We start from the raw sequence: 57,671 nt of genomic DNA on the forward strand, positions 1-57,671 counted from the left end.
CAATAGCTTCCCCTTGCTTCTTAACAGCTTCTTGAAGAGACTTGATTGCTTCTGTATGCCTATCTACAGTCTCTTGAAGAGACGCAATAGCTTCCCCTTGCTTCTTAACAGCTTCTTGAAGAGACTTGATTGCTTCTGTATGCCTATCTACAGTCTCTTGAAGAGACGCAATAGCTTCCCCTTGCTTCTTAACAGCTTCTTGAAGCCCCTCAATGGCTAATGTGTGTCGATTAACAGTCTCTTGAAGAGACGCAATAGCTTCCCCTTGCTTCTTAACAGCTTCTTGAAGAGACTTGATTGCTTCTGTATGCCTATCTACAGTCTCCTGCAAAGACTTAACACCCTGCTGAAGAGACACAATGGCCTCTGTGTGTCGATTAACAGTTTGTTGTAAAGATGCAATTACCTCTGAATGTTTTCTAATCTCTTCCTGCAAGGCTTTTATACTCTTGCTATTCTCTTCTAACTTCTTTATCACGATTTCGTCCTTAAGCTTTTCATAAATTTTCTCAGCTAATGCTGAAAGTAATTGAGGATTGTTAAGTATCTCGTCAGCGATCCTCCCGCTCATATTTAATTACTTTTGAGTCAAGGATTATAAGTTATTTGGAGATAATCAAAAAACAGATATAATAATTATATCTTTAGAGATTTGTATTATGTTAAAAAGATTATTTATCTCAAGAAGAGGAATTGGGGCGAACACACTCGCGTAGCTTTGCAGTATCTCAGCAGTTCGTGAATTTAGGTATATTAAGGGATATAGACGAATTATGAGCGATTTGTAGATAACACGCTGGAGGAGGCTTACTTTGAGCTGAGACCGAAGTCTTTTTTTAATCACTGAAATAATTTAAATTAAGTACGAGGGAATTTGAGGAAATCATTATCCCTTATTAGAAGAGTCCTAACGACCTAGAAAAGATTAGGAAAAGTTTGACTCAACCTACCGTTAAAAATCTTGTGTTAAAATCTCGTGCCAGGAGAGTCGTTTATTCAAATGTCATGTAGAAATAGAAAGGGAATGGTTGGCTTTAACTGTCAGAGATACTAAAGTTGCTAGACCGGGACTTATCGTAGACCTTGTGTCGGAAGATGCCAAGTACTCAATTACGATATTAAAGTGACTTTAGGTAAAGAACAGCTCGAAATAACCCCTCCCGAACGCTTTCCCCTTCTGTCACGGTCTTCACGAGATTAACTAAACTGTTATCAATAGTTGAGAGCTTATGAATACCTTAATGTTAATAATGAAATCTGCATTTCCCCTTTTATCAAATTCTGGCCCTAAACAATAATGAATAGTTTTTCTCTTAGCTTAAATTTACAACGTTGTCGAACATAGAGGAAAAGGACTTATCCCTCGTTGTCATAATTACTTTTTTCTTATTAACTACCTCCTCTACTAACACTTTCTTCATCTCTTCATCAAGGTAAACCTCTGCATCGTCGATAAGCACTAGTTCACCTTTCTTGCTTGAAATCACAATCTCAGCAATCCTCTTCAGACCGTGAGAAATAACTGGGTACTTCTTACCGTCTATAAATACGCCGAAATCCGTGATAGTCACCTTTTTATCTCTGATAATCGCTTCACCTTTAGCCTCAATAACTAAAGCAGCTGGTCTTAAGCCCAAAAAGAATAAGTCTAAGAAGGAGTTAACCACTGCGTTACCCTCCACATCTTTCAATAAGTCCTTGAGTAGATCGAAATATTGGTATTTCTCTTTCCCATTACTACCGTATACTAGTTCTATGGTGGTACCTTTAACGTTAACCTGGATCTCTCCTACTGGTAAATCTTTATTTTCCACCTCCCTTACTTCAAATTTAACGTCTTTGTTGAGGGCTAATCCCACGTTCACTTCTTCTCTCGTGATCTTTACGGACATAGTTCCTAACTCACCCTCAAAGATTACCTCACCCTCTCCGTTAATAATCTCCTTAACGTCAGAGCGGAAAGTTTCTTCTATACTCCTCTTTAAAGTGTATGATAAAGCCTTTTTGAAATTATCATCTACTTGTAAAGACTTCATCTTAACTTCCTTTGCCCAGGCGTTGATTAATGCGTATAAAGTTAAGAGAAGAGTGGTTTTACCAGTGCCGTTATTCCCAGTTATAACAGTAGTCTTGTCCAACGAAAAACTAACGTCTCGGATAGCTCCTATTCCTCTTACTGTGACTTTCACTAGATACTCACCTCTTTAGCATAATATAAATATGACTGAGCTAGATTAAATGAGACCACGTGAAAATTTTTACCGAGGGTGAAAAAATCTTACCGTTTTTAATTAGCCGCTATCCCTTAAAAAGTTATAAAAGGTCATGAATTAATTGACATCCTTTAAGAATTCTAGCTGTAGAAAGCATGATACAGATAGAAGTCTAAAACTCGCTAAACAGAACTAGTTAAAACTACTTAGATTATAAGGGGCTTATAGAGACACTTACACGTAAAAGATACTTCGATTCTGTGTCTACTTTGACTCAAACCTACTAGCGCTAACATTCTTAAGCGTTTATCTTAAGAGAGAGTTGTTTAACTTCACGATAAATTATTTATCACTCTCTCTTCAGCAATGTACTCCTCTCTTTTCATAATCTTATTACTTATCCACAAACCTCGTCAGTATGACTTCAATAATTTTCTGACTATGTTCTACGCTAGTTCCAGCAGCATACCTTTTAAGGAAATCCCTAGACATCTGTCTTCTTACTCGCCCTTTAGTGCGAGTGTTTAAGCTCGGCCTAAATCCCGAACTTTAGTTGTATATATTAAGTTCTTCCCGTTTATAATACATAGCTGAACATTCTTTATAATGTAGATTAAACACAGACTACATGTGATACTATATATCGATTTAGCTTAAATTACTAAATTTTATGCGGATAGAATGGTTAAACAAAAATTAATAAATTACAGAAAAATTTTCATCACTCCTATATATTATTTAATTTTAAATAAAGTTATGAAAATAAAAAACTAAAAAAAATTACTCTACAGTTACTTCTGTCTGGAACTTAATACCGTAAGCACTGTATGAGCCGTCTACATCATAAACTCTAACTATATATTTACCCGGGTTTATGTGGAACGGTACATGTAGTATAATGGTAGCGTTCTGTCCTAAAGGCACTACAAGGGCGAAACCGTCAGACTTCGCAGGATGCAACGGGAATTGATTTATTATATCATTATTAGATATATGACCTAACTGCTGAGCGTTCCACTGGTATAACACAGTGCCGTTAGGATAAAGGATTTGGACAAGGACTATAAATCCTCCATAGGTATCGGGACCTGCAGTTCTGGCAATTTGTAGGAACAGAGTACCGTTCGAATATAGCCTAGTCCCTGTCAAGTCGTAAGCTGGAGTTTTAGAATAGTTTGTCAAGTGAGTAAATCCCTGAAAGTTTATCTGATATAACCCAAATGTGATCCCAGTGGCCAAAAGCATGGCAAGAATAGCAATTGATGATTCCTTCATCATATGTCTCACCACAGTAATATTCTTATTTTACCTATCTTAACTCCATCAGGGTATTTACTTGCAAGAAGCTGATCTATTGATAACCATCTGCTACCAGTAAACATGAACATGAAGGCGGCTGCACCCTCTGTAGCAGCTATTTGCCATTCATCTACGCAAGTCGAGCCTAACCAACCACCTGCAGCTCCTATTCCCCACGCAAGTATCGCTATTACAAAACCAGAAAGTCTGGTAAACCCTCCCAACATTAATAACAATCCGAATATACCTTCTAATGCTGTAAACATGATTATGAATGTATAAAGCAAGCCAGGGTTATCTAGTACCATTATTAACATTCCCTTTATCGGAGCCCACGCGTGAGGAACGAAAGTTATTAGTTTTCCGCCTACGTATGCCGATGAATTAGGATTTAGTTTTGCCGGAACATTTATAGTTCTCCTTATTGCCGCTGATAAGTACATCCAGCCGAGCGTCAATCTCAGTATCGGCAAGTACTTTTGTGTTGTATCAACTTTTACTTGTGCCATATTACTTCACTCTATAATGATAATTATAGATTTAGAGATTTTAAATCTTTCCATATAAACTTACTATAAAATCTAATTAACAGTAGGAATTAAATTGGTATCAAAATTTTTTTACAACAAAAAATTAAACTTATTTTTATTAATAGTTATATCTTACTTTTTCTTACTTCCCCAAATTTCTCTGTCCAGCCACGCAATATCTTTTCAGCCGTAATTTTCTGCTTACAATCGTTACAATACATGAGCTCTTCAGGATCTTTGCCTACGATTTTAGAAATCTTCAATATCATCCTTTTACTCCCAATTGGCTTTCCACATCCCTTACATCTCGCGATTTCATCTTCGGTTACACTGTATACGTAGTCCTCCCTTAGGTATTCGTAATTATTTATCTTCCTCACCTTAATTGCACTTTCCTTACATAAAGTCACACATAAGTTACAACCTATACACTTGTGTGGCTCATTCAAAATCATAACAGCCTTCTCGTTAGAGGACATTGAAAGAGCTCCAGTAGGACACTTTTTAGCACAAACACCACAAAGCGTACAGTTATCATTGATGTCAACCTTATATGCATGGATATCTAAAGTGCTCTCTCCTTCTAATTTACCCTTGTTTACTGCCTTAACATAATCGTTCCTCTTTATTCCTACTAAATCTGGAGTAGTCTCTTTTTTAATCTTTTTCTTTATCTCTCCATGAATAGTAAGTGCCTTTTCAGCAGCTCTCCTGTTTATACATTTTTCATTAGGGCATATTAACTTAAGGTTAAAGTGTTCCTCCAAAACTGTTATCTCTTCAATCCCTAAATACCCAATACAAGGAATTATCAGATCACCGCTTTCGGGCTCACAACTGACTGTGAGATTGTTATTTTTAATGCTCTTGCTCAGCACTGTTATACCGTTCCAGTTAAAGTAAGGAGAATCTATAGCACCTATTGGGCACGAGGCAGAACACAGACCGCAGTTAGTGCACTTTACCGTATCAATTACAATCTTACCCTCAACCTTTTGTAAGGCTGAGTTAGGACATGAAGATAAACACTGTGAACAGCCTATACTAGATAAGCAGCGATCGGAGACCTTTGGTGCCTTAACTAACCTCTCATATTGCTTACCGCTGATAAAACTCCGTCTACTGTAAGTTTTTTCCACTGGTGCATAGGTTAGTTGTATCGCTCTGATCACTATCTGTAGTGGATCAGGTCTTGACCAAAAATATGAACACTCCCCGTCTATTTTCACTGGTTTATCAGACACTACGATGAACTTATCTTCTTGATCACACTCAAAACTCTTGATTATTTCAAATAGAGGCTGCGATAAATATAATGGCCACAAATTCTTTACTCTCTCGATAAGCCTCTCTGGGTCACGCACGTTAAACAACTTAATCTTCAATCCCAATACACCTCATAAACTCTTTAGTAAATTCTGCCAAAATCTTGAAGTACGGGTAATTAGATTGGGCTAGATTGTTTAGAAGGGTTGGAACCCACTTCTTAACGTGAGTCTCAAGAAAGAAATCTATTATATCATCTACTTTTTCGTTTCTGGAAGATTTCAGCAGATACATAAGGGAGAGAAAACCGAACTCAGTAGAAATATGATCAGGTTCTTCCTTGGAGTTAAGTCCTACTAAATTGTAGATATTTCTTAAATCACTCACTATTATTAAGTCGTAGTAACCTGTCCTCTGAATACTTTCGTATAGAGATAAATTAGTATTATAAGGTTTATCGAGCTCTACGAACTGTATTTCAACGTCAGTTAGCTTGTCAATATCTGTGATACCATCCACGAGGCTCTTGAAAGTGTGAAACGCCCGCTTAACATTCTCGTTGCAGAAAGAACTTATATATACCTCTATCTCGTGAATGTTATTCCTTAAGTTTTGCACATCTTTAAGCTTATATGGGTAATGAAAGGCCTGAGCTAAGACATCAAATACCTTTGACGTGAAAAAACTCAAATTGTCTTGAACCATGAACTCAACCATGTTTATCACAACGGTAATACATTCTTTTCGTTTCTCTTATAAGTCCTTAAGTCTTGTGGTGTAAGTCCTAAGCTTTGTGCATCCTTAATAACATTTACGGGGGCGTTGTCTATTGCACCAGTTCTCTCAGCGAATCTTTGTTCTAAAGGTAATTCTGGTTCATTAGAGAAAGGTCCCTTTGATGGTCCTCTGATTGGCAAGTATTCTTCTTCTGGCTTAGTACCATACTGTTCTCCTAATACAAAACCACCATATTCCGCAACTATTCTGCTGACTTCGCTGTTAGGATCACTTAAGTCTCCGAAAACTCTAGCCCCTGCTGGACATCCTCTTACACAAGCCGGAATTCTCTCGTACTCTGGTAAACTCTCGTCGTAAAGTCTATCAACACAGAGTATACACTTTTTACTCACTCCTTCTATCGGGTCGTAATCTATGTTACCGTATGGGCAAGCGTTTATACAGTACCTAAACCCTTGACATATTTCATAGTCTATTACTACGACTCCGTCTACTAGTCTCTTGTGTATCGCCCCGGTAGGACAGACTTTTACGCATGGAGCGTCTTCACAGTGGAAACAGCTTATCGGTATAGGTATAGTCCTAACATTAGGATATGTTCCTTGTTCTGTTCTTATAACTCTCATTAAGTAAAGGGAGAACGGTTCGGCACCCCATGGATCTAGATCTGTCAATGGACCGAAAACTGAACTAGTATGCCACGACTTACAATTGAGCTGACATGCATTACATCCGAAACACTTATTCAGGTCTGTTATTATGACTAGTTTGTGTAGGGGTTTGGGAGTGGACATGAATTTTCACCTCATGGACTTAGTTAAAAAAAAAGAACTAACTTGAGTTGGACGACTGTTGACTCTGGGGTCTTATAACTTGTTTCTGCTGCTGCCACTGATAGTACTCCTGATTTACCTTATACCATGTTATTCCCATCTCTTCTGGAGACTTGTAAGCATTATACTGTAGATATTGTAAGTTGGGTGGCGGGTTATACGGTGCGGAAGCCGGAGTTAATACGTAAGGATCTGATAAACCATAGCTAACAGTGTAAGAACCTTTACCTAACACTGCACTGACTTTAAATCTCAAATCTCCCCAAGAGGTCTTTCCAGTAAATGGATCATAGTTTAGCAATGCAGGATTAGGTCCTTTACTACCTATAAGTGTATCATAGTCAAGATTATTGTAAGATTGTGGATCCGCACCTCCCATACTTGGTGGTAGAATCATGGAGTATACATCATTAAACATTGTAGATATTGTAGCCTCAGGACTGTTGGTAGGTATGGCTAGTGTTCCGGGTCTTATGTTCCTAGCCTTCCAATACCACACTACACCGGGTCTTGTAGTCTCATCGCATACTACCATAGCCCTAACTTTCTCACCGGTCCATGATTCAAATTCGACCCAATCCATATCAGTTATTCCGTATTTCTGACAATCTGAAGGATTCATAAACACTGGAGTAAACCTCAGCAAAGGTCTCAACCACGGATTATGGTTCTCCCAGTGATGATAGAACCAAGGTGTTGTATGCCTATTCTCCGTCTGTAGTGGGAAGCTATTCGGGTCGAAGCCGTCACTTGTCCAGCTTAACGGTGGATACCACTTAGGTATAGGCCAGAAGGCTATTTTCTTTATTTTAGCAATATAACTACCGTATTCATCATTAGGTACGTTAGCGTTCTGTTGTGCTAATTGTAAGTACTGCATGTTACCGGTCTTCTTATACATGTAGTAGAAGTATGCATTGTAGCCTTTCCACATCCCGTAAGCTGCTAGCCTAAACCTTGCAACAGGCTCGGAATATATTTGGACTACTATAGGCTTCACATAAGGTACTAATCCCATGCTGTGAGCCCATTGCAGATAGTACATGTTTACATGTCTATAATACCTTATGTTCAATGGTAGTTCGTACTCGCCCAATGCATGGCCTATCTTTTGTGTTCCTTTTGGAACATTTGGAGGTAATTCTCCGTTAGTTACGGGGAACTCTTGTGGTCCAGGGTAGGTCTGAGCGTTACCATAATTATATGCGGGAATCTTACCAGGGTATGTATACAGCTTCACCTGGTTGGGGTTCGGATCTCCCTTACAACACTCCGTTCCATCTTGTCCTCTTCCCGCAATTAACATCCCTACCCCTGGTGCTATCTGCCACTTCCACAAAAAGTCTCCGAAGCCGTTAGGATACTTAGGACTTCCGTCTGGGTTTTGGAATGCAGATAAACCTAGTAAGTAACCTATTTCTATTTCTACGTCACTGAAAGGTCTTGCGTGGAATAAGGGTGGTAAGATGGGGTGTTCTATGCTATCAGCTACTATGTCAGGGGTTGTAATGGGCCTATCTAAAGTACTGTGTTCTCCGTATCTTTCAAGGAAAGTGGTATCTGCTAACACTAGGTCAGCAAACGGGACGCTGTTGCCGTAGAACGTATCAACTATAGCGATAAATGGAATAGCATAAGTTCCGTCTGGGTTCTGCTTTAACGCTAACCTAATATCCTTATCAAGGTCGTAACTATTATCCCAATAGGGGTTAGTTATATGCCATAGGAGGAACTCTACATTATACGGGAACTGGAATCCAGCATCCCACATTGTCACGTTATAAGATCTGTGCTGAGCAAACGGAAATTCCCAGCTGTACGCTCTATCGATTAATAATGGCCTTCCGTTTTCGTCAATCGCTAACATATCAGGTGTGTATAGGAAAGGATTTGTTGTTGAAGTAATTACTGTAGGGTAATGAACTTTTTGAACCTTAAGCACTTTTACCGTACCATCGTTATATACTCTTTCGTTTATTAGGATCCCTCCTAGTGTACCCACATAACTCTCTCCGTTAGGACCAACAGTCGGAATCTCTCCACTATTAACGTCATCTTGCGTTATTCTGGCCCTTGGGTCAGGCACGGCTTCATACGCCGGCCAGAAATCTCCGTCTGGTACTGGCTTTGGATATGGGTATTTGGCTCTGTACCCACCAGGGGTGTCAATCGCTCCAAGTAATGCTTCGAGAACCATGATCAGTCTAGTAGTATTAAATCCGTTCGTATGTGCAGATATACCTCTCATGATATATGTTGCCACTGGCCTTCCTATGAACTCTTCATGTTTCCTACCTAGATAGTCCACCCATTCAGCTTCTATTATTACGGGGCTTCTCATCGCAGTATCTCCTAGTAACTTAGCTAGATTTGTTATCTCCTCCGCTGGATAACCTACTTCAGCTTCTACGTTTTCAGGCGCATAATCGTCCACTAGGAATTGCTCCTTAAGTAGTTTAAACGCCGACTTTACATGAACCGTAATCGTCTCAGTAGTGTCTGGGCCTACGGGTACGGTTAAATCTCCTTCATATTCTAAGACCGGATATACTCCGTTCTGCCACGGAATGTCTGTGAAAGCGTAAACATTACCGTCGCTACCCATGACCGCTGGAGTCCACTCTCCATTCTTATTAGTCACTCTCAGGAAGAGCCCTATGTTAGATGCCGAAGGTGGATCTATGGTCCCATCAGGATTTGTGATTACCAACCATGGGGCATTCGTATACCATCTCAAGTATTCCTCATCTATATACGGCGTTGGCGGTGTCTGGCTCATCCCCTCTTCATGTAACCTCAACAATTCATGAATTATTGAACTTATTAAAAGACCGTCATGAGCCGGTCTAATCGGTACCCAAATATTCGATATAGGACCAACGTTGGGTTGTCTATCGGGCTGGATGAGTATTATTGTTCCACCACGCTCTTTAATCATCGTTATTCTTCTTCTTAATCCTGTCGGGAAGTGGTCTTGTGTAACTCCCGAAAGTATTAAGACTTTTGCGTAGTGATCATCAAAATATCCGTATTCCCAATAGGTAGAGCCTGCTACATATACTGCTCCTATTGCAACATTAGCTGCACAGAATCCGCCATGTTCGTATTCATTGGGAGTGCCGAACATAGCACCAAAGTATCTGTTTTCACTTGGGTTATACTGGTCACGCCCGGTAACGAACACGAACTTTTCAGGACAACACTGGTATATCTGTTTTAGCCCTTTAAAACCATATTTCCATCCTCTTTCCTGCAGGAATTGTGCGTTATCTCCGTTTAACAGAATATCGTAAAGATCTTCCCAGTCTATTCTAATGAACTGTCCAGTACCCCTCTGTACAGTAGGAGGTCTTAGTAACGGATACTTCATCCTTGCGGGACTTAGGTAGTGCATTGCTGCTGTTGGCCCAATAGGACACGTAGCTCCGTTGTTAACCCTACCGTAAATATCGCCCCCAGCATATCTTATTAGGTTATTAGCTGTTATCTGGTATTGCATCGTACACCTTCCTAGACACATATAACATGTGCTGAACGCTATGACGTCCTCATCTTGTGGAGCTGTTGCCTCTTCTGTTTGAGACTCGACGAATAGTTTACTTGTGAAGGAACCTTTGGTTGCCATGTATGTTAGGGCTATTCCTGCAGATACTGCTCCGCTTAGCTTTATGAAATCCCTTCTAGTTAGTTTCAACATCTCTTACTCACCCCACACGGTTCCCCACGGGAATTGCATTTGAGTAGGGGAGAATGGACTTATAGGACCATAATAATATGCGGAGGCAATGACCACGTAATATCTCAAAGAGACGGCCCCTATTAGGATCAGGATGGTGATTATCGGCACAAAGTAAATGTATTTTTTAGGGCTTATCTTATGTAGAGAGATCTCTAGGAGCATAGGAATAGCTACACCTAATGTTACTACTAATACCCAGAAATACAAGGAGTAAGCTCCAAATAGAACTTGATTTACCGACATAGACGCATTGGGATTATAAACTCCTATTGCTAGAAACATTGCTGTTAATATTGCTTCAGCTATTACTGAGTATAAGTCAATAGTTGACCATAGCAAAGTGTTGTGCTCTTTACTAGATTCGTCCTTAATAAACACCGTAGTTAATAACATCCCTACGGCAGCTGCAGAGCTAAGACCACTGACTGGAAATAAAATTACGAGTACCGGATTTCTCCATAGTGCAATATTGGTCAGGCTAAATAATACACCTCCGTAAGAAGCTCCTAAAATTCCGAACAGAGTTATTAATGATATGAGTAAGTATCGTGAAGTTCTCGAACTGAGGTTAGAAGACGTATACCATGAGCCGAGTTTCTTAAACATAGTGATGTTAGGCATCGCATTTCCCAGCCACAAGGCTGAATAGATTAGGCCTAGCAAAAGTATCATTATCAGAAATATTGTACCTAAGAACATCCAACTTTCCCATCTACCGTAAGTAAGACCATAGGTAATTATCTCCCACGCAGTGTACGGTTTACCTGCATCGAGTACTAGAAACACTAGACCAAGTATAATAGCTACCAAACTCGTTATTCCTATTGACAACTTGAACTTAGCGGTCCTTGATATAGAGTCTACTGAACCTCCGGCGGCTAGTACGGGTATTTTAATGTCGTTTATAGCAGATATCACTACTATCATGCTCCCTAGTCCTATTAGGAAGTAAGCTAATGCTACCTTTACTGCCCATACTGCTTGGTGATCCGGTGGCATATCCGGTCCCCAAGAGACAGGGTAAGAGAATGGCGGAGATGGTGCAGTTAGTAATATTATAGGTATGGACATACTTTCTCAAAAATTAATTATGTTTTCTTCGATATTTAAAAAATTCTTTTCTTTTAAATGAAAATATTCAGGGAAACTTTCAACTCTGTTAATCATTATAAATTGTAATTTTAATAAGGAGTCGTTATATGCATAGAGATATAAAAATATATTTGAATAACTTATGAAAAATTCTGTAGAGGAATATTTTTGTAAAGAAGAATTAGATTGCAGAGATTTTTCAATTCTTAAATACATTTTTAGCTCTGAAACGTCCCTATACAAGTTAGAGAAAATTACTAAAATACCTATAGCTACGTTGTGGAGAATAGTTAATAGACTTGAAAGACTGGGATACGTCTATCATTCCAGCAGAGGAAAATACGAACTCACTTTAAAAGGTCTTTTTTATCTCCTATTTAGTGAAGGTCTAGAAAATGAAAAGATAATGTTATCTATCTCGGAAAGGATCGATAAGGATGTCGAGAAGACAAGATCAATAGTTAGATGTCTAATTACAACTGCTTTAGAGAATAAAACATGTATTTTAGACTATATAAACGAGCTGAGACCGTTGCTTAGATTGGCTGTCGTTAAAGCGTTAGAAGGTAAGCTTCTGCATAGACACTTTGTGGAATTTATCACTGAGAAATTAGGAGACGAAATACCTTTTGTAGAGCTTGAGGGATGTAAGTTAATAACTATTACTACTAACAGAGGTAACGAAATCCTGATTGGAAAGTGCAAAAAACAAGGATATGTAAGCCACATTCATTGCCCTCATTACTATATCTTAAATACTAGGCAAAGTAATAACATTTTAACATCCACTGAAAAGCTTTCTAATAAAGAGGGAATTGTAAGCTCGTAAAATAAATGATTATAAAATTAATAATGTGTAACGTAGATCAAAATTTTTATAGCTCAGTAATTGAAGCATAATTACTAATATAATTTCATTTTTTTAAGAAAGAAAATATTAAAATACATCTTTAACGGTGTTTAACTGCATATATTATTGAAAAATTAGTGAGAGTTAAATATTCTCGCTGATGGCATAATATATTTCCGTAATAAAATCTATATATATCACTTGTAGATGATATTTATATATCTACGGACTTAAAGTTTTTATTCGTGGACAGAAAATTAATTCTTGGTAATATTATAAGTCTTGTTGCAGGAGTATTCATACTCATAGTCTTAATACTCCTAGCGTCTTCCGGAATTATTTTCGTATTCAACGTAACTACTGAAGCGTTAATGTGGATAATATGGGGTCTCGCCATTTTAGCCTATATGGAATACAGCACTTGCAACCTTAAGGCTGAGATATTAATGAAAGTCTTTCCTCCAATGGCTATAATAATAACCTTCACAGGGCTCATTTTCATTCTTCAAGGTAAATTTTTAGGACTTGAGTTAATAGTTTTAGGATATATTCTAGAGCCTATAGCCGGTATTTCTATATTCCTAACAATAAAGGAGTACAGTCCGGTTTCTGCTTATCTCTTCTTCCTAGGGGCAGTAGTGTATACCCTCGGGTTACCCCTATATCTAGTTAGTTTTCCCTATTTGGCGATAATGGGTGATGTGGTGAAAATTTTAGGTTTAGTGAACTTCATATTCAATAGTATTAGGGGAAAATACTCAGGTTAATTGGAGGTGCTATAAATGACGGTGACTAATGAGGAGTTGAGAAGGATATATAACGACATACCTAAGTTTTACGACAGAGCTAACGCCCTCATTTCTTTCTTTCAAGACGTCAAATGGAGAAGCGAGCTAATAGGAATTGTCAGGAAATATTGTAAGGAGCCTAAAATTATCTTGGACGTTGCATCTGGTAAAGGAGAGTTGTCATATATCATTCACAAGCTCTTTCCGAAAACCCAGATAGTAATGACAGACTACGCGGAAAACATGCTCAAGCTGAGTTTTGTTGAAGGTGATAAAGTCTTGGCCTCTTTTTATAACTTACCTTTTAGAGATAATGTTTTCGACGCTGTAGTGAGTAGTTTCGCACTTCATGCAGCCGACGATGTAGAGGCCGTTATTAAGGAGATGGTAAGAGTATCAAAGAACGCTATAGGAGTGATAGCTATGGGAAAATCTGATAATAAGGTCTTAAGGAAATACGTAGCGTTTTATTTGCGGTTTATTCAGCCCTATTTAGCAGGTTTAGTTGGAGCGAAACCTAGTGACTACAAGTATATTTATTACATTTATAGAAAAATTCCGACTAATTCAGAATTAAAAAGGATCTTTGAAAGAAACACTGAGTTGAGAGTGTTTAAAGAAAAAGCTCTTGGCACGGTTTACATATTCGTTGGATTGAAAAGAAAGGATGAGAAAAGTAGACAAGAAGTTAAGCTTAGGGAGGGAAAGACTAAAGCATAGATTTATTTATACAAAAATAAAGATATTTTTATGATATTTCCAATAAATTAAAGTAATTCTTAAAATTAACGGGGGAAAGGATATCTTATAAGGCGATGAATATGAAAGTGAATAATATGAAAGTGTATAAAATACTTGATTATAGTAACGTTAATAGTTGTGAAAGCGCCTCAGGCGAGGTTTTATCCATTCTTGAGGAACTTAATAAAGATGAAGTACTTCAAGTTATTGTGGATCAAGAGTGGAAACTCAACGAACTTAGAGAATTTCTAGGAAAAACCAAATATAAGATTTTAGACGTCGATAAGAAAGACGGAAAAATTGTTATCACTATAGGTGGTAGGTAATGAAGAAAGTAGTAATTCTGGGAGGAGGAATAGGGGGAACAATAGTAGCTAACAAGCTGGCTAAGAAATTGTCGAAGGAAATCGACGAAGGAAAAGTTAAGATTACAGTTCTTGACATGAAGAACTACCATGTTTATCAACCTTCACAACTTCTCGTAGCTTTAGGTTTAGAAGATTATGATCAGATAGTTAAGGATGAGAGAAGTCTATTAGATCCAAAAGTTGAGTTCATCAGCGGGGATAAGGGAACAGTGACTAAATTGGATTTACCAAATCACCGAGTGTTTACAGCCGGCGAAGCTGTATATGATTATGATTATTTAGTAATAGCAACCGGATCTCATCTAGCGTGGGATGAAATACCAGGTTTAAGAAGTAAAGAGTTGTCAGTATGGGATCTTAATGACGTAATGAAAATAAGGGAGGTACTTGATAACTTTAAGGGAGGTACTATAGTAGTAAACGTAGCCAGGCTCCCTATAAAGTGCCCCGTAGCTCCAGTAGAACTGACTCTAATGCTTCATGACCTGCTAGTGAAAAAGGGAATCAGAGATAAATCGAGGATCATCTATACTTACCCAGCACCCGGAGTATTCGGGATAAAACAAGCCAATGACATGTTCATTGAAATGTTCAAGGAAAGGGGAATTGAAATAGTAAGTCCTTTCATAATTGATCATGTAGAGGGTAATACACTGATATCGCAGGATGGTGAAAAAATTGGCTTTGATTTATTGCTAGGAGCTCCTCCTCATAAAGGAGCTGAAGTACTAAGAGATTCAGGAATAGCGGACAGAAGGAATTGGGTGAGTGTGGACAAATATACCTTAAACGTAAAAGGGTATGATAACGTATACGCGATAGGTGATACTACAGACTTACCCATATCTAAAGCCGGTTCTGTTGCTGATTTCGAGAGCGGTCCTGTAAGCGAGAATATTGTCCACGATATATTGGGTATAGGAGGCAAGGAACTTTATGATGGCTCTGTTTTTTGCTTTTGCGTGGGTGGAATAGGCACCTCTAGTTACATCAGATATAATTACAGTTTTGTTCTACCTGTGCCGAAACCCACTACCACAATTTGGTGGATGAAACTTATGTACAACAGAATGTATTGGAGCTTAACAGCGAGAGGGGTGGTTTAAGTGGAAAAAAATGAGAACATGAATAGAATCATAAAATTACTCGAGGAAGATAAATTAATAGACACTTTGGTTGAATATGCATATATTCTGAAAATGATCAGGGAGATCGGGCTTAACGATGAAATAATAAGGAACTTAGGAACACTGATGAATTCCATTTTATCACTCGTACCTATCTTGGAAAAATTCGCAGACTTATTGAACGACCCTAATGTTAGACAAGTTATTGACGTTATAACTAGCGAAGAAGTAGTCCAAATAATACAAAATCCTGAGAGAATGACTGTGACCAAATTACTCTCAGAAATGAGAAACGAAAATTTCCAGAGAGGACTCGGAATAATTATTAAAATTATAGAAAAGATAGGAGAAAAAACGAAACCAGAAAGTAAACGAGCGTAAGTTCTTTTTTATTTACACGTTCCAACTCAGACTCCAAAGAAGCGTGAAAACTTGTGTACTCAAGTAGTTATGACTATTTCGCTATCCTTACCTTAACTCTACCATCAGGAAGTGATGTGTATCAAACCCTGGGAAGTTTTGTTCGATTTTAATAAAGACAGAGCGCTCTATTACTCCTATCAACCATTGAAGGTCATCAGGGATAATAGAGGTGTTTGAATCGTTGTCTTTACTTGTAGAAGGACAACAGCTATTTCGATTCTCTTCAAGGGGTTATACTAATTGAAAATGATGACTTATCGACTGATGTAAAGAGGCGAGAGATTAGAAGGGATTTATGAAGGATTTTCACAAAAATCTAAAAATGTCAACGAAATAGGGGACTTCAGCCTCTTACCTTGGTGTATATGTTATCTCTTCCCTGAGAAGCTCTGTCTTAATCACTTGGAAATGATCCTTAACTGATGTTCACATCTCTCTGTGAGTATTTAGGGTCTAACACTCTGTATGACAGACTAGCATACGAAAGATCTGCAGTTCCGACAGATGATATGAACTACATGTTTAGAATTACTATGTTTTCACAAATTAATTATTAAAGTTAAAATTTTATAAGGAAATATGGTTATTCACACCGATAATACATTTTATTGAGGGTTTCGTAACATGTATTTAATAACTCAGACGTTAAATACATTTTATGATAACACCTACAATTTGTCCTTTTTGTGGAGTTGGTTGTGGCTTATTACTGGACGTCGAGAACGGGAAAGTAGTTAGGGTTATCCCAGAAAAAGATCACATAGTCTCAAAAGGGAAAATTTGCGGTAAAGGGGCTACAGCCCACAAGACTTTATACTTACCCGGCAGGTTAACGAGGCCCTTAAAGAGGGTCGGAGACTCGTTTGTAGAGGTCGGGTGGGACGAGGCTTTAAGCGAAATAGCCGAGAGGATAAAAGAGGTCAAGGAGAAATACGGAGGAAAAGCTATCGCTATTTACGGAGGTTGTCAGAACACATTAGAGGAGGTCTACTTGATGTCAAAGTTAACAAGGTTTTTAGGGAGTAATAATGTAGACTCGTGTGCTAGGATTTGCCACGAGCCCTCAGCTACAGCGTTAAAGGAGGTCGTAGGAATCGGGGCTTCAGGTACTTCAGTAGAGGAAATACCTAACGCAAAAGTATTGGTTATCGCGGGCGAGCAGATAACCGAGAGCCACCCGGTGTTGACAGAGTACTTAATGGAGGCTAAGAAGCACGGGACGAAAATAATAGTAATCGACCCGAGGTTTACGAAGACGGCTAAACTCGCCGACTTATACATCCCGGTGAACCAGGGTACTGACGTCTACTTGTATAACGCTGTCGGAAACTACTTAATACAGAACGGTCTTTACGACGAAAAGTTCGTGAAGAGTAGAGCTAAAGGTTTTGAAGAATACGTGAGGAACGTGTCACGCTACACGTTAGAAGAGGCTGAGAAGGTAACGGGAGTCCCCAAGGAGCTTATTATCAAGTTCGCTGAGATGATAACTACGAAGCCGACGATCTTCTCATGGGGTTTAGGTCTTAGCGAAGGAGGAGGGGTTAACGCCGTAAGGGCTTTCTTAAACTTGATGTTATTGACGGGTAACGTAGGGATTAAAGGGGCAGGTCCCATAGTATATAGGGGACAATCCAACGTACAAGGTTCGGGTGACTTACTGAAACCGTGGATTTTACCCAACGGACCTTTAAACGAGGAAAACGCTAGGAAACTGGGAGAACTGTGGGGTTTTGAAATACCTTTAGAAAAGGGTTTGACCGTGACGGACGCTCTACTTACCGAAAACGACATCAGGGCAGTAATTTTAGTCAACTATAACGTCGCCCACAGCTTGCCGAATAAGAGCAAGGTAATCAAGAGGCTTAAGGAGATGGATCTGGTCGTAGTTTTAGACTCTTATATGACAGACACTGCGAAACTAGCCCATTATGTTTTGCCGATCGCGATGTGGGCGGAGAGTGAGGGTTCCGTAGTCTCGTTGGACAGGTTGGTCAAGTGGAGGTATAAGACAGTTGACCCTCCCGGTGAAGCTAAACAGTCTTTATGGGTCTTGGCTGAACTGTCCGAGAGGTTGGGACTTAAAGCAAGTAAAGACCCTAAGGTCGTATTCGAAGAGATGAAAAAAGTCGTGAAGTTGTATTCCTCACTGAAACTTGAGGACGTTATGGACCACTCTAAAAACAGCAGGTATCCTAACGGTGAGGCTGTACTTTATGAAAACAAGTTCTATACTTCCGATGGTTTTGCTCATTTCATACCGGTTGAGTATAGGCAAATTAACAGAAAAGGTATCATCCTCATCACGGGTAGGATAGTTACTAAGTATAACACAGATACGTTAACGACTTTCATGAACGGTGAGGAGGATGTAGTGTACTTGAACGCGGAAGACATGAAGGAGATGGGAATTAAGGAAGGGCAAGAGGTTATTTTAAAGAGCGAGTGTGGTGAGGTGACTGTTAAGGCTAAGAGTGATGCGAGTTTGAAGAGGGGATACGCGTTTATGATCAACTCCAGTGACTTAGTCAACTACGTGGTCTGTGATTTGTTAGACCCGGAGACTAGGATCCCGTATTACAAGTCCACTGAGGTCGTTATTTTGCCAAAGTGACTTTTCCTTCACCGTGGAACGGTAGTCTTGGAATCACCTTCTTAGAATAAATCTATAGCTAGAGAATTTTCAAATAACTCAATATTGCCCTAATTATCCTATTTTACCGATTAGACCGAGTCTACCGTCAAGGCAAAGCTTTCAACCTTTAGTAAACGCTGTAGTCCAAGACACAGTATAGTGACTAATCTATTCAAGACGCCACCGTTACAGACGGGACAAAACCTACATATCAACGTGCCCCGTTTCGACTATGAGGCGTCCTCGGCAAACATCTTCCACTTGTGTGTGGGTTTAACTTACATCGCGGAAACAGCTTATATTGTATTTCTCACATAGTCCGAGGTCGTCCCTCAGGACGACACCGTTACTCCTAACGTCCCACGTAATAGGGTTGTTCTTCTCCAGTGCTTTATGAAACTCCTCCTCTGTTAACGGTATTACCTCGAAGTTCGGGGGGAAGTCTAATCCTAACAGCCTTTCTAAAGGGTCACCCCTGAAGTCCCCTATTAAGAGGACGTCAATATCACTCCACACGTTGAAGTCCCCCCTAGCATAAGACCCGATCAGAAAAGCCGAATATCTCCCTTTTAAGGAGTTAACGTAAGCTCTAGCCTTTTCTATTACTTCCCTCCTCTTTCTTTCTCTCTCTGCAATAATGTCCTCCAAAGTCCCTCTATGTAACTTATTATCTCCTCCGCGTATTTAATCGCTTCTTCAGCCTCACCCTTAGTGTAATAGTACTGAGGGGTCTCACTTTGCCACGCGTCCGGGTACCTAGTGGGGATGTATAGCTTGTCCAGGTATTTAGCCTTGTCAATCAAGTCCCCAGGAGCGTTAAGTAAGGACAGTAAGTAGGACACCGTATGACCCGTCTTGGGCTGCCCTATACCGTAAAAGTAGGCCTTGACAACGAGCTCGGCGGATTGCTGTGCCTTGAAGCAGGCCCAGTTATAAAACCCCCCTGCAAGGTCATGTCTGGCACTCTCTAAGGTAAGTTTTCCAGACTTAAACCACCGGTCGAACTCACCAGTGTCGAGCATCGGAGAAAATATGAGTCATAAAATTAAAGCCTTGTCCCGAGCTTTACATAGAAAGGGGTCAAGGGGGCGAAAAGCTTCGCTAGCTGGGATGGATAGCCCCGTGTTTAAATACTCCTTTGTCAAAATTTCATTAATGGCTAGGAGGGGGAATAAGGCGATCAGAGCTACAGTTTCAATGAAGATCGCAGTCTCTGACCCCCTCCTAGTCCTCGTTAATAACTACGTTAAGGCACTCCGTTTCACCCTCTTTTGGTTGAAGGAAAATGTCCTGAACCCGGAAGAGAAGGGAGTGCTTTCGAAAGTCCACGAAGAGTTGTCCGAGAGGTTAAGGGATGAGTATAATCTACCATCAAAGGTTGCTGAGGATTGCTATAGGGATGCTCTCGCGGCGTACAAGGGTTGGTATAATAATCCGAGAAAAGGACGTTTTCCAAGAATATACAAACCTACAGTATGGTTAACACCTAAAGCTAGTTATAATGTTGACTTCGAGAGAATGAATGTTAGAATTATAAGTGTTGGTAAACTCCCAATTCTGGGTTATCCTAGAAACTTGAGTAATAATGACGCTAGAATATAACCTATTCCGCCCCCAATGTAGTTAAAGCTTACTATTGCCGTGGAGATCTCAGTAGACTCAGTAGAGGAGACTAACGTGCTTATGAGAGACTCTAACGGACTACTCGAAACCGCTATGGCAATGAGCAATATAAAGAACGTGACTACACTGACATTCATGGAGGAAAGTAAAATAAAAGTAAAAACTATTAAAGCGTAAATTGCCAATAAGCCAGAGACAACTCTTATTTTTGCAAGACGTTTAATCCCCCTCTTACTAATGACAAACTGGATAATCATGTAAATTGCAGTCTCTAACTCAACGCCTATTAGTATCAGAGAGCTGGGCATACCCATCATAACGCCAAGCTCAAAGACCATTCCCATCCAGAGGTATAGAAAGAACCAGTTGAAGGCTGCCAGTGTCGCAAGGGCCTTAGCTCTCTTGATTAATGATAGTTCTCCAGTGAAGAACTTCGGCTTAATTTCTGTCCTATCGAGGTAAGCAAAGTACAATAAAAAAAAGAATCCTAAGCTTGTAAGGATAGAGAGTATTATCAAGAAAACTAGTTTATTCTGAGTCAAATATGTAACAATAGGGGCCAGGAAGAATGCTAGGCCCTCTGAACCAGAAATTAGTGAGAAAAACTTTGAGGGATCTGATAAGCGCTTAGACCATGTAACTTCCAAACTATATACGTAACTCCCTGTGTACACACCCAATAGGGAAGAAACCAATATCCCAATGAGGTAAACCGTAATGTTGTCGAAGATTAAGGCCAGAGTGACCATTAAGAATAAGGCCAGTAAGTGAATGAACGGTAATGTTCTGAAGAGCCTTTCATTATGGAGAAATAGTGGGAAAAGCCCCCGTGTAACTATTATAATTCCGTAGATTGTGCCGAGGATTGGAGTTGCATTTGTATAAGCAATAAAGTTCGTTGAATATACGGCAAAGGCACCTATCATAGTGAGTAGTGTATCTAGATAGACTAAGTATGAAGTCAGATCCCTCATTAATCTTCCCACTTCATCGCGATTCTCTTAATCGTGTCTAAATATTCCTTGTTAAAGGCTTTACGTATATCATCTTTTCTTACATTGTAGAAATATTTCACTCTACTAGGATCTTTTAATAGCTTAGGATAAACTGTTTCAAATGGTATTACAAATCCATCAGGTGTAATAACAATCTCAGTTATATCATTGCCTTCTCTTCCGTAATGAATAATTTGGACATCAGTATAATCCTCTAGATGTAGAATAAGTGTGTTCAATAAGGGATCTCTATCTAAATTCTCATTTAAAATAGCTATCTCTAAAAGATCAATATTCTTAAAATAACCTTCCTTTCCTAATTTATCTATAATATCGAAAATAATAAAGTCTTTTTTTGTGTTAATATTTACAGAGATTGCAGATATTCCCGAAGTTAATTTCTTATAATATGATAGTAAACTTAAGGTGTTACGGAATCTTTTTTCAATCATTGCATGATTAGGCATATAATATAAATGAAAAGTAGCCAGTAACCCATATAATCCGTTTTCGCCGAGTATATTGATTTTACTCATATTCAATAAAGTAGCATTCGATATCAATATTGATATTCTATCATGTTTTGAAAGTGAAGTAAGTATATGACTTAAAAGTTTGAAATTTAAGGTTGGTTCTCCGCCACTAATAAAAAAAGGAGTGCTCCTATTAAGAACTTCTGAAAGATTTTCGATTAAAGAGGACCATTCTTGAGATGTTAATAAATCTGAAATATATCTTAGATTATGAAGTTGACAATATGGGCAGTCTAAATTGCATTGATAAGTTAATACCAATGTCACTCTATCTACTAAGTCTATCAACCTTGATCACCAGAGTGTTAAAATTTCTCTCATATGGCAATTAAATGTTTCTCTACGTATCTAGTAGTTACAAAAAAATATAAAATAAAAAATCTTTTTATTTATCTCTTCTTTCGTTATTGTTTATCATTACTATCTCTTTTCTTCCTACTAGTTATTAAGTATATATGAACATATGTTCATATGAGAAAACTTTTTCAAGAAAAGAGAGTAAAGAAAGTTTGAGTAAAAATGAAAATAAGATAAAACAAAACGAATTGAAATGCGAACAATGTGGTGCACCTCTAAGTGAGGATAATATTTACGTTAGAGTGATAAATGGAGAAAAGCACTACTTCTGCTGTTCCCACTGTGCCGACAAATTTGAGGCCAGGTCAAAACGAAAGACCCAGTAATAATAGGCTACGGAGCGGCAGGTTTCGCTTCGCTTATTAAGGTAAGTGAACTGGGAATTAAGTCGGTTTTAATAGGTTATGGCCCTATTGGAGGTACTTGCGTAAACGTAGGTTGTGTTCCTTCAAAGAGATTACTCCATTTGGGAGAAAAGGGAGGAGATTTTTTCTCATCTTTTGAGGACACAAGACAGTTCGTAAGGAAGGCTAGAAAAGAGAAATACGAGGACGTCCTCATTTATTATGACGTGGAATTAATAGAAGGTAAGGCTCACTTTATTTCTCCTCATGAGGTAAAAGTTGGAGATAAAGTAATAGAAGGTAAGAAATTCATTATAGCTACCGGGTCTCTCCTTTTATCCCAGAAATTCCGGGATTAAAAGACTTGGAGTACTGGACTAACGTTGAGGCTCTAAACCCTGATGGGAAAATCTCCTCTTTAGTAATTATAGGCGGTAGGGCTGAGGCATTGGAGTTTTCTCAAATGTACAGAAATTTCGGCGTTAAAGTGGCGATCCTTCAGAGGAGTAAAACTCTTATCCCAGATTGGGAGCTGGAGATCTCTCGAGATACAGAGAGTGTTAGAAGAGGAAGGAATTTACGTAATCACAGACGTTAAGGTTAAGAAGGTAAAGAGGGGAGAAAGTGACAAGCTTGTAATTACGAACATGGGAGACATAGAAGCTGATTAGATCCTCATAGCTGCCGGAAGGAAACCTAACGTCGATTTGAATTTATCCTCAGCCGGAGTAGAACTAAACGAGAAGGGAGGAATAAAAGTGAATGACGAGCTTCAGACTACTAACCCTAACATTTATGCTGCAGGTGACGTAATAGAAGATAAGATGTTGGAAGCCTTAGCTGGTTATGAGGGAACTATAGCAGTGAGGAATGCAATTAAGGGAGAGCATAAGAAGATTGACTTCCTTAATGTTCCTCAAGTGATATTTACTCGTCCAAATTTGACAAGAGTGGGGCTTAATTCCTTTGATAGGGATTTTGATAGTAGAACTGTAAAGATGAAGGACATTGTAAAGGCTCAAATAATTGATGCAGAGAAGGGTCTAATAAAGATGGTAGTGGAGAGGCTCAAAGAGGATAATGGGAGTTCATGTAATGGCCGAGAACGGTGCAGAATTCATAGGCGAAGCAGCATTGGCAATAAAGCATAGGATGACGATAGATGATATTATAGATACAGTTCACGTGTTTCCTACAGTGGCAGAATCGTTAAGGATAGTTGCTTTAGCGTTTTATAAGGATGCGGAAAAGTTAAGTTGTTGCGTTTAATCAAGTATATGTTCGAAACAACTTAAAATACTTTTTATAGGGATAAAATAACTTCGATTTAGTGTAGAAATTCCTAGTTAGAGAAAATCATAAAATATGGCTTTTTTAAGTTATACGGAGTAAATTAAATTATGGAAGAGAAGTTATCTTCGCCTAAGATCGATAGAAAAGCTTACATAAGAGCTAGGATTTTAGAAACGTTAGATGATATTGACGTAGGAATAAACATGTGGCTTGCGGGAAGGACTAGGAATTCTGCTGGGAAAATATTTAATGCAGTTAAAGCTTTGTTATCAGCTTTAGTAACTAAAAACTTAGATAAACTATCGGCTAAAGACGAGTGGTATGCAAAAAGAGGTTATACTGCACCTACTCATGCATTAAAAGGCATTTCCATTGACCTGGCAAAGTTAGGCTATCGGGACGTTGAGAATATAACTAATTTAGCTTTTCTCCTTCACGATTATCAATATAATGGTTTTGATCCAGATTTTTCTAAATATAAAAATAAGGAAGAAGTATTGCACGATATAATTACGCTAGCGAGAGGCATTTTAGACAATATAAAGAAGGAGTGGTTTAAAGAGGAGTGGGATGAAAAGCTAGACGTTTTATATAGCATAGTTACGTCTGATTTAGAGAGAATGGAGAAAAACTCCGTAAAATAATCCTGTAAGCTAACTTGCATGAGAGAGTAACGCTACTTGCTGTTTATCTTTTCATTCAAGTCATATCATTTCGAGCTTAGAAGTTTTTATCTATAATTCTAATGTTTAAATATATGTAGTTAAAGCAACAATCCATAATATAAAGTCGAAGTTGAAGAAATAAGATCCTTGTATTATTCGATTTCATAAATAATTCCTATGTAGCCGAAGTCTGGAAAATCTATAAAAATTCTGTAAGTCTCCTATTCACCTTTAAGAAGTCCAGGACCTAAAATTTTTAGGGAAACCTTTCTTGTTAAGGTATTTCGCCTCAATTGCCATTGCCTCTTTCAACCTTGGAAAGGATAAAGAGTGATGATATCTAAGGATAGGGGATAGCATAGCGTTAAAATTAATTGAAAATAGCCTTTTAGTACCGCAAACCTTCTCCTGAATTTCAAGGTATTTCCTTAATATCTTTCAGTAACTCGTTAGTGAAAACTACTTTGAATTCCAGTTCATAGACTTCCATCTCTTTTCCCTTACCGTTAAAAGTTATTTCTATTTCATTCTGAAAATTTCCCAAATCCTTGATCTTAACTTCACCTTTCCCTTCAGCGTTCATTTTAACTTGACTTTCCAATATTTTCGAAGAAGCTGATAGAAAGACCTTTTTAAAGGACAGCCTGTTAAACAGTTTTAATCTAATGAATTTATAGTTTCCAGATGAGGTTACGCTTTCGGTATATTTTTCCTCGGAATTAAAGGAAATGACATATTGGATTGCTTTTGATGCTGATGATAATCTTTCCTCAATCTCTTCCTGTTTCATTTTACTTTCCTTAGAAAGTAACTTAATTAATGAAGCATCCATGAGTATTTTTTTGAGGTTAGAAGAGTTTAATAAGAGTTATTAGTCAATAAAATCTTCTCGCAGTTTCTAAAGAGTACAAAGGTCTGAAAATACTTTAATTTCAGAACATCTAAATTTCATTCGTGGAGGAGTTAATTAAAAAGGCTGAGGAAGAAGGAATTGATGTTGAGGATATTATAATAAACGCTATTAGGAATAAAAGCGAAGATCCGTCAATTTCAATAAAGTTGAGAATTGAAATCGCCGAAAAATACATTAATGAAGCAAAGAAATATCTTGAAAACGGAGATATAACTCAAGCCTCGGAGAAGGCATATAAGTCTGCAGAAGAGGTAATAAAGGCACTAGGTGAGAAGCTTAATACTAAAGAATACCAGTTAGCAACTAAGGAAGGCAGGTGGTTTACTTATTATTTATCGTCTGTAGCTTCGTTAACGGAATGGAGTAGAAAGGGTTGGTCTTCAGCTTATATTCTTCACGTTTGGGGATTTCATGAAGGTAAATTAGATATAGATACCGTAAAACGTTATATTACAGACGTTGAAGAAATGGTTGATAAGGCTAAGAAGGAACTCCTAAAAGTATAAATTCCTCCTAACTAATCACATATGACAGTTAATCAGGCTGAAATTGAGGAGATACGCAGAGACTGTGATGCTTCTACGTAACTACTCGTTATTTTTAATTACTCCTAAATATCGTTTTTACAAGTTGTTTTTATATAGTATTACCGAAGTGGTTTTTATTGATGATCCCCCTAACTGATGACGGTCACTGCTCATGAGGATGGGAGTGATAAAAGTGTGGACGGGAGAGTAGTGGTGTTTCTCTCGACCAGCCCCAATGGGTGACTGTGTATGATCCCTTAAGAGGGGTGCCCTTGGTGGAATTAAAAGTAAGGAAAAGTTACGCCACGGGTAAACACATTTGCGGTGAACTAGTTAGAGTGTGTACGTCAGGTCTAAAGGGGGGTCAGACTTTCATTGAGGTTTCATGAATTTGTATTCGACCTCTCGTCCTCATTCCCCTTATTTCACTCCCCGTGCCGTCTACGGAAGCGGTAGTTAAACCACTCCCTTCAAGGACATAGGGAGCCTCATCGAACTCATCCTCCCCCTCACATTGCTCATCGAGTTCACTGTAGGGCTCTCTTCTACATGATAGTATGTAACTACAAAATTTATAAACTCTCATGAGAAGAGCTAGGAATGTTAAATAATATCAAATGACATAAAATTCACGGTTTATCGTAAACTTTTGACGACGGCGAACAAGACACTCGTTAACAATTAGTACAGCGTTTTTCCAAAAAGCGTAAATACACAATCAAGTTGAGTACCCGAGAATAACTGAACAGTGGGCAATCCCTTTAGTGAGCTCAAGGTCACTATTTAGACCCTCTCTTCCATTATCATCCTATATAACTCGTACATGTTTACCTCACTGACCTCTTCTATTTCACTACCGGAGTTTACCATTTCCTTAACAATTTCACTAATTTTCCCGTCGTACTTGACCAAAAACTTACCACCACCGTACGCCCTGATAATTTTCACTTCTTGAGGAAAGCTCTTAATGTTACCTTTAATATACACCAAGTTCTTTCTCAGTTCCTCTAGTTTGTTGTCCATTATGATTCTGCCGTCCTTAATGAAAATTATCCTTGTAGCGAAAATCGGTAGATCAGAGATGTCGTGTGTAGAATATATTATTATCCTACCCTCTTTAATCAAATTTATCTTATCGTATAACATCAACCTGAAGTTTACGTCCAAATTCGCTGTAGGTTCGTCTAGTATCAGAATTTTCGGGTTTTGGAGAAACACTCTGTAAAGGCTTAGGAGTTTCTTCTGTCCGCTACTCAACTTCTCGATCTTCATTTGGGCAGAAAGAGGAATGTCGATAGGCTGAGAGGACTCACCGTAGATTTCAGACCAGAATTTGATGAACTCCCCTACCGTGAGAGTGGTTGGCGGTGAATATTCAGCAGGCATATAGCCTATAAGTGTCCTCACCTTCTCCCCTTCTTTGGAGTAGAGGTCTATTCCGTCAACCTCTACCCTACCCTTAATCGGTCTCAAAACTCCGGCTAAACCTCTTAAAAGTGTGGTTTTCCCAGCACCGTTCGGTCCCACTAATGCGACGACCTCGTTCTCGTTCAACGTTAAGGAACTTACTGTAACTATTGTCCTTCCACGGTAGCCGATCTCGGCATCTATGACACTCACTTTCACATGCTCAATAACTTTATTTTAGTTATTTAAACGTTCCTTTAAAGACGATTACGGACTTGTAAGTTAAAATGAATAACTAACCGTTAGCGGCCGAGAGTCGTGAAGATGGAAAAGATGAAGGAGAAAATCTACGAACGAGGGTGAAAGAAGAAGACTTTTAAATTACGACGGTAAAGTTACGGTCTGTTGTGGGCGTATGATAAATGCAATGAGGAGAAATGGCTCGAGAGTGTCGGTAGTATCGAGAGAGAGTCTAAGTGAGATAACTAGTGAAATACATAACGTGCCCCCATCTAGTTCACTCATTCCGAAAGACCTCAAATACTAGCTAAAAGTAGACTATAAACGAAATAAAGTAGCTTACGCAGGCGTGTTATTTACTCACGATGAAGTCCAGGCTAGAAACATCAAGAACTAAATACAAATATGAGATAACCTACTATTACATGAAGTGTCGATGAAGTTATCAATTGACCCCGTTCTTAAGGTGTTCATTAAGAGAGCTTACTTGGAAAATTATGAAAGAAATTTTTACAACGTGATGACTCTAGTTACTGGAGTTGTAGTTTTAATTTTCGTCTTTTCGCTCTTACTCCTCCCTTCTAACGACCTCAACATCCCTAGTAACTCGGCACTATACTCGAGGATATTATACGAAACTTACGGAATCTTTTTACCCCCGTCTAAGGCTGTTGTAGTACTCACGTTAATACCAATTATCATATTCCTCCCTTCGCTATTTACTTTAATTTTATCCTCTTCTATTCCTTACTATTTTCTTTATAATCTTAGGATGAACAGCGAAATCGAAATATTTCTGAGTTACCTGGGAGGACCGAAAAGGGTATTTTCAATAATTATGAAAGCTTCACTAATATTCACCTTGTTCTATTACATGATTTATTACGGGGTAACGACGGTCTTAATCCTCCTATTTATCCCCGTTCTTCTCAGTTCAATTCAGTTCTTAATACTGTTCTACATAGGCGGACTCGTGATAATCTTGCTTACATTACTGTTAGTAATAATACTCAGTTTGAAATTCCCGTCACTGTCAAAGCCCTCCACGTCTTTCGGAAGAAGCGTACCACCGTCGTTAGCTATAGCTTCTCTAGTAAGTGTCGCAGAGTTAGTACTTTTTGAAATAATAAACGCTATGTTCGTATCCTACTCACAAATTACGACATTACTTATCATAGGCTTTAACTCGTCTATCGTGCTAATCTTAGCAGTGTTGTTCATGAAATTCCGAGGTAGCGTTACAGCAGAGGATTTCATAAGCAGGTAATAAGGTTCACCTCCTAAATTAGGACGAGTTAAATTAGGACGAGTTCTACTCTAGCTTTTGAGTCATATTGCTAAAGATAATGAGCCATACACGGGAATAACTGAAGTTTGTGAACGGGAAAGAAATCACGTGATGACACATCACGCCTTCACTCACAGTCAAACCCATTCGTAACGTTTATTACACCTTTAGGATTATAATATTACGTGATAAAGGAACCTTACGCTACTTTACTCAATAACATGCTTAAAATAATGAAGGAGGAGTTCAAAGACGACTTAATTTCAGTCGTAGTTTACGGAAGTGTTGCTAGGGGTGACAATAGAAACGATAGTGATGTTGACTTGCTAATAATTATGAAAAACCTTCCTAAAGACAGCATGCTTAAGAGGATAAGACTATTTGAGACCAAAGTAGAGGATAAGCTGAACTTAGACGAGCACTGGAAGATGGGGTATTACATATCGCTTTCACCCGTGCTAAAAACACCGGAAGAGGCTGAAAAATTCTCTCCACTTTATTTAGATATGGTTTAAGATGCCGTAATACTCTACGACAGAAATTGCTTCTTCACAAGAATATTGCAGAAGTTAAGGGATAGGCTAAAGGAATTAGGTGCTGAAAGGGTCAGGATGGGTAAGAAGTGGTATTGGGTGCTTAAGAAGGACTCAAGATTTGGTGAAACGGTTGAACTTTGACCAATTCGCATATTCTTATATTTCACAAGCTGAAGAAAGAATAAACTTGGCTAGGGTAGAGAATGAAAGGAAGAAGTATAATATTATAGTGAGATTGTGTCAAGAGGCTGTAGAGTTATCACTTAAAGCCTGCCTTAGGCTTGTTAACATAGAACCTCCTAAATTTTACGATGTAGGTCCTATATTGAAAAACAATGCTGATAAATTTCCCCAGTGGTTTAAAGAGAAAATAGATCTTTTCGTTTCGTATTCTAGGTCTTTAAGGAAAGAAAGAGAGCTTTCCATGTACGGTGATGAGGAATCTAACACTCCACCGGAGTTACTGTATTCTGAATATGATTCACAACAAGCGTTAAAGATGGCTGAAGAAGTATTGGACTATGCTAAGAAATTATATGAGGAGAAAAGAAATAGATAGTTTCTACAAAGGTGGTTATTCGATTTAATGTCACTTGTCCCAATAATAGAGTGTACAAGAGTTTGGCCTCCATAATGACTAATAGTCAACCGGCTGATCTGACTTTCTTCCCGCCATAGAAGGGTTCCCTTCCAAAGTGGCTCATCATTCTCGCCATCGGCTCGGACTACATTTGGTGAGCAGTCGAGATGTGCAGAGAACCAAACTCCTTTACATTTTAAAGTACCTGAGGGATTAGTATCCTACGTATCGAGAAAAGGGCTTCTTTATTGCTGGCTCTCTTTATTAAATTTAGTGTCAAGGGAATACATTGTTTACCCATTGACTAAGCATACATCTTTTTCACGTGTTAGAGAGTAAAGCTAAACACAAATGTTCTACCCCATTTTCTCTACATTTTTTAAGAAAATACTCTTCGTTAAAGTCATTACGAGCTTTGGAATACTTTATGACGTCCTTAGCTTTTAGGACGTCTTTCACCCCCCTCTGTTTAGAAGATATTACGTAAAGTACTGCTAAATCTTCTGGTGAAGTTATGTAAATCCTTCCAACACCTTTGATTACGGCCTGCCTCCTCTTAGAGAGGAACTCTTTGGTTATGTTATACCCTGGAGGTTTAACTAAGTCAACCTTTATATCGTCGATAATCATTACGTATTGCCAATGTCCTACGTCATTGGGAGTTATTTTGTATTGTGAAGATATATACTCGATCAATTCCGCTAACCTCTCATAATCATCTAAATCTACCAAGAAGTCTATATCCAAGGTCGTCTCAGGTGGTGCATAAAAGTTCCTTGCAAACCTACCTATAAGTGCGTAATCCGGGTAGAACCTCTCTATTAGTCTCACCGCTTTTCTGAAAGCGTTTTTGTATTTCCATTCGATCTCCAAAATTCAACACCCAAGCTTAATGAAAGTAAGACGTACTCGACCTTGGTCATATTCGTTTCCCTATCTAAGTAATAGTTTAAGTAATCCCTTACCTCGTCGTCGCTAACCTTATATTCTCTCGCAATCGTAAACAGCTCTTCCCATTTCTTTAACCCCTCTTTTCTTCCTAGGTAATACCTCTTTGGTCTTTTACTTAATTTGTCCCACATTGTCACGTAAATGTAATCTCCTTTAACTTGGATTTTCATTACTAAAATATACTATGAATTCATAGTATATATGCATTCATAAACGATTAAAGCTTAACCACATATTGCGGAGAGTAAGCCAGCACGTGAAAATCACCCATGACGGAATATTATATCCGGAGTCCTGTAGTTTGGGGGATTTTAGTAAAAGAAATTAATACAAATAGAGACTGAGATAAGATAGGTTTTAAAGTTACTTTTTCTTATTTTTAAGAAGAGTAGGGATTATCCTCTACATGTCAACCATCATCTTTAGAATAATGAATTTACAAAAGTTCTAGAAGATATCGAGATGGCAAGGAATTGTTAGTATAGTATTAATGATGTTAACAACGACCCTCACCAAGTATGTTGAACTTAACAGAAGTTTCATTGGCATTACAATATAACCTTAATCAGATAAGAGAAGTAGTAGTACAAAATATAATATTGGAAGGTTAAAAAGGAACGAAAAAACTGGCATCTCTGATAAGTTCCCTATTAAAAAAGTAGGAATTGAAATAAAATCTCATTAGTTTTTCCAATAAGTAATCCCGGTCTAACTAGTTAATTAATATTTAAGGTATGGAATTACAAGCTTCCACTCTACAAATTTTATGTTTACTTCAATTTTTACATTTTTATAATATATTAAGTATTACTTCAGACTGTGTAATACGTCATAAGATTAAGCTCGTTAATCTCCTCCAGAAAGTATTGTATAACTATATCCCCCCGTCTCGATAACGAAAAGATATTTTACAATTACTTCAATACAACCTATATAAATTATTTACAAACAATACTCTAACCTTTACAATCCGATATTATGATCACTAGTGGAAAGTATTAGAAAAAGCTTATAAATACTAAAAGCATAAATATATTAAAAATATGAGATTTCTAGATAAATAGTCCTAACCCACTTAATTTATATTACTTGATAAAATTGGACAACACTGTCTCCAGTTGTACCGTAGTCTTTAGAACGTGTAACTTTACATAAAAATTTTCCTAAACTAAAAACGCTAATAAACTAAAGTGTTAATACTCTCGTTACTCTAGTAAAAACAAGAGAAAATATTTAAAACAAAGAGGATAATATAACTTCTCTTATCATAATGACAATGAGTACTCAATACTCATTGATAATGTTCCCTCCGGCTAATTAGGGCTATCATCTTACATAATTTTTATTAATATATTATATGGACAAGACTCTGTCATAATAGAAAGCTGATATTCCTTGGACACTACCATTAATTAAGGATAATATCATTTTTAAATTTAAAACTTTATTATTTAATACATAGAAAGTATATTCATAATAAATTCTATTTTAGGTATAAATATCTCATAGCTTAACTCTGAATACAATATCATGCATTCATGATTTATTGATCTGCTGTTGAGTATAAGGACTTTTAGAAAGATGTAATTGACGTTTATAACAAAGTGAGACCGCTCTACGGGTGGAAAGATAAGGCTTATATTAGGAAGAGAATGAAACTAACTTGAGAAATTATTTATTTACACAGAAAGGGGTTAAGGGGGTGGGGGGCCTCGCCAAGGGGAGGATAGCCCCCTTATATTTAAATACTCCTTTTTCTTAAATTTCTTTTAATGGCTAGGAGGGGTAATAAAGCGATCAGAGCTACAGTTTCGATGAAGATCGCTCTCTCTGATTCCCTCCTAGTCCTCGTAAACAACTACGTAAAAGCACTCCGTTTCACCCTATTTTGGTTAAAAGAAAACGTTCCAAATCCTAATCAAAAGAGAGTATTAGGGAAAGTCCACGAGGCGTTGTACACAAGGCTAAAGGGAGAGTATAATTTACCATCAAAGGTTGCAGAGGATTGCTATAGGGAAGCTCTCGCGACGTACAAGGGTTGGTATAATAATCCTAAGAAGGGTAGGTTTCCAAGAGTATACAAACCTACGGTGTGGCTAACACCAAGGGCAAGTTATAATGTGGACTTCGAAGCAATGACTGTTAGGATAGCTAGTGTTGGTGAGCTACCAATCTTAGGCTATCCCAGAAACCTCAAGGACTATCTGAGTTGGGAGATGAGGGAGGCTAGATTAGTAATTAAGGATGGGAAGGCTTTTCTAAACGTGGTTTTTGAGAAGCCAAGGGAGGAGAGTGTTGAGCTAAAGGAAAGTATTGCTGTTGATGTTAATATGAATGAGATAGTTGTGGGGAAGGATGATACTCATTATGTTAGGATCCCAACTCGCCTTGATGAGGTTCACCACTGGAAGTCTTTAGCTGAGAATCTACAAAAGAAGTACCCTAGGATGTGGAGGGAGAATAAGAGGATCTTGTATAGAGTTCGTTCTTTCCATCAAAAGGCTAAGAGGATTATGGAGGATTTTGCTAGGAAGGTTGGTAAGTGGGTTGTTGAAGTAGCGAGAATGATTGGTGCTAACGTCATCAAGTTGGAGAGTCTTAAGAACCTTATCAAGAATGTTGATAGATTGCCTAAGGAGTTTAGGGATAAACTGTACTTAATGCAGTACCGTCGTTTGCAGTATTGGATTTCTTGGCAAGCTAAGAAGCACGGCATGGTCGTTGAGTTCGTTAATCCCAGTTATTCTTCAGTCTCATGTCCGAAATGTGGTAAAAGGATGGTTGAGGTTTCTCGTCGTTGGTTTAGGTGCAATTGCGGTTATGAGAATGATCGTGACGTTATTGCAATCATGAATTTAAACAGGAGAGGGTCTCTGACCCTCTCGACTGCCCCTCAAATGAGAGATGTAAACCCGAACCGATGAGGGGAACCCTCGCCCCTTCCAGGGCGGGGGGAAGTCAGAGTATAAGCCTAAATTATTATATAATTTTTAAGGAAATTGGACTCTGTAAATTACAACCTTAATTAACTATAAATACCTCTTAAACGTAAAGGCTTATTATGAAAACTTCTGAGATATTAAGGGAAAAAGTAAGAGAGCTATGGGAAAAATACGTTAAACATGAATTCGTCAAGCAAATGAGGGACGGTACCCTACCGTTAGAGTCCTTCCGTTATTATTTAATTCAGGATTCTAAGTACGTAGAGGTAATGTTAAAGAGTATAATGAGGGCCTCCTCATTTGCGCCTACTAACCAGGCTACTAAAGTCCTATCCTCTATACTTTCAACGAGGGATAAGGGAATGGAAGTACACAACTATCTCTTGGATAAGCTAAACATAACTCACGAGGAAATAATGAGGACTGGATATAACTTAGCAAATTATGTATACACTCGTCACTTGTATTATTACTCCACTAAAGGTTGGAAGGAGTTTTTATCAGCTTGGTCTCCTTGCATGTGGGGTTATTATGAAGTGGGAAAGTTCGTTATAGAGTCCCCAAACCAACTGTATTCTAAATGGGCTGAGTTTTATGCTTCAGAGGACTATAAAAGGAGAGTTGATGCGATCCTTGAAGCTTTAAACTCATATGAGTTTAACGAAAACTTGCTAAAACCTTTTTCTGCAAGTGTTAGGTTTGAAATACTGTTTTGGGACTACTCCTTAAGAAGGGAAGAAACACCTTTTTACGAGATCACGTAGTTTTGGTTAAGCCTATTTCCTCACCACACTAGAAAGGCTAGGGTTTCCCTCATCTATTCAGAGTTCCATGTATAAAACTATTCTTCATTAATACACGATACACCAGTTCTTTTTTAATTAGAGCTAATAAAAACTTACCGCGTAAAGATTTAGCTCTTAAGTGATTATGTGTTTTTAGGACAAGACGTAAATTAAGAAGTTAAATTTACGTAAAACTTCATGGTGATTATGACTTCACATAAGAAAAAGCTTAATAAAAAGAAGTCAAGAAAAACACGTGGCTGTTAAGTTTTACTCTCATGAATTAAAGCTTTTCATAGTCTCTGTCCTCTCGTTCCTAACAATACATTATTCAACAACTTTTTACATAACATTTCCGTATATACATAACCTACCTTATCGTGAGGTGATAGACGTAATCGTAAATCTTGTGGTCTATTCTTTCGTTCTGTCCTTACTGACTTATAAGCTCTTTAGGGGGAACGAACTTGGAAAATACTACATCATCTGGTTCTGGTCTATATTCCTTAACTACTACTTTTTTGGTGTTTCCCTCTATTTCCCTTTTCATCTAGGTATATTTACCGGTGTAACGTCTGCTTTATTATACTCTATCCCGCCATCGCTAACAATGTCCGCAGTAAGGATCAAGAATAAGGCTTTTACTGGGTCTTTACCTACTCATCAATTATGGGCTGGTACAGTAATGTTCGCTTCACTGTTTTTACTCTCCCTTTATACTGGGATAATTATTAATACCTTTATTTATGGCGCACTAGCTGGGCTTTTACTGTCTTTCATAGCTGTGGGGACTAGGCAGACCATGATAAATCTTTCATTAATACCTTTATTCATTATAGCCTTTTATTATTCTGGCGACTCAATATATCACGTAACTCCTCTTACTCTCTTACTTGTTTTCGGGAGTTCTCTCCTTATCTTCTGGGTATCTATGAAGCCAGCACTCATGGTCAATCGCTTCACGGGTGAGGTTACTCCATTAGGAGTAGTATCTTCTATTTCTTTATCGTTATTCTTTCCCATATTAGTCCTAGCTTTGTGGTTTGTAACACGGATTGTAACTGTAGCATTTAAGCACAGTGATTACATTTCGCCCCTCACGTTGTCAACGATCCCTATAATCTTCTTACCTACTGTAATAAGTAGCACTGTAACGGACTATTTTAGGGGAAAAGAGCTTAATAAGATAACAAGGTATTACGGCGGTGAAGCAGGGACAGGCATAATTGGCGGAGTAGGTCTTGCCGACGGTTTATGGCTAGACTTAGTAGGGGTTCTGACATACTACTTAACGGTACTTAAATTCGGGTTCATTGACGGCACCATACTTTATGCGGTAATAATAGTCCCAGCTATTGCAATTCTCTTACGTTTTGCTTAGTTGGGTTCCTTCCAGCCATGAAGGGACGAGGCTTTTCAACCTTTTGTAATAAGAGTATTACATGAGTTAGTTAAGCCAAAGAGTAAATAGTTTGCTAGAAGGGGTGTTAGGATGAGTAGTAAGAAATTTAGCATGCTAGGGAGAATGATAATGAGTCTAATCGAATCTCCAGTATCTCCAGAAGCTAGAGGAAAAGCTATTAATATAACATCTGGTACAAAAACTGACGTTGTTTTGTCCCTAAGACTGTAAATCTTTTACGTAACTACTCTCTATCTTTAATTACCTCTAATCCCCTTAAGAGAGTGTCCTAGGTGCAAATAATTGAATAAATCTATATACAAGTTTATAGATAATTATTCAAAAGTAAACAAAATTAGCTGAGAAATTTTATGAGTATTTACAAGAGCTTAAGGACAACCCAGAAAATTATACCACAATATTGTATCAAGAAGTTAAGTTAGAAGATGCAAAGAAAATAAAGTGGTAAGATAATCCCATGTTTTTAGCCCTTGAAGGGAATAAGGTTGTTAGATCATTGCAAGTTATAAGAGGCAAATATTTTGGCATTGCTAGACAAAATCATGTTAGCGAATTGGCTTATTCAGTATCTAAGGAGTTCAGAGGGAAAGGATTAATTTACGCACCATTCTCACACGCTTTAGATAACGTGAAGTTAAAAATAATAACCGTTTGGGTTGATGAGAGGAACATAAGGTCACAGAAGCTTTTAGAGAAATTAAACTCCACTAAACTAGGTAAAATTGACGAGTTCATGTACTCCTTGAGAGAAAGGATTTATGTAAACTTATTATTTTGTGTAGGGAACGCTGATTATGTACTAAAAAGAGCCAAAGAAGAGTTAGAAAGAAGGGGATTAAATATTTAGATAGTTAAGCTTAATTATTGGTAATTCGATTATCTTTTGGTAAAAGATGGAGAAAGTGGTAATAAAGAGAGTTGACAGCCAAGGAAGGATAGTTATACCAAAAGAATGGAGAGACAAGTTTAACACCGATGAGTTCATCCTAGTTCTAAAAGACGATAGGATTGAGCTTTACCCCCGTGCTTCAAACTTAACAAAACTTATTGATAGTATAGATGTTGAAGAATTGCCAAGTGATTGGCATGAGCTTAAACGTAAAGTTTATAGATTCTAACGTGTTCATTTATGCAATACTTAAACCAAAACGTTCAGTCAATGAAAAGATTAAGAAAATGAAAGAGAAAGCAAAGGAAATACTGGCAAAAATTGATAACGGGGAGGAAAAAGTTCTAACTACTGTAGTCCACATCTCTAAATTGCTAACGTAATTGAGAGTTTATCTAACCTCACAACCTCAATTAAGGTTATTGAAAACATAATTAGCAATGAGAATATTATCATAAAACAAGTCACAGTACAAGATTATACTGAAGCTGTTAAAATAGCCGATGAGGAAAACGTTAGCATTAATGATGCTCTGGCTTATGTTGTAATGATGAATAACGGTATTAACGAGATTTACACTTTTGATGAAAAACATTTTAAGAAATTAAATGTGAAGATTTTGTGAATATCTGTAATATTTTTATGTAATTATTCATCATTTTTAATTATTTCTAATCTCCGTTAATGTGATAAGGTAAGCTAAAGTATGGAAACGTATTTCAACTTAACTACATAAGTTTTATATTATAATACTGAACCCTGTATAGCATTTATTGGGAAAATCTTTGCAGTTTGAGGGATGCTTGAAAACTTTTTAAAAACATCCCTAGAGTGTTCAATGAAGTTCTTCATCTTCTTGGTGTACATTACAAAGTGATCAATTAACCTACATTATTATTCTCCTTGATAGAAGACGGTGCTTCTTTAGCGAAGTTATCGGCCCCATAAATCCCCCTTAATTTTCCTCAAACACAGTATATTACCTCCACGTATTAATTATGAACCTTTTCTCATAAATACTTCACATTTGGTAAAAAGGTTTAATTTTAAGGTGCGAAAAAACTCTCATTATTTAACGTCATGAGAATCTCTAGTGACCATTACACCACGGTAAGCTTAAGTTTTCCGACACAAATAATATACCGTGCAGACTTTTACCGTGAAGGAGGTCATTTATCACATAACTCCTCACGGTAACTTTAAGGAGTACAGAGAAGTAACCGCGACTCGTTATTTCACGAGGCATGGATGGACTTTAACTAAGGTAGATGAGGACAAAGTCCCAGAACACGAACCATGTACTTCGTATAGGTCTCCAGCAGTAGATCAGTTTTCCAAAGCCGAGGGGATCAGAATTACGGAAGGTTATGCTATTTCTAAGTTACTCACTCGTGCAGTTGACCAATGCGTAGAAGAAAAAGTCGTCAACATCGTGGAATACAAAGGTGTTAAGTTCTCCTATGCTGGAGACCCCTCTGATATCCCCACAGTAATAGACTACCTAAGGGGCACGGTTAAGGAGACGGCACAGTCAAGGGTGTTTAGCTTAGAACGGACTTATGGTATTTTAGACCCCGAGGTAACACTTCATCTTTTCCATCACGTTATATTTATGTTGAGGGCTGACAGACCTACGTTAAAGCTAGAAGAGAGGTTTTCACAGAGTGTGACTTTAATAGACGACCCGTTGAACCAGGAGCTCATCGGTTTTTCTACATTTGATGACGAGGGGGTGAGGACTAGGAGAAAAGAGGTCATTGGAGACGGTTACGTATTAAGTTATTTAGGAACACTAAGTAGAGGTCAGCCGGGTAACGCCAGAGGGGTGATCCCTAAGCCAGATTACTTCAACCTAGTCGTTAAGAACGGGGACTGGAGTTTAGAGGAGTTAAGGGAGGAGACGAGAGAGGGGTTGATTATAACCGGCGTTGAAAGGAGTGAGTTAGTAAAGAACAGTATAAGGATCTTTCCAAGAAGAGTAACGCTGATAGGAAAAGGGGATATACTGGTCAGAGAGATAGCTATCCCTTTACAAGAGCTCGACACTATTGATGCGTTGACTAAAGAAGTTAGGAGCGGTTATATTGATGACCAGCACGGAGGTATAGCCCCTTTTTTGAGGATGAAGGTTAGACCGATAATATATTAATTGATGATGCCACAAAACTATAAATGAGTGACACTGGTATATTCAATCAAAATACACTACGTTAGTTTAGAATCTCTCTAATCCTACTTATGTATCTACTAATCTACGTTGACTTGGCTGAAGTTACATCAATTCTTTTCCCCCTTTTTAAATGTTATCTTTTCCTCATTAGAGTAGGCATTAAAGCTACATCAGTGCCTAAGAGTTCAACCTGAGGCGAACGTAACGGGTTTATTGACTTTACACGGTATCATTGATTAAGTTTGGAGTTAGCATCGTAAATTGCAAAGAGAGACTTAAAAAAACGAGTTATATGTGAGGCTACTTTTTATTAAAATCCTTTTATATATACGAAAGTTAATTTCAAATCATGCCTTTTGATTTTGAAGACCTTGGTATAGGAGTACTCTTAATAAAGCCAAAGGTCTTTCCTGACAAAAGAGGGTTCTTCCTTGAAGTGTTTAAGTCTACAGATTTCAGTAAACATAACATTCCGATACCCCTCCAAGTTAACATGTCCTTCTCAGTCAGAGGAGTAGTGAGGGGTTTACATTATCAGATAACACCAAAGGAACAAGGAAAAATTGTGTTCGTCCCTAAAGGGAAAATATTGGATGTCGCAGTTGATATCAGAAGGTCTTCCTCAACTTTTGGAAAGTATATAAGTGCAGAATTAAGCGAGTCAAACCACTACATGCTATGGATTCCTCCGGGGTTTGCCCACGGTTTTCAGGCGCTCGAGGACTCTCTAGTTGTTTACTTCGTTACTCATAACGATTATTCACCTCAACATGAGAGATGCATTAACTATTCGTATATTGACTGGGCAATAAAAGAGTTTATAATAAGTGATAAGGACAGACAATGTCCTCCTCTTGATAAGGCTGAAGTGTTCTCTTAAACTCTCCAGTGTTCTTGTTAATTTATTATAAATAAAAAGATACATAAGGGTCTCCTATCATTTTCACAGTTTAATTAATTTTCCTTATAATCAATTTTATTTAGCACTTTATTAATTATTCTACAAGATCATTTTTTCTATTTCATCAGTTGTGAAAAAAGATTTATAATTTCTATTGAATAATAAGTACAATGCGGGTATTACTAATAGGAGCCTCAGGTCAGTTAGGCGTTGAAATAGATAAATTACTTTCTAAAAAACACCAAGTCATCAAGTTGTACAACTCATCAGAAATCCCTGACGGTTATAAGATGGATATAACCGATTTTACACATCTGGAAGATTTTATAATCAAGACCAGACCCGAAGTTATAATAAACACTGCAGCTATGACTGACGTAGACAAGTGCGAAACGGAAAGAGAGAAGGCGTATAAAATAAACGCTGAAGCAGTAAGGCACATGGTGAGGGCAAGTAGGGTTATAGATGCTTACTTTATTCACATCAGCACGGACTACATTTTTGACGGAATAAAGGGCAACTACAAAGAAGAGGACTTACCCAACCCGATAAACTACTATGGACTCACTAAGCTATTAGGAGAGACCTTTGCTTTATCATATGACGACAGCCTTGTTATAAGGACTTCTGGAGTGTTCAGGCACAAGGGATTTCCAGTCTACGTGTATAAGACATTGAAAGAGGGAAAGACAATCTTCGCATATAAAGGTTATTACTCGCCTATTTCCGCGAGGAAACTCGCTTCAGCTATAGAAGAGTTGTTAACCCTTAGAAAAACCGGTTTACTAAATGTTGCAAGCGAGAGGATATCACGTTATGAGTTAGCATTAAAGATTAAAGAAAAGTTCAATTTGTCAGGAGAAGTGAGGGAAGTAGATGAGGTTAAAGGGTGGGTAGCTAAGAGACCCTTCGACTCCTCTTTAGACTCCTCGAGGGCTAGGAAGTTCTTATCCGTTGATTTTTACAGTTTAGACCTAAACGGTATGGTGGTATGAAATGGAGGCAGTAATTCTACACGGAGGACAAGGGACAAGACTTAGACCGTTAACCCACACCGGTCCGAAGCAGTTGATAAAAGTAGCAGGGAAACCGGTTTCACAGTGGGTTTTAGAACAGATCAGAGACGCTGGGATAAAGGACGTAATAATTATCTTAGGTGATAACACGCCCACACGTGTTGTAGACTATTACGGAGACGGTAGTAGGTTCGGAGTGAGGATAACTTACGTTTACCAAGGTAAAGCTAGAGGACTAGCTGATGCTGTTTATAAAGTGAAGGACGTAGTGTCGGATAGGTTCTTAGTTTACTTAGGGGACAACGTAGTTCCTTACGATCTGAGTAAGTTCTCCTCTTTTAAAGGCTCGGCTTCAATCCTACTCGCTAAGGTTGATAACCCTAACAGGTTTGGAGTAGCCGTGATAAAGGACGGGAGGATCATAAAACTAGTCGAGAAGCCTAAAGAACCGATTTCTGACTTAGCCTTAGTAGGTGTTTACGGGTTCACGAGGGAGATCTTTGATGTTATTGAATCGTTAAAACCAAGCTGGAGAGGCGAACTTGAGATAACAGATGCATTACAAGGACTAATAGACAGAGGTAGGGAAGTGGATTACGAAATAGTTCAGGGTTGGTGGAAGGACACGGGAACTCCAAGGGATATCTTAGAGGCCAACGCATTCTTGTTAGATAGATACGCTGAAAGGAAGGTTGAAGGTGTAATAGAGAACTCTACAATTGACGGCAGAGTAATAATCGAGAAAGGAGCTGTAATAAAGAACTCTGTGGTAAGAGGGCCGACTTACGTAGGAAGGGACACGAAAATTGTCAACTCCTATGTAGGACCTTTCACTTCTGTTGGCGAGCAGAGCGAAATAACAGACAGTGAGATAGAGTACAGTGTAATCCTTGACCGCGTTAAGATAAGGGGAGTGACACTAATGGACTCTTTAATAGGAAATAACGCTACTGTTGAAAAGGGTGGAAGGTGGCAAAAATTAATTATAGGCGAGAACTCTTCGGTGATACTATGAAAATCATCGTAGTTGGGGGAGCGGGATTCATAGGTTCTGCTTTCGTGAGGGAGTTAAACAAGAGGGGGATAAGACCCCTTGTAGTCGACCTATTAACCTACGCTGGGAGAAAGGAAAACCTTAAAGAGACAGACCACGATTTTATCCAAGCTGACGTAAGGAGCGAGCAAATACACGATATAATTAAAGACTATTCTCCTGATGTGGTGATAAATTTCGCAGCTGAGACTCATGTAGATAGATCGATTTACAAACCCCAAGATTTCATAACCACTAACGTGCTTGGTGCCGTAAACCTACTTGAGGCTTCAAGGAAGTTCGGTTTTAAATACATCCACATTTCAACAGACGAAGTCTACGGCGAGGAGTGCGGAGATGAGAACTCACCTTTAAGGCCATCATCGCCTTATAGTGCCTCTAAAGCATCAGCTGACCTATTCGTAAAGGCTTACGTAAGAACTTACGGCATTAACGCGATTTTAGTGAGACCGTCTAATAACTATGGTCCTAGGCAGTTCCCTGAAAAGTTAATACCTAAGGCTATAATCAGGACACTGCTAGGGATGCATGTGCCGGTGTACGGTGATGGCAAAGCTGAAAGGGACTGGATATTCGTAGAGGACACTGCTAGGATAGTTTTCGACGTGATGAGAAAAGCGGAGTGGAAAGGAGAAGCTTATAACATCCCGGGTGGACAGAGATATAACGTGCTCGAGATACTGAAGATGTTGGAGGAAGTGAGTGGCAAAGAGGTTAGAATAAAATTCGTCTCAGATAGACCTGGTCACGACAGAAGGTATTGTATGATAACAAGGATGAAGTATGAAGTAACACCCTTCAAAGAAGGACTGAGAAAAACTTACAAGTGGTATTTAAATAACAGATGGTGGTGGGAGCCGTTAATTACGGATAAGTTCTTCGTAGAAGATGAGCCGTGGTTAGCAGTAAAGGGTAAGTAAACATTTAGGTAGTTTAAGGGAAGTAGAGTTTTAGATAGCACCTACCACACTGTACATCTTATATTAATTTTTAGCCTTCTTGGCAACCTCCCTGATTATCTCTAAGTCTATCTTGATGTCATATTTAGACTTCTACAACACTTTCTTCCACTTCTGCAATTCCTCAAATATCATTTAATATAACATTTTAATGATTAAGAATCTTCATCTTATTCTATTGTCGATTAAATCTAGAACCCATATATCATCATCTGAAGTGAAGGATAATAGGTTACCCCTTATGTCTGGATACATATAATGGCCTTTCATGGCTGTAAAATACCATTATTACTTAATAAATCATTTGTAAATTCTGTTTTATTTTCTAGAATTAAAAATCTTTACCTTTAGGCCTAATATCGTTTATGTCTAGGTAAAATATAAGCTGAATAAACTAGATTTAAAAATTTTAATATATTAATGCCTAACAATGGCAAATAGAACTATAGAATACTTAAGAAAATGTCTTTACTTCATTTCCTCTTCAACAGTAATAGAACTGCTCCTACTACCACTAACACGACTATAATTCCCACAATTATAAATGGAATTATATAACTCGATATTACGCCCGAACTTGCGTTAGTATAACCGTAAACTACATAATATGTCGTAGATGGATCGTCTACGACCACTACTTTACCCTGATAAACGAAGTAGTCTTTAGGATTAAGCTGAACAATACCGTTTGCACTCTGCTTGAACACTGCAAAACTCTCGTTGTGTAACAAACTAACGTTAAACATTATGTATCCACTCCCGCTGACATTGACTACTTGGGCTGTATAGGACTTACCTCCGATCGTCACATTACTTACACCGACAAATTGTGGAGTTACAACACTTACAGATACGTAAGAGCTGTTGGGATATATGATCACGTACTCTCCTGAGTCGCTAACGTTTACGTAAACCAGTGAGGCAGGATAAACAATGTACACAGGGTGATAGAAGTTTACATTAGCAGTACTTTCCACTCCGTTGTTAGTTATACCCACTAGGGCTATATTACCGTTAATGTTAACCATACTCATCGTCTTTGCCTCGGCATAAGGCACCCCTTCATTTATTACTACCCTTATGTGGGACTCAACTTGGTTTAGCGTCACATTAAAGATGAAACCCTGATGGGATAAGTAGCTTGAGCTGAACGCGTTCTCTACATACGCTACTATGCTACCGTTAATGCCGAAGAATTCTATTGCACTGAATTCCACATTTCTTTCAGCTTGTAAGGATGGTAATGAGAGAGAACCCTGACCCTCTCCCTCCCAGATCATCGCGGGAACATAAGTGCCATTATAATATGCTACTGTCACGTTATATGGTGCCTCAGCTTGTACTCCCTGAGACTCAAACTGGAATTTTTGATACCTCTCTGGGGTGGCCGAACTCACAGTTAGTGTGAACGAAGCTTCACTTGTTTTCTGCAAAGTCACTTTCACTAACGGTAAACTCTCGCTCAAAGTATATTGCGAGTTCTTATGGGAGATCGTTAAAGTCACGTTGGCAAAACTGCTACCGTTGAGGAACTGTAGAATTAGTTCTGCACTGGAGTTGAAATAGGCTAAACCAGAGATAGTGCCGGTAGTATTAAGGAAGCCCGCCCACACCACTTCTTTTATTACGTTAGGCTCAATTAAGAGGACTCTTGCCAATTGTGGTATTTGGGAGGTAATAGTAACGGAGAACGGTGAGACCGTCACCACTATATTTCCGGTATAGGCTTGTAGGTTGCCGGTCTCCACAATATAGTGGAAAAGGGTATAAGAAATTGTAGACTGTTGTTCATTAGTCGTGTTATATACAGTGTAAGAGTAATCGTAGGTTATCCCTGAACGAGTTATCATTAGCCTTGACAAGTACTGTTGGTACATAACTATGTGTTTAGGGGTCTGTGCTGTAGGAACTAGTGAGAATATTGGTATTAAAAATAGGACGAGTAAAAGAGACGAAGCGAATCTTTTCTTTCCGTTCATTAAACGATACTTGGAGCTCCTAGCTAAAAATTTTCTCGTAGTAAATAGAAAACCAGTAATACAATACGTTTAGTAAGGTAGAGGAAAATAAGAAAGAACTAACTAAACTGAGTCTTTATATAGAAAGTTATAATGTATTGCTACTATAATTAAATCTTAATTACGTCGACAATCACATTCTCTAGTAAGCGAGAAAGGAGCTGGGAGTTCAGAGAAATACTTACTAACTTAGCTCCCGTTTGTCCCTACATTTTCATTTCAATCATTTTATGATTATTCATGATCGAGTATAGGGACTTAGCCCTCAACCACCTACTTACTGTAGGTGGGTCATGGGACTCCTTCGAGCCCAACGGCACGGGGCTCACATCTCCGTAATCTCCCTCACCCTTTTGGACATAGTCCACATCAGTGTGAGAGATCATTATTTATCAACAAAAATTTTTTATAAACAGATAAAAATTTCTATCAACGTGAAAAAGGATTCACCCCAATATAAAGGTCATGATTTATTAATAAACGCAAAGGATGCAGCTCAGTGTTTTGAATCTAACGAAGATATTTTAAGGAATAATATTTTAAAATTAATAAAAATTTTAAATACTAACAGTTAATCATAACTCTTTAGCCTAAGGATTCCAAAAAGTTTCTAAATAACGTCATAGCTCCTATTAAAAAGCAACTATTACCTTACTTAACGCTAACGTATGAATGTTATTATTCCAGACAATAATAAATTAAAAAGAGATATCAACACGACAATACTCTGTGACTCCATGAAGCTTAAGATCTGAGTATTGATATCAAATACTTATGAAATCTAAATAGTAATGTATAATTACAGTAATGAAGACAGTACTATAGTGAGCACTAATTAATATTAGCTTTTATTTTATAAAAATAAGACAAACTATTGAAACTAAAGAAAAAATAAAGGATATGAAATAAGGTAAGATAAGGCTATTAGAGGAGCCCAATAATAAAAGTAGTAGTGAAATAGCTGAATTATATATGAATGATGAAATAGACAATATGGGTAGCCTATAATCACTTCGAATTATAATTGATGCTAGTAAGTTCAAATTTGGTGATATAATTCCCCATGCAAATTCAAAAAATAAGACTCCTATGAAAATACCATTAACAATAAGGATAAAGGATATTGCGAGTATGGAAAAAGCTATATATAATTTATTTTTAGTATCTAGATTAATTTTGTAAGAGAATAAAGTACCCGAATTTAATATTATAATCATAATAGAGAGAAATAAACCTAAATCCTTCTCATGAAATCCCAAATTCTTCATAAATATCGGCCAAGTATATATAAAATAATTAAAAGAAAAATAAATTAGTATATTTATAAAAATATATAAGATAACATTTCGAGAAAAAATTGAAAATATATTTTCTTTTAATTTTTCAATATTTAATATATTAATGGTATTATAAGTATTAATTATTTTTTCTTGATTTCTAGAATATAAAGTTAGAGTTAGTGAAGTTAAATACAGCACAATAGAAGCTGACAGTATTATTGTCAATGGCGATGAAACAAATGATCCAACCATTCCTGCCAGAACTCCAGCAATAGAACTGAAAACTCTACTTAAGTGGAATGCTTTGTCTCTTTCTTTTATTTCAGCTTCACTTATATATACAAATAGGTATATGGAAATCAATGCGTCACCGGTTCCGATTAGAATGAATGAAAATAGAGAAGGATACATGAGTAATAGCGAAAAACCTAATGCATTAAGTAAAATACCCAAACTAATTAATAAAAGTTTATTATGTTTGTATGATATAAATCCTATAAGCAATCTTGAAAAAGTATTACTAATTAATTGTATTGATCTGAAAGTTGAAAGTGTGTACAAAGAAATACCTTGATCTATTAAATAAATCGGATAGTAAGGACCTAAATACTGAGTAATGAAATAAAGTAACGTAGATATTGCAATATAATTTTTGGCTTTTACATCCATCTTTTACTGTCAATTAAATATTCCGAAAACTAATTTAATCTTAACTCCCATGGTCGAGAAGAACTCCTCAAGGTATTCAAATCCAAATCTTGTAAGTCTGTCTTTGTATGTTATTAATACGATGTCGACACTCCTTCCCTCAACAAGTTTGAATAACCTTAACAATCCTTTTCTTTGTGTGTTAACCCGCTTGCAATATCTTTCACTACTTCAACTACCTTGTGACCTTTTGCCGTTGCGTAATTTGTTAGGTAGTTTATTTGTCTTTCCAAATCCTCTTTCTGGTCAGCCGAGGACACCCTAGCGTAAATTACTGCTCTTATTTCCTCCCTCCTTTCTAAGTACTTCTTAATCTCGCTGTAAGGTATCCTATACTTCCCTCCTTCAGTCGTTACCGCCCTTATCTTCCCTTCTCTAATCCACCGTAGGAGAGTTGAGTATGAAATGCTGAGCAGTTGGCAAGCCTCCTTAGGCCTCAGTAGTCTCTCAACAAAATTGGTTGATAATAAATATAAAAAGATCTCTGTTAACGTAAGAAAGGATTCAGCCCCATTCGACAATTCCGTTAATATGAAATGAGTTAATGACCTTGAGCAGCTGGTTCTGCATTTGAATGTAGAATCATCTCTCTTCTAGTGACCTTTAGAGACTATTAAAGTGACGATTCCGCTATAATATGGTTGTTAACGAGATCATACTAGATAAAATATAGTTAAGCGAAGTTAACACGTGGGTTCTCAGATTAAACATTTTAATACACCGAAAGAGAAAAATATCTCGTGGAAGTAAATCACGGAACACTCATTACTTCACTCCCTGCAGAAGTAACGTATCACGATAGAAAAAAGTCGGTATTGCCGAGGAAATACGTACAAAAGGAGGGTAATTTGAGACTTTTTGTTCCTCCTTATCTCATCGATAATGTGACAGAAGTTCTGAGAAATCACGGGTTTAAGGATTTAAGGCTCACTTTTCACAAGGGCGAGAAATACTCCTTGTCGAAAAAGCTCCTGAAGATTTGGGAGCTTCATGTTAGAATTTTTTCCGACGGATTTATTGATGCCCACTTTGAGATAAGCAGGGATTTCCTCGAACATCTACATCACTCTACCCTACCCTCTCTATACGAAGTCTTCGATATTTATAAAGAAATATACCCTAAGATCCACATTTACGATGCAGGGAACAAGAAGTGGATTTCTGAAGTAATAAGCAAATATACGTTGAGTTTGAGGGCTCCTAAAACCGTTACTAAGTGGAAGCCGTTATTTTACACATCCTTAATATTAATGTTTGTGGGAACGGCTCTCATCCTGAAACATTGAACTAAATATGTTCACTCCCTTTTCGGCTAAGGCTAAATAAGACGTTGTTGAATACTTATCTATGAAAATAGCCGTAGTCGGGTGTAGAGGTTTCGGCAGAGTCCACTTAAACGCTCTATCTGAGTTGAGAAGAGACCGTGAACTTGAAGTGTACGTTTTCAGCAGGACTGAGAAGTACGCAAAAGAGTGTTACAAGGAGTTCGACGCTGAAGGCTATTTCACAAGCTACGAATAAGTCCTGAAATCCAATGTAGACATTGTAGACTTAGTTGTAAGTCATGACGCTCACGAACCTATGGGAGTCTCAGCTACGAGGAGTAAGAAGCATGTTATGTTAGAGAAACCTATCGCCAGGAATGAGGAAGAGGCGATAAGGTTAATTGAGACAGCAAAGACAACTGGGGTAAAGTTCATGGTGCTAGAGAACCACTACTTTGATCCGTCAGTCTGGAAGGCAAAGGAGCTAATGGAAATGATGGGAGGTATTTCGCTAATCTTGTTGAGGAACACGAGGTTTAATTCGCCTCAGGGGTGGAGGAGAGTAAAGGATTTGATGGGAGGTGGAGCACTGATTGACGGAGGTATACATTTCGTAGACACGTTGTTGAACCTAGGGGGAGACTACACGAGTGTTAATGCATTGTGTAATTCAACATTTTCTGGACTTGAGGGAGAAGATACTACGGTTGCCGTGTTTAAATTTAAGAACGGGGCTGTGGGGAACTTAGTCTACTCTTGGGCTTCGCAGTCGAGGTGCGAATTCCCCCACTTCGAGATATATGGCAAAAACGGAACTATTAAAGAGGATTACAGAAGCAGGGTTAGGATCAAACCTTACGGTGATTTAATCGTGGAGTGGAAGAACGGTGACATCCAAGTTATCTCGACCGAGAAAGTAAACGCGGTTAAGGAGGAGATGAGGGGTTTTATTAACGCGGTGAAAGAGATAGTGAAGTAGTGATGGATCCCATGATAGCGCTAAGAGACTTAAAGGCTGTGAGGGACATATATAGAAGTTGCGGAGAAATAAAGAAATAGTTACCGTCCTTGTCCTCTCGATAAACTTTTATTACCATGTCGTAACTCCATTATTTGTGGGTAATATTAAGGAAATTAAGCCTTGGGGAGTAAACGTCCCTTACATGATCCTCGCCGTGATCTACTGGACTATAGGAGGTTTTTCTCTGACGGCTAACCCTTCTGATCACCCCTATTTCATGCTTTTGGGAGCTTACTCGTTATTTTTCGGCATGATCCAAAGGCTCTTCTTTCCTGCAACTAAGTATTTTGCCCTACAAATACTAACTTTAATTCTTTTGTCGATCCCGATCTCCTATTTTCAGGTACTAGCGTCAATCAGCCTTACTGTGACGGAAATGTGGGCACTAAAAGATGTAATGACTTACGGTGGTAAATTCCCGGTGAACCTTCTCGTCCTTTCCTCTCCCTTCTTGTCTGTAGTAGCTTGGTCTTTATACCCCCAATTTTGGGTGTTAATACTCCCTCTACTCACCTACTCGTTAGGTGTAAATATCGGTGTTTTCACGGCTACTTTGAGGACTAGACCGGTTTTCGGTAGAGACCAATTACCCCTTTTGTTCTTCTTGATACTTTCGGTAATTATTCGACCTTTATACTACTTTGTGGGAGTTTTATATTTGCTAATGATTGTTAGGACAAGGTATAAAATGAATCTGAGTGCCTCTGTTACCCTTTTCTCAGTCTTCGTAACCCCTCTAATAGCGTTGTTTCTGGGGGACACTCTACACTCCTTCTTCTTAGGCGTTATGGCCCCCCTCTTCTTTTCGTGCATAGTGTACTCAACGAGTAAATATAATTACGATTACGTGTGGTTTCCCGTTTTGACTTCTTTCCTTTCTTACCTGATCAGGGGAATCAATATCGAACTCTCCGGAATAGTTTGGGCGATTTCGTTGCTTTCTTTTCTTTACTTAGTTAAGGATAACTTTTCTTTAACCACTCTGAAGACCGGACTCTCCTCAAGGTATCTTAAGAGACGATAAGAGAAGTTTTTCCAAGTAGTCCTCATTGACTTTTCTCATTATACTCACATTTCCTTCCTATACTTTTAATCTAGAGCGAAAAACTGTTTTGTAAAATTTTTATCTAAAAACTTACGCATGATGATTTACTCCGTGAATTCTACGGGAAGATGTATATAATAAAAACTTTAAAAGGAGACAACAATTCACTCGTTAGTGATCGTTTACACTTTTCCACCTTTAAAGGAGGAAGTGGTAAAGGAGAGACCTAACCGCTTTACAGTGATAACAGCCTCGGGAAGAAGGTGTCATCTCCACGATCCCGGTAGGTTAAAGGAGTTAATTTACCCGGGTAATAGAATCCTTATAAGAGAGGCTAAGGGTAATAGGAAGACAGACTGTCAGGTGACAGCAGCTTGGAGCGGGAAGGAATGGGTCATCACAGACTCCAGTATTCACAGCGAGGTAGCCAGAAAATTCCTCCCTACTAATGTTAAGAGCGAGGTTAGGGTAGGAGGGAGCAGGTTAGACTTCACTTACGACGATACTTTTGTAGAGGTAAAGGGATGTACTTTAGTCAAAAACGGCGTTGCATTGTTTCCTGACGCCCCAACGGAGAGAGGTAGAAGACACATTGAGGAGTTAATAAAGCTAACGGAGGAAGGTCATAATGCCGTTATCCTAATCTTGGTAATGAGGAGCGACGCTATTTGTTTTTCTCCGAACTTTGAAACTGATGAAAAGTTTTCTGAAACTTTTCTAAGAGCATTGAAGAAGGGAGTTAAGGTCGAGGTAAAGACCTTTCATTTTGACGGTAAAGACCTCGTCTACAAGGGTGACATCCCAGTATGTAGAGACCTTCTCCATTAGGAGATAGTTAGTACTACAAACACCAGAAATAAGGATTTAATACTCTTAAACAAGTTGTCAACGGCAACTTAACACAAGCTTCTCTTGTCGTGACAAGAGATGGTTTTACCTTATTAACTCGTGAATCCTATCGTATTATGTGCTTTGGATAAGCAAAAGGAAGGCTGAGGACTTTTATAAGCTAGCGATGACGTCCTTGAAAGCTGGAGACCTTGACGAAGCTTTGAGAAACCTGAGGCAAGCCGTAAATTTAGATGGTAACAACGTAAAGTACCGAAAATCACTTTTAGACATTTACGTTAAGTTAGGATTGTGTGAAGAAGCGGTAAAGGAAGCTCAGAAGTTAACGGAGCTAGCTCCTGATGATCCTGAAATTCACTACAAATTCGCTTTATGTCTTCATAAAATGGGGAAGGAAGAAGCCCTAAACGAGGTGGAGAAGGCTATAAAGTTAAACTATAATAACCCGGAATATCACGCCCTAAAAGCAGAAATCCTTAACGACGAAGGATACCATGAAGACGCACTACTTGAGGCAGAGAAGGCAATTAGGCTAGGTAAGGACGACGAATATATTCATTATTTAAAGGCAGAGATTCTGAAGGAAGAGAACAGGCTTATGGAAGCTATTGAAGAACTGGAGAAAGCCTCGTCGTTCAACCCTTCGAGCACATTTTATTATATAGAAAAGGCAAGGATTTACACACAATTAAAGTGGTATGAGGAGGCTCTGGAAGAGTATGAAAAGGCTTGTAATTTGAACGACTCCAATGACGAGTGTCATTACGAAAAGGCTATAGTGTTAATGACGTTACACAGATGTGACGACGCACTTAACGAATTGAACAAAGCAATAAGGCTTAACCCGAGTAGGACAGAGTACCGTTTAGCTAAGGCTAAACTCTTAATAGTTACGGGTATTTACGAAGAAGCGTTGGATGAGTGTGACCAAGTGTTAAAAAAGGATCCAAATAACTTTGAGGCTCATGAGCTGAAGGCGGAAGCGTTAGAACATCTAGGGAAAAACGAAGAGGCTAAGAGGGAATTCGAAGTAGTTTATAGATTGACCCACGATAAAGAGGTTTTTGACTAAGGTTAGGTAAGACCTCTCCTTCTTAACGTTTCGGATTATCTGAATTATATAATCCAAGGCGAAGTTAGCTTTTATCAATACGTTGATCTTATCGCGTATGTTAGATATTGAAAAACGTTAAAGGAGCTTATTATGTGTTTGTATCGCTTAAAAATCGGAATAATGATATACGAGCTATAACAGCATTAATACTATTTTTACGCTATTAGGAGAGTGTTATACCTTTGTTAGGAGACTGTATAGCCCTAGAATAAACTTCTTCGGAGGAGTGACCGTGGAGGAATTAGAAATAATTAAAAGTTAAGGATAAGTTACACAACGGATAGACACAGTGTTTAAGAGCAATAATTACTAGTGTAAGTTTTCGCCTATTCTTTTCTCTATTACATATAGTACAAGGGATATAACACCGGCTAAAGTGGTAGCCTCTAGTAAAGGCACAAACAGCTGGGGCTTAGCGAAAACCAGAAACTTTAGAGAGAAGAGAAAGTATGTTATGATAAACCGAAATTCTTTCGTGGTATACTGAGAGCTTTTCAGGAAGCTTAGCGAGATCACTAGGGAAACGATATACCACCCTAAGAAGTTAGTCACCGGAATTCCGTACCATTCCAATCCCGAGGAATACCAGGTCCAGTAATGGGCTGTAACCATTATTGGATCGACTGACATGTCTATGATAACCATCATTAAGGGAAAAAAGAAGATGACCTTATACTTTAAGGGAAAGTCCATTAACGGTAAATAGGATATGTAACTGATTATCCCCCATGCAAGGATTACGAATATAGGGACACCTAAAATGTAAGGAGGGAAATTATAAGCGTAATGGCCGAAAGGTATGCCCGTATGTATTCCTAATTCTTCGAATGAGAAACCGATTAACATGGCTCCAAAGAATAATCTAAAAATATCCCTCCTATGCAATGAAATCAAGATAAGAGAAACAAGAGATAGTGAGAAGAAAATGAATAGTATACCGTCAAGAATTATTCCTACCAGAAGTATAATAAAGGAGATGGTTATGAGTTTATCACGTTCCATAACAAAATAATGTTAGTAAAAAGGAATATAGAGTTTGTTAAAATTTATCTGAAGTTGTCGTTTAAAAAGCATCTAACCGCCACTACTAACTTTTTATGCCCATTTAACATCTTGTTATTCACCTTCCCTTTTTCGATAACCTCTCCGAACCTCCTAACCGGTGGGGGATATCTTAGCACCTTTTCTACTATTTTTTACTGAGGTGGAGCGAGATACCCTAACCCATACGTGGATAAAATAAAGGAATGGTCAGACCTAATTATGCTGAGTCTAGGAAAACCCACGGAGATATTTAGAGTACGGAATAGGTACCTGCCATTAGTATTCTCTAAACAAGTTTAGAACGCTCTGATTCTCCCCTAGTTAGGACACAGCTAGTTCTCAGTTATCAGACGTCGAGAAGAGCGAGTATATAATATTGCTAATAATAGCCGGAAATTAAACTAATACTAACTAAATAGGGAACGCAGTGGAAGCCCTTACTTCTCTAGGGATGTGGATATTCTTAGCAATTTTGATATAACAATTAACGGCGAAGAGACTGCTAACAAGCCTATGACGTCAAACTCATTCTTAACGTTACTTAAGAATTGTTTAACGATCTCACGTAATACTATTTTCCGATCTCTGAGTATTACGAGATCAAAGATAGGAGAAGAGACCCTCCTTAGCTCTTTATGAAGTGGATGATCTGAGATTAACATTGCATAACGAGTCAGGGGTTCAAAAAGTCAATAAGCTTATCCTAACTTCTGTACATTTTCGTTGTAACCAGTAAGGTTGAAGTAAAAGATCTCTCATGGATGTTTGATACAGTCTTACAGTCCGTGTACTCGAATGAATTCCATAACTTCCCCGTCATAGTATACAAGGAATTTTATCATTTGCTTAAACCATTCATATTTTAATTAAATTGTGAAACTCACCGATAAAACTTTATTACATGTATCTAGTAACTAAAGGATGATGGTGTTAAAGAAAAGGTAAAAAAATTCCATTTACAATATTCCTTTGTGCTCGTATAATACCTGAGGTGTAAAGGCTTTAATTCTCCAACTTATGTTAAACTGCTTTGCAGCCTGCATCAACATGTCCATGTTATCGACATCCCACTGGCAAATCGCCGTCTTATTTTCATGAGAAATTTCTACTTTTTCAAGCTTCATTCCCTTAGGAAGTTTCTTGTCCTTAACCATTTTGACTAACTGGTCGAAGAAGTTTGTAACAGCGTCTTTTTGGCTATCTTCCCATTCATGAACTACTACTACTTTCATAACAACCCACCATCTATAATTTATCTTAGAAACTAATAAATCTACTTGTTGGAAACATTTTCAAGATTATAAAAATAAATAATATAATAAAATAATAATAATAATTAGTTAAATTAAGTTTTATCAAATTACTCCAAAATAGTTTAACTATTACACACAATGTTTAAGTTTAGCATAATTCATACGATTATGTTCCCCTAATAACCAAGGGATTGTATCTCTAACCCATAAGTAAATAGGATACTAAAACGACATCAATGAACTCTCCAAGTCCATGTGATAAGGACCTAACGTGAGGCCAGCCTGAACTATTTTCACGTTAAAGACTTTTATCTGATGAGTCACCTTAAACATTCTTCTATGAAAGCTGTGACATAACTGTATTCCTTAGCCAAGGTCTCTGGATCAGTTAATGAATGACCGCTATCATTTACAAACAGTAACACGTCATTTCCTAACTTCCTCGCTTTCGCCACATATTTCAGCGCGTGGGCTGGATGAACCCTATCGTCGTTTATCCCCGTATAAACGAAGGTTTTTGGCAACCCGCCTTTCAGGTTGTGGTAGGGGCTATAAGATAATAAGTAGTCCTTGAACTCAGGGTCATCTGGATCCCCGTACTCTTCAATCCAATATTTCCCTACGTACATTTTATGATATCTCATCATATCTAGAACCGGATGACCGATTACCGCGCAATCCACTAGTTGAGGAGTCTCGTTAAGTACAGCTCCGACCAATAACCCACCGTTGCTCCCTCCCATTGCAACTGTCCTACCTCCAGCAAGTTTGACCAGGCTCAGGAAATGCTCAAAGTCCCTGAAGATGTTTTTCTTGTTCAAGAGCATCCCTGCCTTATGCCATTCCTCCCCGTTTTCATAACCTCCCCTTAAGTTTGTGACAAGAAAAGAGTATCCATCCTCCAGTAAGACCCTAAGGTGGTACGGTGAAAAAGGTAATAAAGAAACACGAAAACCCCCGTATCCGTAAACGATTACCCCTTTCGACTTCTCGTGTTTATAAAGGAGGAAACCATGAAGCAGTACATCACCTTTTACATATATGTCTTTAACGCCAACTTCGTATTTTCCCGTCTCAATAATTGTCTCACTATTAGTCAACACTCCTCCTTCAATCCTTCTCCTTGTCACCTTAGAAATGAAGGAAAACGAGGTCTCGAGTAGGAAAAGTGAACTTCCTCCTCCGTCCATCATAATTACGTTATCGTGAGGCTCCTCTCCTATCTTTTTACCCGAGAGGTCATAATATTCTACTGGAGTTCTATAGTCCTTTATCAAGGATATAGCTATAAAGTCTTTACCGCTTGCCACAGCGTTTATAGGTTTTTCAAAGCCTAGTGTCACCCCGTTCAGGATCACATTATCGTTCTTGCGATATATTATGTAGTCCTTATAATCAACTACGTCTATCAACTCTGCCTCATCTACCTTCCTCAACTTATCAAAGCTTTCACCTACGTACAGTTCTGAGTATCTCCAACCCTTCGTTTTCACTAAGGTTATAACGTCTCCGAACACGTCAATTGATATGAACTCACCGGGCTTTAACTCCTTACCGTAAACTATATCGTCACCACAAAAGACCCTATATGTTGGATACTCTCCACCGTCCGGGGGAGGAGATTTTCTATAGCTCTTGACGTAACAGACCTCGTTTCCGTGGTAAAAAGGTTGTGAGACCCAGTTACCTAAGTCCCTTATAACCCTACCTTCTTCTGATAGAATAAAAGTCCTAACCTCGTCACTACCCTTCTTTCCCACACTAATGCCAAGTTCCCTGAAGCCCCTTATCTTCCATATATATTGTATTACCTCGTCACTCTGGGCTGCATATAACTCCTTCCGCCCTAAGTTCACTGACCTTTTCTTTCCGTAAATCAGCATAACGGGTGTGTTTTCATCGAAGGCGAAAAGCTGGAGGACGCGTGATTCGTAGAGAATCTCCAGAAGCTTGGGGTAAAGTTCATCAGCCCTTTTACCGAGAAGTAATTTAGTCCTCTCGGTCTCCTCCTTTATGAACTGTACTGTTCTCTCGTCTTTTAAGTCCTCAAGGTAGATGAACTCGTCTTCCATTGACAGAATTGGTTCAATGGGGTTATTAAGCTGTACAAGAAAATTTAGGGATCTAGAAAGGATTAGCCAATAGGTGTCAGCGACAAAAGGATATTCTATAGTTTTCGGCATCTCTATAAAAGACTATAACCACTCCACTTATACGTACGAAAACTTCAAGAACCAACTTGTTATAGATCGTGGGCTGGTAGGAAAAAGTGTCTTACCTCGGTCTTCATCATTCTACTATTAACGGTATTAGATATCTGAGTATTCTGACCTTTTTCCCTATTTTCACTTCGCCTTCGACTATAGCTAAAAGCCCTCCCTTTACTCCCTCAAACCTTACCATCGCTATTTTCTGAGGTGGGTCTACCTTATTACCCTTATCATCCCTGTAAATCACCGTATAGGTGTCTATGTACGGTGCAGACCCGACCTCAACGAACTCAGTCTTACAGAAGCACTCCTCGCAGTAAAGACGCGGAGGGACGTATGTCATACCACACCTTGGGCACTTACTCCCAATTATCTTGCCAGCCTGAATCCCCTTTACGAATTCCTCTCCCGCTATCCCTACCGTATAGAGGTATTCCTCAGCACTCATCTTATCTATTAAAGACAAGGGCTTATCCCCGTCACCCTTGAACCAGCTCATCCCTCGACCACCTTAAAACACTCTATATCGTTTATACTGCCTTCTCTCTTTTCCCTCCACACAGCTTTCACCTTTTTTCCGATTAACCGATCCACGTCCACTTTACCACATATTCTGTGAAAGAGCCCCGGGAATATCCAGTCCTTCTCTCTCCCTCCTAACCTTATCACGGCGATTATCTCTGGCTCTTCCAACTTGTCCCTAGTCCAAGAAATATAGCTCGCACTAGCTGTTTCTATTACACCCTCATCACTCACTTCGACCCACTCGTCTGTAGGTCTGAAACAGTCGTCACAGTACATTCTTGGCGGTACGTAAACCCTTCTGCAACG

58 protein-coding genes and 5 pseudogenes (1 of these 63 running past the window's edge) are annotated in these 57,671 nt (G+C 38.3%); 35 read left to right on the plus strand and 28 right to left on the minus strand.

Annotated features, from left to right (window positions below):
* From WIW89_RS09870 to nrfD, 9 genes and pseudogenes are all read right to left on the minus strand, one after another.
* Positions 1 to 571: pseudogene (locus WIW89_RS09870) on the minus strand (hypothetical protein); the annotation flags it as partial.
* Positions 572 to 1,313: 742 nt separating this feature from the next.
* Positions 1,314 to 2,189 carry an ATP-binding cassette domain-containing protein gene (locus WIW89_RS09875; RefSeq protein ID WP_337720633.1) on the minus strand — a complete coding sequence of 292 codons (876 nt, stop codon included), beginning with the start codon at positions 2,187 to 2,189 and terminating at the stop codon, positions 1,314 to 1,316.
* Positions 2,190 to 2,993: 804 nt separating this feature from the next.
* Positions 2,994 to 3,491, minus strand: a complete 498-nt coding sequence (locus tag WIW89_RS09880) for a TQO small subunit DoxA domain-containing protein (protein WP_337720634.1) — start codon at positions 3,489 to 3,491, stop codon at positions 2,994 to 2,996.
* 5 nt (positions 3,492 to 3,496) lie between these two features.
* Entirely contained in the window at positions 3,497 to 4,021 is a 525-nt protein-coding gene (locus WIW89_RS09885; protein ID WP_337720635.1) for a TQO small subunit DoxD, read from the minus strand.
* A gap of 146 nt (positions 4,022 to 4,167) precedes the next feature.
* On the minus strand, positions 4,168 to 5,427 hold the full coding sequence (locus WIW89_RS09890) for a 4Fe-4S binding protein (protein ID WP_337720636.1): 1,260 nt from the start codon (positions 5,425 to 5,427) through the stop codon (positions 4,168 to 4,170).
* Complete coding sequence (locus WIW89_RS09895) at positions 5,417 to 6,025, minus strand: molecular chaperone TorD family protein (RefSeq protein WP_337720684.1); 609 nt, start codon at positions 6,023 to 6,025, stop codon at positions 5,417 to 5,419. Before WIW89_RS09895 ends, WIW89_RS09890 begins: the two co-directional genes overlap by 11 nt.
* Before the next feature lie 5 nt (positions 6,026 to 6,030).
* Complete coding sequence (locus WIW89_RS09900) at positions 6,031 to 6,840, minus strand: 4Fe-4S dicluster domain-containing protein (RefSeq protein ID WP_337720637.1); 810 nt, start codon at positions 6,838 to 6,840, stop codon at positions 6,031 to 6,033.
* A gap of 37 nt (positions 6,841 to 6,877) precedes the next feature.
* A complete protein-coding gene (locus WIW89_RS09905; RefSeq protein WP_337720638.1) occupies positions 6,878 to 10,576 on the minus strand; it encodes a molybdopterin dinucleotide binding domain-containing protein in 3,699 nt (1,232 codons plus the stop codon).
* Between the two features lie 3 nt (positions 10,577 to 10,579).
* The gene (gene nrfD / locus WIW89_RS09910) at positions 10,580 to 11,689 is read right to left on the minus strand and encodes an NrfD/PsrC family molybdoenzyme membrane anchor subunit (RefSeq protein ID WP_337720639.1); all 1,110 of its coding nucleotides are present in this window, start codon (positions 11,687 to 11,689) and stop codon (positions 10,580 to 10,582) included.
* Between the two features lie 163 nt (positions 11,690 to 11,852).
* Here nrfD and WIW89_RS09915 point away from each other — a divergent pair, with 163 nt between their 5' ends.
* From WIW89_RS09915 to fdhF, 7 genes are all read left to right on the plus strand, one after another.
* Positions 11,853 to 12,539: a hypothetical protein gene (locus WIW89_RS09915; protein ID WP_337720640.1), complete on the plus strand. Its 687-nt coding sequence runs from the start codon at positions 11,853 to 11,855 to the stop codon at positions 12,537 to 12,539.
* A gap of 266 nt (positions 12,540 to 12,805) precedes the next feature.
* Positions 12,806 to 13,327 carry a hypothetical protein gene (locus tag WIW89_RS09920; protein WP_337720641.1) on the plus strand — a complete coding sequence of 174 codons (522 nt, stop codon included), beginning with the start codon at positions 12,806 to 12,808 and terminating at the stop codon, positions 13,325 to 13,327.
* A gap of 15 nt (positions 13,328 to 13,342) precedes the next feature.
* Positions 13,343 to 14,068, plus strand: coding sequence for a class I SAM-dependent methyltransferase (locus WIW89_RS09925; RefSeq protein WP_337720642.1), 726 nt, complete (start codon positions 13,343 to 13,345; stop codon positions 14,066 to 14,068).
* A 116-nt stretch (positions 14,069 to 14,184) separates the two neighbouring features.
* Positions 14,185 to 14,415, plus strand: coding sequence for a sulfurtransferase TusA family protein (locus tag WIW89_RS09930; RefSeq protein WP_337720643.1), 231 nt, complete (start codon positions 14,185 to 14,187; stop codon positions 14,413 to 14,415).
* Complete coding sequence (locus WIW89_RS09935) at positions 14,415 to 15,563, plus strand: NAD(P)/FAD-dependent oxidoreductase (RefSeq protein ID WP_337720644.1); 1,149 nt, start codon at positions 14,415 to 14,417, stop codon at positions 15,561 to 15,563. The genes WIW89_RS09930 and WIW89_RS09935 overlap by 1 nt, the downstream gene beginning before the upstream one ends.
* Positions 15,564 to 15,965, plus strand: a complete 402-nt coding sequence (locus tag WIW89_RS09940; protein ID WP_337720645.1) for a DUF1641 domain-containing protein — start codon at positions 15,564 to 15,566, stop codon at positions 15,963 to 15,965.
* A gap of 700 nt (positions 15,966 to 16,665) precedes the next feature.
* Positions 16,666 to 18,621, plus strand: a complete 1,956-nt coding sequence (gene fdhF, locus WIW89_RS09945; protein ID WP_337720646.1) for a formate dehydrogenase subunit alpha — start codon at positions 16,666 to 16,668, stop codon at positions 18,619 to 18,621.
* Positions 18,622 to 18,915: 294 nt separating this feature from the next.
* On the opposite strand, the gene WIW89_RS09950 is transcribed toward fdhF, so the two are convergent.
* Complete coding sequence (locus tag WIW89_RS09950; RefSeq protein ID WP_337720647.1) at positions 18,916 to 19,290, minus strand: nucleotidyltransferase domain-containing protein; 375 nt, start codon at positions 19,288 to 19,290, stop codon at positions 18,916 to 18,918.
* Positions 19,245 to 19,664 (minus strand): HEPN domain-containing protein, encoded by a 420-nt coding sequence (locus WIW89_RS09955; RefSeq protein ID WP_337720648.1) that lies wholly within the window; start codon positions 19,662 to 19,664, stop codon positions 19,245 to 19,247. Before WIW89_RS09955 ends, WIW89_RS09950 begins: the two co-directional genes overlap by 46 nt.
* Before the next feature lie 133 nt (positions 19,665 to 19,797).
* On the opposite strand from WIW89_RS09955, the pseudogene WIW89_RS09960 reads away from it, so the two are divergent.
* Positions 19,798 to 20,220: pseudogene (locus WIW89_RS09960) on the plus strand (RNA-guided endonuclease TnpB family protein); the annotation flags it as partial.
* Here WIW89_RS09960 and WIW89_RS09965 read toward each other — a convergent pair.
* Positions 20,205 to 21,239, minus strand: coding sequence for a hypothetical protein (locus tag WIW89_RS09965; protein ID WP_337720649.1), 1,035 nt, complete (start codon positions 21,237 to 21,239; stop codon positions 20,205 to 20,207). The pseudogene WIW89_RS09960 and the gene WIW89_RS09965 overlap by 16 nt on opposite strands.
* Positions 21,239 to 22,081, minus strand: a complete 843-nt coding sequence (locus WIW89_RS09970) for a radical SAM protein (protein ID WP_337720650.1) — start codon at positions 22,079 to 22,081, stop codon at positions 21,239 to 21,241. Before WIW89_RS09970 ends, WIW89_RS09965 begins: the two co-directional genes overlap by 1 nt.
* Positions 22,082 to 22,302: 221 nt before the next feature.
* On the opposite strand from WIW89_RS09970, the gene WIW89_RS09975 reads away from it, so the two are divergent.
* From WIW89_RS09975 to WIW89_RS09985, 3 genes and pseudogenes are all read left to right on the plus strand, one after another.
* On the plus strand, positions 22,303 to 22,476 hold the full coding sequence (locus tag WIW89_RS09975; protein WP_337720651.1) for a transcriptional regulator: 174 nt from the start codon (positions 22,303 to 22,305) through the stop codon (positions 22,474 to 22,476).
* A pseudogene (merA, locus tag WIW89_RS09980) lies at positions 22,476 to 23,763 on the plus strand (mercury(II) reductase). Before WIW89_RS09975 ends, merA begins: the two are co-directional and overlap by 1 nt.
* Before the next feature lie 131 nt (positions 23,764 to 23,894).
* Complete coding sequence (locus WIW89_RS09985) at positions 23,895 to 24,431, plus strand: PaREP1 family protein (RefSeq protein WP_337720652.1); 537 nt, start codon at positions 23,895 to 23,897, stop codon at positions 24,429 to 24,431.
* A 436-nt stretch (positions 24,432 to 24,867) separates the two neighbouring features.
* On the opposite strand, the gene WIW89_RS09990 is transcribed toward WIW89_RS09985, so the two are convergent.
* Positions 24,868 to 25,284, minus strand: coding sequence for a hypothetical protein (locus WIW89_RS09990; protein ID WP_337701719.1), 417 nt, complete (start codon positions 25,282 to 25,284; stop codon positions 24,868 to 24,870).
* A 122-nt stretch (positions 25,285 to 25,406) separates the two neighbouring features.
* On the opposite strand from WIW89_RS09990, the gene WIW89_RS09995 reads away from it, so the two are divergent.
* On the plus strand, positions 25,407 to 25,871 hold the full coding sequence (locus WIW89_RS09995) for a PaREP1 family protein (protein ID WP_337701721.1): 465 nt from the start codon (positions 25,407 to 25,409) through the stop codon (positions 25,869 to 25,871).
* Positions 25,872 to 26,675: 804 nt separating this feature from the next.
* On the opposite strand, the gene WIW89_RS10000 is transcribed toward WIW89_RS09995, so the two are convergent.
* Positions 26,676 to 27,518, minus strand: a complete 843-nt coding sequence (locus tag WIW89_RS10000) for an ABC transporter ATP-binding protein (RefSeq protein WP_337709468.1) — start codon at positions 27,516 to 27,518, stop codon at positions 26,676 to 26,678.
* Positions 27,519 to 27,975: 457 nt separating this feature from the next.
* Here WIW89_RS10000 and WIW89_RS10005 point away from each other — a divergent pair, with 457 nt between their 5' ends.
* The 3 genes and pseudogenes from WIW89_RS10005 (at position 27,976) to WIW89_RS10015 (ending at position 29,922) form a co-directional block, all read left to right on the plus strand.
* Entirely contained in the window at positions 27,976 to 28,806 is an 831-nt protein-coding gene (locus WIW89_RS10005) for a hypothetical protein (protein ID WP_337720653.1), read from the plus strand.
* Positions 28,807 to 29,012: 206 nt separating this feature from the next.
* Positions 29,013 to 29,504: pseudogene (locus WIW89_RS10010) on the plus strand (nucleotidyltransferase domain-containing protein).
* Positions 29,494 to 29,922: a HEPN domain-containing protein gene (locus tag WIW89_RS10015; protein ID WP_337720654.1), complete on the plus strand. Its 429-nt coding sequence runs from the start codon at positions 29,494 to 29,496 to the stop codon at positions 29,920 to 29,922. Before WIW89_RS10010 ends, WIW89_RS10015 begins: the two are co-directional and overlap by 11 nt.
* Positions 29,923 to 30,264: 342 nt before the next feature.
* Here the strand turns inward: WIW89_RS10015 and WIW89_RS10020 are convergent, their stop codons facing one another.
* Both WIW89_RS10020 and WIW89_RS10025 read right to left on the minus strand, forming a co-directional pair.
* Complete coding sequence (locus tag WIW89_RS10020) at positions 30,265 to 30,816, minus strand: hypothetical protein (RefSeq protein WP_337701734.1); 552 nt, start codon at positions 30,814 to 30,816, stop codon at positions 30,265 to 30,267.
* Positions 30,771 to 31,064 (minus strand): hypothetical protein, encoded by a 294-nt coding sequence (locus WIW89_RS10025; RefSeq protein ID WP_337709459.1) that lies wholly within the window; start codon positions 31,062 to 31,064, stop codon positions 30,771 to 30,773. Before WIW89_RS10025 ends, WIW89_RS10020 begins: the two co-directional genes overlap by 46 nt.
* Before the next feature lie 1,602 nt (positions 31,065 to 32,666).
* On the opposite strand from WIW89_RS10025, the gene WIW89_RS10030 reads away from it, so the two are divergent.
* From WIW89_RS10030 to WIW89_RS10090, 13 genes are all read left to right on the plus strand, one after another.
* On the plus strand, positions 32,667 to 33,818 hold the full coding sequence (locus tag WIW89_RS10030; protein WP_337720655.1) for an RNA-guided endonuclease TnpB family protein: 1,152 nt from the start codon (positions 32,667 to 32,669) through the stop codon (positions 33,816 to 33,818).
* 137 nt (positions 33,819 to 33,955) lie between these two features.
* Positions 33,956 to 34,600: a TenA family protein gene (locus WIW89_RS10035; RefSeq protein ID WP_337709457.1), complete on the plus strand. Its 645-nt coding sequence runs from the start codon at positions 33,956 to 33,958 to the stop codon at positions 34,598 to 34,600.
* Between the two features lie 277 nt (positions 34,601 to 34,877).
* Positions 34,878 to 36,002 (plus strand): hypothetical protein, encoded by a 1,125-nt coding sequence (locus WIW89_RS10040; protein ID WP_337720656.1) that lies wholly within the window; start codon positions 34,878 to 34,880, stop codon positions 36,000 to 36,002.
* Between the two features lie 111 nt (positions 36,003 to 36,113).
* Complete coding sequence (locus tag WIW89_RS10045; protein WP_337709452.1) at positions 36,114 to 36,254, plus strand: hypothetical protein; 141 nt, start codon at positions 36,114 to 36,116, stop codon at positions 36,252 to 36,254.
* Positions 36,255 to 36,540: 286 nt separating this feature from the next.
* Positions 36,541 to 36,891 carry a GNAT family N-acetyltransferase gene (locus WIW89_RS10050; protein ID WP_337720657.1) on the plus strand — a complete coding sequence of 117 codons (351 nt, stop codon included), beginning with the start codon at positions 36,541 to 36,543 and terminating at the stop codon, positions 36,889 to 36,891.
* A gap of 46 nt (positions 36,892 to 36,937) precedes the next feature.
* Positions 36,938 to 37,162: an AbrB/MazE/SpoVT family DNA-binding domain-containing protein gene (locus WIW89_RS10055; RefSeq protein WP_337701746.1), complete on the plus strand. Its 225-nt coding sequence runs from the start codon at positions 36,938 to 36,940 to the stop codon at positions 37,160 to 37,162.
* Positions 37,131 to 37,316, plus strand: coding sequence for a hypothetical protein (locus WIW89_RS10060; RefSeq protein ID WP_337709447.1), 186 nt, complete (start codon positions 37,131 to 37,133; stop codon positions 37,314 to 37,316). Before WIW89_RS10055 ends, WIW89_RS10060 begins: the two co-directional genes overlap by 32 nt.
* A 71-nt stretch (positions 37,317 to 37,387) precedes the next feature.
* The gene (locus WIW89_RS10065; protein ID WP_337701848.1) at positions 37,388 to 37,558 is read left to right on the plus strand and encodes a type II toxin-antitoxin system VapC family toxin; all 171 of its coding nucleotides are present in this window, start codon (positions 37,388 to 37,390) and stop codon (positions 37,556 to 37,558) included.
* Between the two features lie 519 nt (positions 37,559 to 38,077).
* Positions 38,078 to 39,082, plus strand: coding sequence for a metallopeptidase TldD-related protein (locus WIW89_RS10070; RefSeq protein WP_337720658.1), 1,005 nt, complete (start codon positions 38,078 to 38,080; stop codon positions 39,080 to 39,082).
* 370 nt (positions 39,083 to 39,452) lie between these two features.
* Complete coding sequence (rfbC, locus tag WIW89_RS10075) at positions 39,453 to 39,983, plus strand: dTDP-4-dehydrorhamnose 3,5-epimerase (RefSeq protein WP_337720659.1); 531 nt, start codon at positions 39,453 to 39,455, stop codon at positions 39,981 to 39,983.
* 191 nt (positions 39,984 to 40,174) lie between these two features.
* Entirely contained in the window at positions 40,175 to 40,999 is an 825-nt protein-coding gene (locus WIW89_RS10080) for an SDR family oxidoreductase (RefSeq protein WP_337720660.1), read from the plus strand.
* 1 nt (position 41,000) lies between these two features.
* Positions 41,001 to 42,035, plus strand: coding sequence for a glucose-1-phosphate thymidylyltransferase (locus WIW89_RS10085; protein WP_337720661.1), 1,035 nt, complete (start codon positions 41,001 to 41,003; stop codon positions 42,033 to 42,035).
* A complete protein-coding gene (locus tag WIW89_RS10090) occupies positions 42,032 to 42,994 on the plus strand; it encodes a dTDP-glucose 4,6-dehydratase (RefSeq protein WP_337720685.1) in 963 nt (320 codons plus the stop codon). Before WIW89_RS10085 ends, WIW89_RS10090 begins: the two co-directional genes overlap by 4 nt.
* Positions 42,995 to 43,506: 512 nt before the next feature.
* Here WIW89_RS10090 and WIW89_RS10095 read toward each other — a convergent pair.
* Together WIW89_RS10095 and WIW89_RS10100 are read right to left on the minus strand one after the other, a co-directional pair.
* Positions 43,507 to 45,012 (minus strand): hypothetical protein, encoded by a 1,506-nt coding sequence (locus tag WIW89_RS10095; RefSeq protein ID WP_337720662.1) that lies wholly within the window; start codon positions 45,010 to 45,012, stop codon positions 43,507 to 43,509.
* 245 nt (positions 45,013 to 45,257) lie between these two features.
* The gene (locus WIW89_RS10100) at positions 45,258 to 45,437 is read right to left on the minus strand and encodes a hypothetical protein (RefSeq protein ID WP_337720663.1); all 180 of its coding nucleotides are present in this window, start codon (positions 45,435 to 45,437) and stop codon (positions 45,258 to 45,260) included.
* Positions 45,438 to 45,485: 48 nt separating this feature from the next.
* On the opposite strand from WIW89_RS10100, the gene WIW89_RS10105 reads away from it, so the two are divergent.
* On the plus strand, positions 45,486 to 45,626 hold the full coding sequence (locus WIW89_RS10105; protein WP_337720664.1) for a hypothetical protein: 141 nt from the start codon (positions 45,486 to 45,488) through the stop codon (positions 45,624 to 45,626).
* A 273-nt stretch (positions 45,627 to 45,899) separates the two neighbouring features.
* Here the strand turns inward: WIW89_RS10105 and WIW89_RS10110 are convergent, their stop codons facing one another.
* Positions 45,900 to 47,000: an MFS transporter gene (locus tag WIW89_RS10110; protein WP_337720665.1), complete on the minus strand. Its 1,101-nt coding sequence runs from the start codon at positions 46,998 to 47,000 to the stop codon at positions 45,900 to 45,902.
* A 21-nt stretch (positions 47,001 to 47,021) separates the two neighbouring features.
* Positions 47,022 to 47,521: pseudogene (locus WIW89_RS10115) on the minus strand (IS607 family transposase); the annotation flags it as partial.
* 258 nt (positions 47,522 to 47,779) lie between these two features.
* Here WIW89_RS10115 and WIW89_RS10120 point away from each other — a divergent pair.
* From WIW89_RS10120 to WIW89_RS10145, 6 genes are all read left to right on the plus strand, one after another.
* Positions 47,780 to 48,325 (plus strand): hypothetical protein, encoded by a 546-nt coding sequence (locus WIW89_RS10120; protein WP_337720666.1) that lies wholly within the window; start codon positions 47,780 to 47,782, stop codon positions 48,323 to 48,325.
* Positions 48,326 to 48,386: 61 nt separating this feature from the next.
* Positions 48,387 to 48,560 carry a hypothetical protein gene (locus WIW89_RS10125; RefSeq protein WP_337720667.1) on the plus strand — a complete coding sequence of 58 codons (174 nt, stop codon included), beginning with the start codon at positions 48,387 to 48,389 and terminating at the stop codon, positions 48,558 to 48,560.
* A 60-nt stretch (positions 48,561 to 48,620) separates the two neighbouring features.
* On the plus strand, positions 48,621 to 49,283 hold the full coding sequence (locus WIW89_RS10130; RefSeq protein ID WP_337720668.1) for a Gfo/Idh/MocA family protein: 663 nt from the start codon (positions 48,621 to 48,623) through the stop codon (positions 49,281 to 49,283).
* Positions 49,284 to 49,419: 136 nt separating this feature from the next.
* Positions 49,420 to 50,349 carry a hypothetical protein gene (locus WIW89_RS10135; protein ID WP_337720669.1) on the plus strand — a complete coding sequence of 310 codons (930 nt, stop codon included), beginning with the start codon at positions 49,420 to 49,422 and terminating at the stop codon, positions 50,347 to 50,349.
* 195 nt (positions 50,350 to 50,544) lie between these two features.
* Positions 50,545 to 51,198, plus strand: coding sequence for a DNA/RNA nuclease SfsA (sfsA, locus tag WIW89_RS10140; RefSeq protein ID WP_337720670.1), 654 nt, complete (start codon positions 50,545 to 50,547; stop codon positions 51,196 to 51,198).
* A gap of 139 nt (positions 51,199 to 51,337) precedes the next feature.
* Positions 51,338 to 52,291, plus strand: a complete 954-nt coding sequence (locus tag WIW89_RS10145) for a tetratricopeptide repeat protein (protein WP_337720671.1) — start codon at positions 51,338 to 51,340, stop codon at positions 52,289 to 52,291.
* 351 nt (positions 52,292 to 52,642) lie between these two features.
* On the opposite strand, the gene WIW89_RS10150 is transcribed toward WIW89_RS10145, so the two are convergent.
* The 7 genes from WIW89_RS10150 to WIW89_RS10180 form a co-directional block, all read right to left on the minus strand.
* Entirely contained in the window at positions 52,643 to 53,335 is a 693-nt protein-coding gene (locus WIW89_RS10150; protein WP_337720672.1) for a carotenoid biosynthesis protein, read from the minus strand.
* A gap of 44 nt (positions 53,336 to 53,379) precedes the next feature.
* The gene (locus WIW89_RS10155) at positions 53,380 to 53,514 is read right to left on the minus strand and encodes a hypothetical protein (RefSeq protein ID WP_337720673.1); all 135 of its coding nucleotides are present in this window, start codon (positions 53,512 to 53,514) and stop codon (positions 53,380 to 53,382) included.
* 300 nt (positions 53,515 to 53,814) lie between these two features.
* The gene (locus WIW89_RS10160; protein ID WP_337709421.1) at positions 53,815 to 54,039 is read right to left on the minus strand and encodes a hypothetical protein; all 225 of its coding nucleotides are present in this window, start codon (positions 54,037 to 54,039) and stop codon (positions 53,815 to 53,817) included.
* Between the two features lie 294 nt (positions 54,040 to 54,333).
* Entirely contained in the window at positions 54,334 to 54,609 is a 276-nt protein-coding gene (locus WIW89_RS10165; protein ID WP_337720674.1) for a hypothetical protein, read from the minus strand.
* A gap of 341 nt (positions 54,610 to 54,950) precedes the next feature.
* Positions 54,951 to 56,702 carry a prolyl oligopeptidase family serine peptidase gene (locus tag WIW89_RS10170; protein ID WP_337720675.1) on the minus strand — a complete coding sequence of 584 codons (1,752 nt, stop codon included), beginning with the start codon at positions 56,700 to 56,702 and terminating at the stop codon, positions 54,951 to 54,953.
* Positions 56,703 to 56,919: 217 nt separating this feature from the next.
* Positions 56,920 to 57,339: a Zn-ribbon domain-containing OB-fold protein gene (locus WIW89_RS10175; protein ID WP_337720676.1), complete on the minus strand. Its 420-nt coding sequence runs from the start codon at positions 57,337 to 57,339 to the stop codon at positions 56,920 to 56,922.
* Positions 57,336 to 57,671, minus strand: partial view of a Zn-ribbon domain-containing OB-fold protein gene (locus tag WIW89_RS10180; protein WP_337720677.1) — the 3' portion only. 144 nt of this gene lie beyond the right edge of the window; only the last 336 of its 480 coding nucleotides appear in the window; its start codon lies beyond the right edge, outside the window; its stop codon occupies positions 57,336 to 57,338. The genes WIW89_RS10175 and WIW89_RS10180 overlap by 4 nt, the downstream gene beginning before the upstream one ends.

This window comes from Stygiolobus sp. CP850M (genome assembly GCF_037389425.1).
Lineage (GTDB): Archaea > Thermoproteota > Thermoprotei_A > Sulfolobales > Sulfolobaceae > Stygiolobus.

Coding starts and splice junctions, on each gene's coding strand:
- WIW89_RS09880 (WP_337720634.1), bottom strand. CDS start 3,491: ATGATGAAGGAATCATCAATTGCTATTCTTGCCATGCTTTTGGCCACT.
- WIW89_RS09885 (WP_337720635.1), bottom strand. CDS start 4,021: ATGGCACAAGTAAAAGTTGATACAACACAAAAGTACTTGCCGATACTG.
- WIW89_RS09895 (WP_337720684.1), bottom strand. CDS start 6,025: ATGGTTGAGTTCATGGTTCAAGACAATTTGAGTTTTTTCACGTCAAAG.
- WIW89_RS09900 (WP_337720637.1), bottom strand. CDS start 6,840: ATGTCCACTCCCAAACCCCTACACAAACTAGTCATAATAACAGACCTG.
- WIW89_RS09905 (WP_337720638.1), bottom strand. CDS start 10,576: ATGTTGAAACTAACTAGAAGGGATTTCATAAAGCTAAGCGGAGCAGTA.
- nrfD (WP_337720639.1), bottom strand. CDS start 11,689: ATGTCCATACCTATAATATTACTAACTGCACCATCTCCGCCATTCTCT.
- WIW89_RS09915 (WP_337720640.1), top strand. CDS start 11,853: ATGAAAAATTCTGTAGAGGAATATTTTTGTAAAGAAGAATTAGATTGC.
- WIW89_RS09925 (WP_337720642.1), top strand. CDS start 13,343: ATGACGGTGACTAATGAGGAGTTGAGAAGGATATATAACGACATACCT.
- WIW89_RS09930 (WP_337720643.1), top strand. CDS start 14,185: ATGAAAGTGTATAAAATACTTGATTATAGTAACGTTAATAGTTGTGAA.
- WIW89_RS09935 (WP_337720644.1), top strand. CDS start 14,415: ATGAAGAAAGTAGTAATTCTGGGAGGAGGAATAGGGGGAACAATAGTA.
- fdhF (WP_337720646.1), top strand. CDS start 16,666: ATGATAACACCTACAATTTGTCCTTTTTGTGGAGTTGGTTGTGGCTTA.
- WIW89_RS09955 (WP_337720648.1), bottom strand. CDS start 19,664: ATGCTCGACACTGGTGAGTTCGACCGGTGGTTTAAGTCTGGAAAACTT.
- WIW89_RS09965 (WP_337720649.1), bottom strand. CDS start 21,239: ATGAGGGATCTGACTTCATACTTAGTCTATCTAGATACACTACTCACT.
- WIW89_RS09985 (WP_337720652.1), top strand. CDS start 23,895: ATGGAAGAGAAGTTATCTTCGCCTAAGATCGATAGAAAAGCTTACATA.
- WIW89_RS09990 (WP_337701719.1), bottom strand. CDS start 25,284: ATGGATGCTTCATTAATTAAGTTACTTTCTAAGGAAAGTAAAATGAAA.
- WIW89_RS10005 (WP_337720653.1), top strand. CDS start 27,976: ATGAAGTTATCAATTGACCCCGTTCTTAAGGTGTTCATTAAGAGAGCT.
- WIW89_RS10025 (WP_337709459.1), bottom strand. CDS start 31,064: ATGAAAATCCAAGTTAAAGGAGATTACATTTACGTGACAATGTGGGAC.
- WIW89_RS10030 (WP_337720655.1), top strand. CDS start 32,667: ATGGCTAGGAGGGGTAATAAAGCGATCAGAGCTACAGTTTCGATGAAG.
- WIW89_RS10035 (WP_337709457.1), top strand. CDS start 33,956: ATGAAAACTTCTGAGATATTAAGGGAAAAAGTAAGAGAGCTATGGGAA.
- WIW89_RS10045 (WP_337709452.1), top strand. CDS start 36,114: ATGAGTAGTAAGAAATTTAGCATGCTAGGGAGAATGATAATGAGTCTA.
- WIW89_RS10055 (WP_337701746.1), top strand. CDS start 36,938: ATGGAGAAAGTGGTAATAAAGAGAGTTGACAGCCAAGGAAGGATAGTT.
- WIW89_RS10060 (WP_337709447.1), top strand. CDS start 37,131: ATGAGCTTAAACGTAAAGTTTATAGATTCTAACGTGTTCATTTATGCA.
- rfbC (WP_337720659.1), top strand. CDS start 39,453: ATGCCTTTTGATTTTGAAGACCTTGGTATAGGAGTACTCTTAATAAAG.
- WIW89_RS10080 (WP_337720660.1), top strand. CDS start 40,175: ATGCGGGTATTACTAATAGGAGCCTCAGGTCAGTTAGGCGTTGAAATA.
- WIW89_RS10085 (WP_337720661.1), top strand. CDS start 41,001: ATGGAGGCAGTAATTCTACACGGAGGACAAGGGACAAGACTTAGACCG.
- WIW89_RS10090 (WP_337720685.1), top strand. CDS start 42,032: ATGAAAATCATCGTAGTTGGGGGAGCGGGATTCATAGGTTCTGCTTTC.
- WIW89_RS10095 (WP_337720662.1), bottom strand. CDS start 45,012: ATGAACGGAAAGAAAAGATTCGCTTCGTCTCTTTTACTCGTCCTATTT.
- WIW89_RS10100 (WP_337720663.1), bottom strand. CDS start 45,437: ATGATCTCTCACACTGATGTGGACTATGTCCAAAAGGGTGAGGGAGAT.
- WIW89_RS10110 (WP_337720665.1), bottom strand. CDS start 47,000: ATGGATGTAAAAGCCAAAAATTATATTGCAATATCTACGTTACTTTAT.
- WIW89_RS10125 (WP_337720667.1), top strand. CDS start 48,387: ATGAAAATAGCCGTAGTCGGGTGTAGAGGTTTCGGCAGAGTCCACTTA.
- WIW89_RS10130 (WP_337720668.1), top strand. CDS start 48,621: ATGGGAGTCTCAGCTACGAGGAGTAAGAAGCATGTTATGTTAGAGAAA.
- WIW89_RS10150 (WP_337720672.1), bottom strand. CDS start 53,335: ATGGAACGTGATAAACTCATAACCATCTCCTTTATTATACTTCTGGTA.
- WIW89_RS10160 (WP_337709421.1), bottom strand. CDS start 54,039: ATGTTAATCTCAGATCATCCACTTCATAAAGAGCTAAGGAGGGTCTCT.
- WIW89_RS10165 (WP_337720674.1), bottom strand. CDS start 54,609: ATGAAAGTAGTAGTAGTTCATGAATGGGAAGATAGCCAAAAAGACGCT.
- WIW89_RS10170 (WP_337720675.1), bottom strand. CDS start 56,702: ATGGAAGACGAGTTCATCTACCTTGAGGACTTAAAAGACGAGAGAACA.
- WIW89_RS10175 (WP_337720676.1), bottom strand. CDS start 57,339: ATGAGCTGGTTCAAGGGTGACGGGGATAAGCCCTTGTCTTTAATAGAT.